Genomic DNA, 57,671 nt, shown 5'->3' with positions numbered 1-57,671 from the left:
GGCCCAGCGAGTACTGGGGCTGGTGAGCGATCTCAGCGAAGACGACCGGGTGATCTTCCTCTTGTCCGGCGGCGGCTCCGCCCTGCTCGCCTTGCCAGCCGAAGGCATCACCCTGGCCGACAAGCAATCGATCAACAAAGCCTTGCTCAAGTCCGGTGCGACCATCGGCGAGATGAATTGCGTGCGCAAGCACCTCTCGGCGATCAAGGGCGGGCGCCTGGGCAAGGCCTGCTGGCCGGCGACGGTGTACACCTACGCGATTTCCGATGTGCCGGGTGACCTGGCCACGGTCATCGCATCCGGCCCCACGGTGGCCGACCCCAGCACGTCGGCCGAAGCCCTGGCGATTCTCCAGCGCTACCACATCGATGTGCCGGCGTCGGTGCGCGACTGGCTGCACAGCCCAGCGTCGGAAACCGTCAAGCCCGGGGACCCGGGCCTGGCCCGCAGCCACTTCCAATTGATCGCCCGTCCCCAGCAATCCCTGGAAGCCGCAGCGGTGAAAGCTCGCCAGGCCGGTTTCAGCCCATTGATTCTCGGCGACCTGGAAGGCGAATCCCGGGAGGTGGCGAAAGTCCATGCCGGCATTGCCCGGCAAATCGCCTTGCACGGCCAGCCGCTGGCGGCGCCGTGCGTGATTCTCTCCGGCGGCGAAACCACCGTCACCGTACGCGGCGATGGCCGTGGCGGGCGCAATGCCGAATTCCTGCTGAGCCTGACCGACAGCCTCAAGGGCCATCCCGGCATCTATGCGCTGGCTGGCGACACCGACGGCATCGACGGTTCCGAAGACAACGCCGGCGCCCTCATGACCCCAGACAGTTATCGCCGCGCCGCCGAACTGGGCCTGTGCGCCAGCGACGAGTTGGATAACAACAATGGCTATGGCTACTTCGCCGCCCTGGATGCGCTGATCGTCACCGAACCGACCCGCACCAACGTCAACGACTTTCGCGCCATCCTGATCCTCGAGAACCCCCAACATGACGCCTGATAAAAAGGTCAAGATCCTCGCGACCCTCGGCCCCGCCACCCGTGGCATCGATGACATCCGCGAGCTGGTACAGGCCGGCGTGAACATCTTCCGCCTGAACTTCAGCCACGGCGACCCTGCCGACCACGCCCAGCGCTACCAGTGGATTCGTGACGTCGAGCAGCAGCTCAATTACCCCCTGGGCATCCTGATGGACCTGCAAGGCCCGAAGCTGAGGGTTGGCCAATTCGTCGACGGCAAGGTCCTGCTGCAACGGGGCCAGGCCCTGCGCCTGGACCTGGACCCGACGCCGGGTGATCAACGCCGGGTCAACCTGCCCCACCCGGAAATCATCGCGGCCCTGGAGCCAGGCATGGACCTGCTGCTGGACGACGGCAAGTTGCGCCTGCGCGTGACCGCCAGGCACCGCGACGCCATCGACACCGAAGTGCTCAACGGCGGCGAGCTGTCGGACCGCAAAGGCGTGAACGTGCCCCAGGCCTTGCTCGACCTGAGCCCGTTGACCGCCAAGGACCGGCGCGACTTGAGTTTCGGCCTGGAGCTAGGCGTGGACTGGGTGGCGTTGTCGTTCGTGCAGCGGCCCGAGGACATCCGCGAGGCTCGCGCGCTGATCGGCGACAAGGCGTTCCTGATGGCGAAGATCGAGAAGCCGTCGGCGGTGACCCAACTGCGGGAAATCGCCGAATTGAGCGATGCGATCATGGTCGCCCGCGGCGACCTGGGGGTCGAAGTTCCGGCCGAAAGCGTGCCGCAAATCCAGAAAAACATCATTGGCACCTGCCGCGCCCTGGGCAAACCGGTGGTGGTGGCCACCCAGATGCTCGAGTCGATGCGCTTTTCCCCGGCGCCCACCCGCGCCGAAGTCACCGACGTTGCCAACGCCGTGGCCGAAGGAGCCGATGCGGTCATGCTGTCGGCGGAAACCGCGTCAGGGGACTACCCCCTCGAAGCCGTGCAGATGATGAGCAAAATCATCCGCCAGGTGGAAAACGGTCCCGACTACCAGACGCAGTTGGACGTCAGCCGACCGAAAGCCGAGGCCACGGTGTCGGACGCCATCAGCTGCGCGATCCGGCGCATCAGCAGCATCCTGCCGGTGGCGGTGCTGGTGAACTACAGCGAATCAGGCAGCTCCAGCCTGCGCGCGGCGCGGGAACGGCCGACGGTGCCGATCCTCAACCTGACGCCGAACCTGCAGGCCGCTCGCCGCCTGACGGTGGCCTGGGGCGTGCATTCAGTGGTCAATGATCGATTGAAGCAAGTGGACGAAGTCTGTTCCACCGCCCTGGAAATTGCCCAGGCCCAAGGCATGGCCCAGCGTGGCGATACCTTGCTGATCACCGCGGGCGTGCCGTTCGGGCAGCCGGGGTCGACCAACTCGCTGCGCATCGAGACGTTGATCTAGCGTCTGTACTGGCCTCATCGCGAGCAAGCCCGCTCCCACCGGGGGCTGCGGTGCCCTTGTGGGAGCGAGCTTGCTCGCGATGAAGTCGACTCGATCCCTCTGACACACACCTGCCATGCCCAACACCCACTGCCCCGACTGGGCCACCGCCCTGCTCAACGGCTTCAGCCAAGTCTTTCTCCAGCGCCATCCGCTGTGCGGCCTGCTGTGCCTGTTGGCGATTCTGCTCACTGCGCCCGCGCTGTTCGGCGGCGCGTTGCTCGGCGGGGTGGCCGGGTTGCTGACGGCCCAGCGACGCGGTTACACCAAGGCCGACCGGCAAGCCGGGCTGTTCAGCTACAACGGCATCCTGCTGGGCTTGCTGCTGAGCCTGGCGTTGCCCTGGTCCGCCCTGTTGCCACCGTTGATCATCGCCGCGGGTGGCCTCAGCGCGATGCTGACCCAGCAATGGCTCAAGCACACCCGAGGCCCTCGCTGCCTGCCCGCCTACACCGCGCCCTTTGTCGGGTTGGCTTGGCCGCTGATGGGGTTCACCCTGCCGCCGCCTCTCGCCACCTCGATTGAAATGACCCTGCCCAACCTGCTGGCCGCTCAGTTGAGCGGACTGGGCCAGGTCATGTTTCTCGGCCACCCAATGGCCGGTGCGCTGATCGCCGTCGGTCTGCTGCTGGCCAACCGGCGCGCCGGCGCTTGGGCATTGTTCGCTTCCGCCGTCGGCCTGGCCTTCGCCTTGTCGCAGCATGAAAACGCAACCGCCCTGTCCGGGCTGGGCGGCTACAACCCGGTGTTGGTGGCGCTGGCCCTCAGCCAACAGCGCCGCCCATGGCTGCCGCTGATGGGCATCGTCCTGGCAATCATGCTCACGCCAGGCTTTACCGCCCTCGGCCTGCCTCCCCTGACAGCGCCGTTCATCCTCGCCTGCTGGCTGATCCAGGCCACCGGCCGGGCGTGGCGTCAGGCCAGCCTCGAGATCGCGCCTTGCGCTGTACGGGGCAATCACCCTAGGCTTCGCTGATTCCGGTTCAGGCGAAAGTTATGCAAAGCAGCGACAACTGGCGTGAACGCCTCTACGTGATCATTTTCCAGACCGACACCGTGGCCGGCCGGCGCTTCGACAGCACCCTGTTGTTGATCATCCTCGCCAGCCTGGTGATCGTGATGCTCGACAGCATCGACAGCGTGCACAAAAACTATGCGGCCCTGCTGGCGGCTATCGAGTGGGGCTTCACGTTCATCTTCATCGTCGAGTATGGCCTGCGCCTGTACTGCTCGCCCAAGCCGCTGCGCTATGCCTTCAGTTTCTACGGCCTGGTGGATCTGCTGGCGATCGTGCCGGGAATCCTGGCGCTGTACTACAGCGATGCCCAATACCTGCTGATCGTTCGGATCATCCGTATGCTGCGGATTTTCCGCGTGCTCAAGCTCAGCCCTTACCTCAAGCAAGCCAATTACCTGATGGCGGCGTTGCGCGGGAGCAAGCAGAAAATCATTGTGTTCCTGGTCAGCGTCTCGACCCTGGTGACCGTCTTCGGCACGTTGATGTACGTCATCGAAGGCCCCGAGCACGGTTTCACCAGCATCCCAAAGGGTATCTATTGGGCTATCGTGACACTGACCACCGTAGGCTTCGGCGACATCGTGCCCAAGACGCCCCTGGGCCAAGTGGTGTCGTCCCTGGTGATGATCACCGGTTACTCGATCATCGCCGTGCCAACGGGTATTTTCACGGCTGAACTGGCCACGGCCATGCGCGGTGACCAGCTCAAGCACGATTGCCCGGTGTGCAGCAAAAACAACCACGACCACGGCGCCGCTTTCTGTTCCCGTTGTGGCAATGCACTGTTTAAGAAATTGGAATAAGCAAAGCACTTTTTGATGCTTGAAGGTCTATAGGCTTGCGGCTAGTGTGCTGGCTAATTGCCCGGAACCCCCATTCAAATAAAAAGGAATTCGTAAGTGAAGAACTTCTTTGGCGCCTCCCTTCTCGCCGTCGGCCTGACCTTCGGCGGCCTGGCCCACGCCGCCCCGACCCTGCTTAACGTTTCCTACGACGTCATGCGCGATTTCTACAAGGACTACAACGCAGCCTTCCAGAAGCACTGGCAGGCCGAGCACAACGAAAACATCACCGTGCAAATGTCGTTCGGCGGCTCCAGCAAACAGGCACGCTCGGTGATCGACGGGCTGCCGGCGGATGTCATCACCATGAACATGGCCACCGACATCAATGCCCTGGCGGACAATGGCAAACTGGTGCCCGAGAACTGGGTCACCCGCCTGCCAAACAACAGCGCGCCGTTCACCTCGGCGACGGTATTCATCGTGCGCAAAGGCAACCCCAAAGCACTGAAAGACTGGCCCGACCTGCTCAAGGACGGCGTGCAGGTGATCGTGCCCAACCCGAAAACCTCCGGCAACGGTCGCTACACCTACCTGTCGGCCTGGGGTTACGTGTTGAAAAATGGCGGTGACGAGAACAAGGCCAAGGCCTTCGTCGGCAAACTGTTCAAGCAGGCGCCAGTCCTGGACACTGGCGGTCGCGCCGCGACGACCACCTTCATGACCAACCAGATCGGCGACGTGCTGGTGACCTTTGAAAACGAGGCGGAAATGATCGCCCGCGAGTTCGGCCGCGACCAGTTCGAAGTGATCTATCCGAGCGTTTCCGCCGAGGCCGAGCCACCGGTCAGCGTGGTCGACAAAGTCGTCGAGAAAAAAGGCTCCCGCGAAGCCGCCGAGGCCTACCTCAAATACCTGTGGTCGCCTGAAGGCCAGGAAATCGCCGCCGCCAACTACCTGCGCCCACGGGACCCGGCAGTACTGGCCAAATACACCGACCGCTTCCCGAAAGTGGATTTCCTGTCCGTGGAAAAAACCTTCGGCGACTGGCGCACGGTGCAGAAGACTCACTTCAATGATGGCGGGATTTTCGACCAGATCTATAGCGGGCAGTGAGGCTCGACTCGCCTCAAAACCACGCTGTCAGCCAAGTCCAAACCTGTGGGAGCGAGCTTGCTCGCGATAACGGTCTGTTCTGCATCAATGATGTTGGAATGAAGCCGCAATCGCGAGCAAGCTCGCTCCCACAGGATCTGATCGTTGCCATTAATTCCGGGCATGACTGATATCAGCTACAAAGCCTGTTTCTGAGCCCTGCAAGTCTTTAGCCTCATGCCATCCTTTCAATTGATCGATGAGATTGCCATGAGTGCTCATTCACCCACCTCGGCCGGTAGCTCTCTGACCCGCGGCATGGTCCTGCTCTTCGCTTTCTGCTGCGGCGCCATTGCCGCCAACATCTACTACGCCCAACCCATCATCGAACTGATCGCACCCGATGTCGGCCTGAGCAGCACCATGGCCAGCCTGATCGTCTCGCTGACCCAGATCGGCTATGCCCTGGGCCTGTTGTTCCTGGTGCCGTTGGGTGACTTGCTGGAGAACCGTCGGCTGATGATTCTCACCACGCTGGTGGCGATTGCCAGCCTGTTGGGGGCGGCGTTCACTGACCAGCCGAATGTGTTCCTGCTGGTCTCGCTGCTGGTGGGATTCAGTTCAGTGTCGGTGCAAGTCCTGATTCCGCTGGCCGCGCACCTGGCGCCGGAAGAATCCAGGGGGCGGGTCGTCGGTGGGATCATGAGCGGCCTGCTGTTCGGGATCCTGCTGGCGCGGCCGGTCGCCAGCGTCGTGGCCGATCACTTCGGCTGGCGGGCCATGTTCATCATCGCCGCCGCGTTGATGGTCGCGATCAGCATCGTCCTGGCGCTGACCGTGCCCAAGCGCCAGCCCGACCATAGCGCCTCTTATGGCCAACTGCTGGGTTCGCTCGGCACCCTGCTGCGCCGACAACCGCTGTTGCGCCAACGGGCGTTCTACCAAGCCTGCATGTTCGCCACGTTCAGCCTGTTCTGGACTGCCGTGCCGCTGGAACTGTCACGCAACCATGGCCTGTCCCAGACTGAAATCGCCCTGTTCGCCCTGGTCGGCGCCATCGGTGCCATCGCCGCGCCCATCACCGGTCGCCTGGCGGACGCCGGCCATACCCGCAACGCCTCGCTGGTGGCGATGCTGTTCGCCAGCCTGAGTTTCCTGCCGGCGTTCATCCATCCGCTCTACAGCGTGATCGGCCTGGCGGTGACCGGCGTGGTCCTGGACTTCTGCGTGCAGATGAACATGGTCCTGGGCCAGCGCACCATCTACGCCCTCGATGCCAAGAGTCGCAGCCGGCTGAATGCGCTGTACATGACCAGCGTCTTCGTCGGCGGCGCCTTTGGCTCATCGATTGCCAGTGCGGTGTACGAGCACGGCGGCTGGTTGTGGGTGGTGATCGTCGGCAGCGCCTTTCCGCTGTCGGCCTTGCTGCGTTTCTTGAGTGCCTCGCGCAAGCCGTCCCTGGCCACGGCCTGAAGCCCACGCATAAAAAATGCCCGGTCGCTCAAGGCGACCGGGCATTTTCATGGAGCGGTCAAATCCGCACGTTGCCACGCGGCCCGGCAATCGCCCAGATGATCAGGCCCAGGACCGGCAGCAGCAGGATCAGCAGCACCCAGAGAATTTTCATCCCGGTTTCCGCGCCACTCTTGAGCACATTGATGATCGCCCAGATATCGAGCGCCAGGATAATCAGGCCGACCAGGCCGTTGAAGGTGGAACCCATGGTGTCGCTCCCAAATGGTGATAGGCACTCTTAGGATAGCGGGCCCCAGGCAAGGGTTCCGTTTTATTGCTTCAGACGTGGACCGCGACCTTGAGCGCTTCCAAGGCCGGCGCGGCGGCGATGCCGACTTCGGCACACAGTTCCAGCACCCGCGGCACGTCGTTGCCGTACACCAGCACCATTTGCAATTCATCGTCGAGCAACTGGCTGAAGTTCATCAGCACATAACCGCCGTTTTCCTTGTTCAGGCTGCTCATCTGGATCTGGATGCGGTTGAGCGCGGTCAGGGCTTCGGTTTTCGCCAGTTGCTTGGGCTTGAGATTGAACGCCACGCCAGGGCCGAACGAGGCGACGATCTGTTCGAACAGGTCCGCGTAGGTGTCGGCCTGGAACAGGACGGTGTCCGGCAGGCTGCCCACCACCACCCACTCACCCAACGGGATCGGGAACGTGTCGTCGTAGTTGATATCGGGGTTGGCAGCCAGGAAAGCCGTCGGATCGGCGTAGGCCTGGGCCGCTTCGTCAGCGATTTTCACGATGTCCGCCTCGCCGAGGCAGCCGGAGCTGATTTTACCGATGAGTTCGATGAGGGCGGCTTTCATGGGGGTGAATCCTGTGGCGAAGGGTGTTTTGAGGGCGGGCAGGATAGCGCATCACATCGGTCGAGTCAGGAACCTGTGGCCCCGGAGCTTTTGTGGCGAGGGGATTTATCCCCGCTGGGCTGCGAAGCAGCCCTAAAGACAGCTTGCCACAGCGAGTTGTCAGGTTTTAGGGCCGCTTCGCGCCCCAGCGGGGATAAATCCCCTCGCCACAAGAGCAATGTCACTCCAGGATCACGGCCCCGGAGGAAGATCAGGCCAACATCTTTTCCAACTGCGCCGTGGTGTCCACCGCGCCCATGGTCCGGGCCGCATCGAGGGCCGAGACGCCGTTGGCGTCCTTGGCTTTCGGGTCGGCGCCTTTGCCGATCAGGTAGTCGACGATTTCCACCCGGTTGAACATCGCCGCCATCATCAAGGCGGTACGGCCATCGAAGGAGGCGCCTTCCACTTGCGCGCCGCCGTCCACCAACGCCGAGACCACTGCCAGGTCGCCCTTGAACGCCGCGCCGGCAATCGGGCTCTGGCCGTTGTCGTTACGGATTTCCGGATCGGCCTTGTGCTCCAGCAGCACTTTCACCGTTTCCACATGCCCGTGGTAAGCGGCCAGCATCAACAAGGTGTCGCCCTTGTGATTGCGCAGGTTGGGCGGCAGGCCCTTGCTCAGGAGCGCGGCCATCATGGCCGCGTCGCCCTGGCGTGCGACGTTGAACACCTGCTCGGCAAACTCGGCAGCCTCTTCCGGGGTCATCTGGCGGCTTGTATCGGACATGGGAAACTCCACTCGGCTCTTCGCAAAGCGGCTAGTTTCCCGAGGGACCCGGGCGCTGTCATCCCTTTTTTTACTGTGCCCGCCATAGCCAGGATCAATAACGCAATTGTCCGTCCTGGATCCGCACCGCGAGTTGCCGGTCCACCCGCACGTACGTATCGGTACCCGGCAGCCAGGCATAGACCGGCTCATCCCCGGCGACACACGGGTCGAACCCTTCAGCCTTGAGGCGCGTCTTCTGGTACTTGAAGGTGCCGGTGGTGTCCATCTTCACCTTGATGCGCAGGAACAGCGGCACGGCGTAGTCGGGCAACTTGCATTGCAAGAATTGCAACAGCTCGCTGAAGTCCAGGGTCGCCAGGGATTCGGACGGGGTGATCGCCGCCATGCCGGCACGGCCATTGGTGCCATTGATCTCCACGCCATAAGCCACCGCCTCGGCCACCTGCGGGTGTTGCAGCAAGACGTTTTCGACTTCCGTGGTGGAGACGTTTTCGCCTTTCCAGCGATAGGTGTCGCCGAGGCGATCGACGAACTGCCCATGCCCGAAGCCGATGTTGCGCAGCAGGTCTCCGGTGTTGAAGTAACGATCCCCCGGCACGAAGACGTCCCGGCAGATGGTTTTTTCGGTCAAGGCTTGCTCGGTGTAGCCATCCAGTGGCGCCTTCTCGTCGATCCGCGCCAGCAACAGGCCCGGTTGGCCCTTGGGCACTTTTTGCATGCGGCCTTGCAGGTTGCGCAACGGCAGGCCACTGGCATGGTCGTACCGCACCAATTCCCAGCCCATCAGGGAGAACCCGACGGTGTTGTCGAAATTCAGGACGTTGGTGAACCCGATATTGCCGTCGCTGGCCGCATACAGCTCGCAGATATGATCGATACCGAAACGCGTCTTGAAGGCCGACCAGGCCCCGGGCCGCAGGCCGTTGCCGATCATTTTCTTCGCACCGTGGTGGCGGTCATCGGCAACGACCGGTTGATCGATCAGGTAGCGGCACAACTCACCGACATAACCCAGTGTGGTCGCCCGGTAACGGCGTACGTCGCTCCAGAACTGGCTGGCGCTGAACTTGCGTCGAATCGCAAACCCCGACGCGCCACAGATCGCCGCGCCCCAACACACGCACAGGCCGGTGGCGTGGTACAGCGGCAAGGTGCAATAGACGACATCGTCGGGCTGCATGTCCAGGGCGATCAGGCCGAAGCTGGTGGAGGTGCGCATCCAGCGACCATGGCGAAACACCCCGGCCTTGGGCAGTCCGGTGGTGCCCGAGGTGTAGAGGTAAAAACACGGATCGTTGCAGAAAACCTCCTGGCTGCACGCTGGGTTATCGTCCGGGTAACCCTCGCAACCGGCCACCAGGTCGACGAAACCGGACGGCACATCGACGCCGTCCTGATCCGCCAGCCACCAGGTCCTGTTGCCCGGCAGTGCGGTGCGCGCTCGCACATCGTTGAAAGCCGCGACCCGTTCATCCCCGACCACCACCGCGATCGGGTTGACCAGGGCCAGGCTGTGCACCAGCGCATCGCCGGTTTGCGAGGTGTTGAGCATGGCACTGACCGCGCCAACCTTGGCCATCGCCAGCACGCTGATCAACAACTGCGGCCGGTTCTCGACGAATATCGCCACACAGTCGCCCTTGCCGATACCTTGGGCCAACAGGTAATGGGCGATGCGATTGGCCTGCGCGTTGACCTGTGCATAACTCAACACCGTATCGCCACACAGCAGTGCCGGGCCCTCGGGATTGCGTCGGGTGGCCTGTTCGAAACACCAGCCCAGGCCACACGGTTGGGTCGGGTCCTGGACATTGGCCAGCTTCCTGCCTTTGACGATCCGCGGAACCGCTCTGGCGATGGCTGGCAACTTGCGCAGCATCATGCCCCAGGTAATGGCGTCGCTGGGTGTACGACTCATGGTGATCTTCCCCGTTCGACCTCGTGGGTCTCGGTTCTTGTTATCGGGCTGGCGGTGATTTTGGCTCGAAAGTACGCCGGCGGTCGCGGCGCTGTACATGCGGTTTTTGCAATGTTTTGTATCTGCTGCCCGAGGCAGGCGAAGCGTGAGCGCCGGAAAATGATTTGGTTCCAAATATCGTTGCCCGACCACGCAAAATGCAGGATGCACGATGGCCGTTCATGCAAGATGCACGAAAGCAAAAATATAGATAAAACGTAACATGTTGTTTTTAAAGTAATTTTTATAATGCCAAATGCTGGCATAGACAGTGCAATCACCCCTCCACGGTTTGCCACACCATGGAGCAGTCAACTATGAACATGATTCAAGAAAAGTTTGCATCCCTGTTTTCCAACTACGAAGTGACCACTCAGCCCCGCCCGGACGGCGGCATTCTGCTGACCTTGCGCAATAGCGACGGCAAGCTGTTCAAACGCACGATTTCCTATGCGCAATTGCACGCGGGGGATCAGTTGTCCTGGGCGATCAGCGCGATCCGTCGCGACTTGGCCGAACAGGCCAGCGAGTTGCCCCAGATCACGCTGTTGCAGAGCCAGCATCGGTTTGCGCTGCCGACTTACCACAGCGCTTGAGTCTGCTGGAAAACTCGCTTTGCTGTTCACTGGGAAAACGGCGCTTCTTTCAGATGGGAAGCGCCGTTTTTTTACGCCTTGGAAAAGTCTGCCGTGTTCCGGGCGATTGAACGCAGGTCAGTCTTCCAGGCGAGGAAACCGGCGAGCAATATCATCGCCTGTGAACTCAGCGACCACCCCCTGCGGAACACCAGACAAACGGATCGAAACAAAATACGGCCGCTCCCCCCTATCAAACCAATGGGGCGTACCGGCCGGCACCGTTATCAAGTCGTTTCTTTCACACAGCACCGCATAGACATAATCGCCAAGGTGCAGGTTAAACAACCCACGACCGCTGACGAAAAATCGTACCTCTTCCTGGCCATGGCGATATTCATCAAGCCACTCAGCCTGCGGCTCCACCTGTTCGGTGTGAGCGCTGCCAGCGCTGACCACATCGACCGCAACGTAACCCCGCTCAGTCATCAACGCATCGATCTGAGCCTGGTAAGCCGCAAGGATGTCCTCCTCACTGGCCCCCGGCTGAATTTTCGCCGCCGCTTCCCAGCGATCGAAGCGAACACCTTGTTCGGCCAGGGTTGCGGCAATGTCCTCGAAATGAGTCAACACCTTGTTCGGCATGTCAGGGCTCGATACGTGATAAACGGACAGGCTGCTCATGACAATGGCTCCAGCAAATTAATGGTTCGAAGGCTCATGGCCGGTCCTCTTGCATGCGTGTCGCAATGATAACGGCTGCCGCGAAGGCGGCGAGGCTGGCGAGGCTGAACGTCCAACTGGCGCCCAGGGCGTTCCAGCTGTAGCCGGAGTACAACGCGCCCAAGGCCCCGCCCGTACCGGCCAGCGCGGCATACAGCGCCTGCCCCTGGCCTTGCTGGCGAGGACCGAAACTGCGTTGCACGAAATGGATGGCCGCGGCGTGAAAGCTGCCGAAGGTCGCCGCATGCAGTACCTGAGCGAACAGCAACACCCAGAGAAACTCGGCCAGCGAGCCCAGCAACAGCCAGCGCAACGCCGCCAACAGGAAACTGGCCAACAGTACCCGACGCACGGAAAACCGCGCCAGGATCCGGCTCATCAGCAGGAAGACCAAGACTTCCGCCACCACACCGACCGCCCAGAGCAGCCCGATCAAACCGCGGCTGTAACCCAGGCGTTCGAGGTGCAGCGTCAGGAAGGTGTAATACGGCCCGTGGCTCACCTGCATCAGGCCTACACAAATGTAGAACGCCAGCACGCCAGGGTTGCGCAGTTGCCGCAGGAAGCCCTCCCCCGCGACTCGCGGCCCCTGCAATGGCTGGGCGTTGGGCACCCAGAAGCTTGCAAGGACGATGCCGGCCATGATCACCACCAGCGTCAACGGGTAGATGTCCAGGCTCAGCCATTCGAACAAGCGACCGAGCACCACCACGGTAATGATGAAACCGATGGAGCCCCACAGGCGGACCTGACTGTAGCGCGAGGCCTGCCCGCTCAAGTGGGCCAGGGTGATGACTTCGAACTGCGGCAACACCGCGTGCCAGAAAAACGCATGCAAGGCCATGACCATCGCCAGCCAGGCGTAGCTTTTATCGATGAAGATCAGCGAGAAGGTCAGCAGCGTGCAGATCGCGCCAAACCGCACGATCGCCAGGCGTCGGCCGGTGTAATCCCCCAGCCAGCCCCAGATGTTCGGCGCCACGCAGCGCATCAACATCGGGATCGCCACCAGCTCGCCGATGCGCGCCGCGTTGAAGCCCAGGTGATCGAAATACAGCGCCAGGAACGGCGCCGTCGAACCGAGCAGGGCGAAATAGAACAGATAGAAGCTGGAGAGCCGCCAGTACGGCAGTGCCGCCATGGTCGTCAGGCCACGGCGGCTGGCAGGCCGGCCATCAAAGTTGCCCCAGCACCGGGGTGCTGACGCGGACGTCGGCGTTCTGGCCGCGATGACGCAGCAAGTGATCCATCAGCACGATGGCCATCATGGCTTCAGCGATGGGCGTGGCACGAATGCCGACGCACGGGTCGTGACGGCCCTTGGTGATCACATCTACAGGGTTGCCATGGATGTCGATGGAGCGTCCCGGCGTGGTGATGCTGGACGTCGGTTTCAAGGCCAGGTGCGCCACGATCGGCTGCCCCGAGGAAATGCCGCCGAGAATACCGCCGGCATTGTTGCTGAGGAAACCGTCCGGAGTCAGTTCGTCACGGTGCTCGGTGCCACGCTGGGCGACACAGGCGAAACCGGCGCCGATCTCCACGCCTTTCACCGCGTTGATGCTCATCAGCGCGTGGGCCAGCTCGGCGTCGAGGCGGTCGAAGATCGGCTCGCCCAGGCCCGGCATCACGCCCTCGGCCACCACGGTGATCTTCGCACCGACCGAATCCTGGTCACGGCGCAGTTGGTCCATGTAGGCCTCGAGTTCCGGCACCTTGTCCGGGTCGGGGCAGAAGAAAGCGTTCTGCTCTACCGAATCCCAGGTCTTGAACGGGATTTCGATGGGCCCCAACTGGCTCATGTAGCCACGAATGACAATGCCCTGGCTGGCCAGGTACTTCTTGGCGATCGCCCCGGCCGCCACGCGCATGGCGGTTTCCCGGGCCGAGCTGCGGCCGCCGCCACGGTAGTCGCGCTCGCCGTATTTGTGGTGGTAGGTGTAGTCGGCGTGGGCCGGGCGGAACAGGTCCTTGATGGCCGAGTAGTCCTTGGACTTCTGGTCGGTGTTGCGGATCAGCAGGCCGATGGCGCAGCCGGTGGTGCGCCCTTCGAACACCCCGGAGAGGATTTCGACTTCATCGGCTTCCTGGCGTTGGGTGGTGTGGCGGCTGGTACCGGGCTTGCGACGGTCCAGGTCACGCTGCAGGTCGTCCAGGGAAATCTCCAGCCCCGGCGGGCAGCCGTCGACAATGGCGACCAACGCCGGGCCATGGCTTTCGCCCGCGGTGGTGACAGTGAACAGCTTGCCGTAGGTATTGCCGGACATGCAGGGTGCTCCGTGAAAAACGCTGAGAGACTCAACCTTGGATTCGTAGTGGGCGCCAGTATACGCAGGCTCCCCGCGTAGTTCATCCTCGAACCTTATCGGCGGCCACCAGTCCAACCGGCACCTTCGCAACTAATGGCGTGATGATGTTAAAGCTGCTTGCCCTAAGCCTTACCTTGTTTACCGGCCTGTTTTCCTGCCTGGCACAGGCCACGGTGCTGCAACGCCCCATCAGCCTCGACACCGGCAGCGGTGAGCTTTTCGGCTCGTTGTTGCTGCCCAAGTCCGACACGCCGGTGCCGGTTGTCCTGATCATTTCCGGGTCCGGTCCTACGGATCGCGACGGCAACAACCCCGAGGGCGGGCGCAACGACAGCCTCAAGCGCCTGGCCTGGGTGCTGGCCAGGCACAACATCGCCAGCGTGCGCTATGACAAACGTGGCGTGGCCGCCAGCCTCGCGGCGACACCGGACGAGCGCAACCTGAGCGTCGAGGCCTATGTGGCCGATGCCGTGGCCTGGAGCCACAAGCTCGCCGCCGATCCACGCTTGGGCCCGTTGATTCTGCTGGGCCACAGTGAAGGCGCGTTGATCGCCAGCCTCGCCGCGCCCCAGGCCAACGCGGCAGCGGTGATTTCGCTGTCCGGCAGTGCCCGGCCGATCGACCAGGTATTGCGCCAACAACTGAGCAACCGCCTGCCGCCGCCGTTGATGCTGCGCAGCAATGAGCTGCTCGACAGCCTCAAGGCCGGTCGGCTCGACAGCAACGTGCCGGCGCAACTGCAAGTCATTTTCCGCCCCAGCGTACAGCCCTACCTGATCTCGCTGTTCCGCCAGGACCCGGCCCGGGCCTTCGCCGCGCTGAAGATGCCAGCCCTGATCGTTCAGGGCAGCAACGATATCCAGGTCGGCGCCGATGATGCCCGGCAATTGAAAGCCGCCAAGCCCGACGCCGAACTGGCGTTGATCGAGGGCATGAACCACGTGATGCGCATCGTGCCCAACGACGTGAAACGGCAACTGGCCTCCTACAAGGACCCCAACCTGCCCTTGGCGGCCGAACTGGGTACGCGGATTCTGCGTTTTATTGACTCGTTAGCCGCGCGTTAGGCGGTTTTAGTCGATTTAGCTTCAGTACTGGCAAAAACAGCCGATAACCCGGTGTCGGATAGCGCATTGGCTACCGACCCGCCGGCCTGGACAGGATTTTGCCGTTATGACTGAAACTCAAGCTTCCCCCGACACCGCTGCCGAAGCCCCCGCCTCGTCTGCGGTGGAGCTGCCGTGGGCCGACGTGCATACCGAGCATCACAAAATGCTCCGCCTGGCGCCGCTCAAGACCGACCGCGCCACCGGTGTGCGGCCGCTGCGGTTCGTCGAGTTCAGCCATGTCGAGCGCCACAGCAAGGAACGCAGCCTGCTGCGCATGAGCATCCAGCTGCCGAACCAGCGAGTGCGCAAGGAACAGAATCACCTGGATGTCTGGGCCGACCACGTCGAAAAACGCCTGTTCTTTTCGCCGGAAAACCTGCAAATCGAACCGTTGAATCGGGGCATCGGCCGTTTCCTCGCGGCCCAAGGCATTACCTGGGCCAAGAAACGCTGGTCGGCCTATCAGGTCGAGGGCGCCGACCTGGATAACAAGGATGCCCTGAACGAAGACACTCGCCTGCGCCGCGACCGCTTTCTCAAGGCCCAGGGTTTCGAGGTGGCCTACGCCGACGCCCAGCACCTCAAGGGCAGCATCAAGCCGGCCCAGGTGGGCGATTTGGTCGGGGACTGGAACACCGAGAAGCTGCAGTTCGTGACCATCCTTGAAGCCGCGCAGATGCTGCAACAAGCCGAGCAGAACCTGGCGGAACAGGAAGTCAAACTCAAGCAGCAGGAAGATAAGGTCACCAAGTTCAAGCGCGAAGACGCCGGCCTGCGCTTCACCATCACCTGCCTGGTGGCCTTTGCCATGTTCCAGGCGGGATTGCTGATCTGGATTGCGACGCGCCATTGAACTCAATAGCGCGTGAGTAACTCTGTGGGAGCGAGCTTGCTCGCGATAGCGATGGATCAGTCAACTGCAATGTGGCTGATCCGACGCCATCGCGAGCAAGCTCGCTCCCACAGTGGGTGTATCCAGATGGGTAAGAGGGATCAAACCCGCGAAGCGAACAACCCCTGGTGCTGGCGGCACTGCTCGGCGCTGAGCATGAACACGCCATGGCCGCCGCGCTCGAAGTCGAGCCAGGCGAAATCGACTTCCGGATACAGCGCCTCGACGTGCACCTGGCTGTTACCGACCTCGACAATCAACAATCCCTTCTCGGTCAGATGATCGGCCGCCTCGGCCAGCATCCGGCGAACCAGGTTCAAGCCATCATCGCCACAGGCCAGGCCCAGCTCAGGTTCGTGCTGGTATTCCGGCGGCATGTCGGCGAAGTCTTGCGCATCGACATAAGGCGGGTTCGACACGATCAGGTCGAAACGCTGCCCCGGCAAACCGTCGAAACCATCGCCCTGGACGGTGAACACACGCTCATCGACGCCATGGCGCTCGATGTTCTGGTTGGCCACTTCCAGTGCTTCGAACGACAGGTCGGCCAGCACCACCTCGGCCTCCGGGAATTCATCGGCGCAGGCAATGCCGATGCAGCCGGAACCGGTGCACAGATCGAGAATCCGTGCCGGCGCCTGGCCCAGCCAAGGCTCAAAACGCTTTTCGATCAGTTCACCGATGGGCGAGCGCGGAATCAGCACCCGTTCATCGACGATGAACGACATGCCGCAGAACCAGGCCTCACCCAACAGGTAAGCCGCCGGGATGCGCTCGGCAATACGCCGACGCAGCAGACGCTGCACATGGACCAACTCCTCGTCTTCAAGACGGCAGTCCAGGTAGCTATCGGCAATTTCCCAGGGCAGGTGCAACGCGCCCAACACCAGTTGCCGGGCTTCGTCCCACGCATTGTCGGTGCCATGGCCGAAAAACAGATCCTCCCCATGGAAACGGCTGACGGCCCAACGGATATGGTCGCGCAGGGTACGGAGACGGGAAGTGATCACGGCGGCAAACTCCAGAAAAATCGACGGGCGAGTCTACCAGCCAAACGCGGCCCCACCCAAACGCGCCTTGTTGACGAACGAAAAGCGCCGGACCAATCGTAGGATTTATCCGTTTTTCGCACCATCTATTGAACAGGACGAGCATCTTGACAAGGCTGTAGGCCAGCAACGGCGGCCCTTGCGATGGAAGCGATTCACAGAACCGCTCAGCCAGAGGACAATGTCGCAAAAGCCCCACTCGAAGGAGCCCCAGAATGTCCGTTCCAAAAACGATGTTTCAACTCAGCGGCCGTGGTTATGCAGCGGCCAATCTGAGTCAAGCGACCTTGATCATCATCGATGCCCAGAAGGAATACCTCGCAGGGCCCCTGGCCCTGAGCGGCATGGATGCAGCCGTCGCGAACATCAAGCAACTGCTCGGCGCGGCCCGTGCAGCCGGTCGCCCGATCGTGCATGTGCGCCACCTGGGCACCCATGGCGGGCTGTTCGATCCACAAGGCGAACGCGGGGAATTCATTCCCGGCCTCGAACCCCAGGGCGACGAAACCGTGGTCGAAAAGTTGCTACCCAGCGCCTTCCACGGCACCGAGCTGAAAAAGCGCCTGGAAGATTTCGGCCCCCTGGACCTGATCGTGTGTGGATTCATGAGCCATTCCAGTGTCAGCACCACCGTGCGCGCCGCCAAGAACCTGGGCTTTCGCTGCACCCTGGTGGAAGACGCCTGCGCCACGCGCGACCTGCCTTACAAGGGCGGTGTCCTCAGCGCCGAACACGTGCAGCAGACCGAAATGGCGATCATGGCCGACAACTTCGCCACCCTGGCCTTGACCCGCGACTTCACCTGATGCGCCTTGATGAGCGGCCCGTTCTGCCGCTCATCCGCAAAAGCCTCTCATTTGCCGCAATTGCCCTACCTTCAGGAACAACCCGAATATCTTCCGGTCGAAGGGCCGATACCCATTGAGGAAGGTCGGAATGAAGTTATCCGATGGTTTTGACGCCCGTCGCTTGCGGCCCAAGGGCCCGAGCAACTGGCGTTTTCGTTTTGGCGCGGCGATCGCTGCGCTCCTGGCAACACTCGGTGTACTGCTGGCCATGGCCGGTGCGGCCAGCCTGCTGGGCCGTCCACCCGCACTGGGCGAGTTGAATGCCACCCCGCTGGGTTCGGCGATCATCCTGGCAGCCGGTCTTGTCGTATTGCTGTTGGGCGTCTGGCTCTGGCGCCGCTGCCGCCGTCGCGCCCGTCAATCCCTGGAGCTGGCCATGGCTCCGCACCTGATGAAAAAGCACGACTGATTCGCCACCCGACGTTTTGTCGCGCCTGATCCCGCCAGAGTTGGGTAAACTGGCCGGCTTCGCGGAGGCTGACATGCAAGACGACGACTTTTCCCTGTTCAAAAGTGCCATCCAGGGCGTAAAACCGATCAAGCACGACCGTGCCGAGACCGGCAAGCCCAAGGCCGATCGCGCGCAAATCGCCAAGCTGCGCCAAGCCGCCACCGTGCGCACCGACGCCACGACCGTGGACGGCTTGTCCGATCAGTTCGTGATTGACGTCGGGCCGGAAGACGAGTTGATGTGGGCGCGCGACGGTGTCCAGGAAAGCCAGATGCGCAAGCTGAAGGTCGGCCAGATCCCCTTCGAAGGCAGCCTCGACCTGCACGGCATGAGCGTCGAAAAGGCCCGGGAAACCCTTTGGGCGTTCCTGGCCGAAGCCACCCGATTCGAAATCCGCTGCGTGCGCGTCACCCATGGCAAAGCCGTACGCCTGGATGGCAAGCGACCGATGATCAAGAGCCACGTCAACACCTGGTTGCGCCAGCACCCGCAAGTGCTGGGCTTCACCTCCTGCCAGGCGAAACACGGTGGCGCCGGGGCGGTCTACGTGATGCTCAAGCGCACCATGATGGAAGGCCGCGACGAATAGCCTTCACTTGCCGAGCTTGCAGCGCCGTGTCCGCCACCGTACCCTTGCCCTTTGCGAAAAATCCCACAGGTAGCTTCATGTCTCTGGAACAGAATTACACCGCGATTCTCGGCCAACTGGGCGAGGACGTTTCCCGCGAGGGCCTGCTCGATACGCCCAAGCGCGCTGCCAAGGCCATGCAGTACCTCTGCCGCGGTTATGAACAAACGCTGGAAGAAGTCACCAACGGTGCCTTGTTCAGCTCCGATAACAGCGAGATGGTGCTGGTCAAGGACATCGAGTTGTACTCGTTGTGCGAACACCACCTGCTGCCTTTCATCGGCAAGGCCCACGTGGCCTACATCCCGAGCGGCAAGGTGCTGGGGTTGTCGAAAGTCGCGCGCATCGTCGACATGTATGCGCGGCGCCTGCAGATCCAGGAAAACCTCAGCCGCCAGATCGCCGACGCGGTCCAGCAAGTGACCGGCGCCCTGGGTGTGGCGGTGGTGATCGAGGCCAAGCACATGTGCATGATGATGCGCGGTGTGGAAAAGCAGAATTCCTCGATGATCACTTCGGTGATGCTCGGCGAGTTCCGGGAAAACGCCGCCACTCGCAGCGAATTCCTCAGCCTCATCAAGTAACCCGTCGCCAGAAGAAAACCGGCCTGCATCGCCGGTTTTTTTTCGCCGGTGAAAAATCAGGTAAGCTGCGCGCCCTCTTCTTCCCCGCCGCGAGGCTGAATACCGTGATCGTCAAAGCGCTTCGAGTTGGCCTGGGCCAGCTCATCATCTTCATCGATTTCATCACTCGCCCCAGCAAGAAACAGCGCCCGGCCGAGGCCCAGGCGCAGGTCGACCAGGCCGCCCGCAGCCTGACGCTGTATCAATTCCACGCCTGCCCGTTCTGCGTGAAGACCCGCCGCACCTTGCGCCGTCTCAACGTACCGGTGGCGCTGCGCGATGCGAAGAACAACGCGCAGGATCGCCAGACGCTGCTGGAACAAGGCGGCAAGATCAAAGTGCCGTGCCTGCGTATCGAAGAGAATGGCGAGACCACCTGGATGTATGACTCCAAGGTGATCATTGAGTATCTGGATAAGCGGTTCTCTGCAGCCTGACCATTTTCTACTGGGGCTACTGGCCTCATCGCGAGCAAGCTCGCTCCCACAGGGGGCCGGTGTTGATTGAAATCTGCAATCATCCATACATCCACTGTGGGAGCCGAGCTTGCTCGCGATGGAGCCCGGACAGCCACCGCAAAGCCCCCTGACATCAAGCCGCTTTCGCCGCCAACGCCTCCCGCACCACCCCCGCCAACCGCTTGAGCCCTTCGTCCAGCCGCGCCGGGTCGATGTGGCTGAAGTTCAAGCGCAAGTGCCCCGGATGCTGGTCCGGCTCCGGGAAGAATGGCTCCCCCGGCATGAACGCGACGTCGGCCGCCAACGCCGCGGCGAGCAACGTGCGGGTGTCCAGCGGTTGCCTGAGGGTCAGCCAGAAAAACAACCCGCCCTGGGGCACGTTCCAGTCCGCGATATCAGAGAAATGCTTTTGCAACGCCGCCTGGAACCGATCGCGACGGTCCCGGTAGAAATCCCTCAATTCACTCAAATGGCTGCGGTACTGTTCGGTACCGATCCATTGCAGCGCCTGCCACTGACCGATGCGGTTGGTGTGCAGGTCCGCCGACTGCTTGAGCCGTAGCAGGTGCGGGAACAAATCCGGACTGGCGATCAGGTAGCCCACCCGTAGCCCCGGCAGCAGGGTTTTCGACACGGTACCAGTGTAGATCCAACTGGCCTTCTTCAAGCGACTGACGATCGGCGTGGCACTGCCGCCATCGAATGTCAGCTCGCGATAGGGTTCGTCCTCGATCAGGGTGACGCCAAACTCGTCCAGCAGCGCCGCCACGGTATCGCGCTTGGCTTCGCTGTAGCGCACCGCCGAGGGGTTCTGGAACGTCGGAATCAGGTAGATGAATGCTGGCCGATGCCGCTCCAGCCGGGCCCGCAACAGGTGCAGGTCTGGGCCGTCGGCCTCCAGGGGCACGGTGATGCAGTCGGCGCCGAACAGTTGGAAAATCTGCAACGCCGCCAGGTAGGTCGGCGCTTCGAGCATCACCTCAGTGCCCACGTCGATGTGCAGCTTGGCCGCCAGGTCGAGGGTTTGCTGGGAGCCGCTGACCACCAACACCTGACTCGCCTCACAGGCCACACCCAGCCCCCGCGCCTGGGCCGCCAGGGCTTCGCGCAGGGCCGGTTCGCCTTCGCTCATGCCGTACTGGCCCATGGACAACGGCATGGCCGTCCATTCCACCTTCGGCAGCATGGCTTCGGCCGGCAGGCCACCGGCGAACGACATCACTTCAGGGCGCTGCGCCGCCGCGAGGATTTCTCGAATCAAAGAACTTTTGAGGCGCGAGACACGTTCGGAAAAAGCCATGGGGTCACCTGTAGCGGGTCGCTGGAAAAATGAGTCAAACTGGTTGACTGAAATTACTCCGACCTCTCTGGATACGTCAATATGATTGACCTTAAAAACCCGACTTCCCAACAAATGGCCATGGAAGCGTTTTTCTTCGGTTACCAGGCATTCACTGCCAAGGCCGATGAAATGCTCGAGCGTCGCGGGTTGAGTCGGGTCCACCAGCGCATCGTTTTTTTCATCGCCCGCTACCCGTCCTTGAGCGTGAAGGAATTGCTGGCCCTGCTCGGGGTGAGCAAGCAGGCGCTGAACATGCCGTTGCGGCAGTTGATGGAAATGCACCTGGTGAACAGCGTCGCGTCCGAGACCGACAAGCGTAAGCGGCTGTTGGAGCTGACGGCCGAGGGCGAGCGGTTCGAGCAGGCGTTGCGGCGTGAGCAGGTGAAATTGCTGGAGCGGGTGTTTGCCGAGGCTGGGGAGGCGGCGGTGAATGGATGGTTGGCGGTGAACCTGGCACTGGGCAAGTCTGGCGACTGAGGGCGTCTGATCCGACGCTATCGCGAGCAAGCCCGCTCCCACAGGAGACGTCGCCAGACACAAATCTTGCATTCACCACAGCACATTGTGGGAGCGAGCTCGCTCGCGATAGCGCCCGCAAGGGCGATATACCTCTATCACCCGACATTTCGTCGACAACACAGAAAACATTATTTGCATTATTTGTATACAAAAGCATAATTCGCTTCGTGCGAGTTCCTGACCAAAAGGTCAACATACTTCGCCAGCCTTACCTGCCTCAGCGTATCGCAGCCACCCCAGGGCGTTTGCGGTGCTGGAAATAACAATAAGACTCTTGAGGAGTACTCGCTGTGGAAAGCCGCAAACCCGAAGCCCGGACGCTGGACCTCTCGCCGCCACTGCGCAGTGGCTGGCTGGAACGCCTCTTCAAACTCAGCTTGCATGGCACCACGGTGAAGACCGAGCTGATTGCCGGCCTGACGACCTTCATCACCATGGCCTACATCATCTTCGTCAACCCCAATATCATGGCCGACGCCGGCATCGATCACGGTGCCGCGTTCGTCGCCACCTGCATCGCTGCCGCCCTGGGCTGCCTGTTGATGGGCCTGTACGCCAACTGGCCGGTGGGCCTGGCACCGGGCATGGGCCTGAACGCGTTCTTCACCTACACCGTGGTCGGGACCATGGGCTACAACTGGGAAACCGCGTTGGGCGCGGTGTTCGTTTCCGGTGTGCTGTTCATGATCCTGACCCTGTCACGGGTACGCGAGTGGCTGCTCAACAGCATTCCCGTGAGCCTGCGGTTCGCCATGGGCGCGGGGGTCGGGTTGTTCCTCGGGCTGATCGGCCTGAAAACCGCCGGGATCATCGTCGACAGCCCCGCCACCCTGATCAAGCTCGGCTCGTTGCGTGAGCCTGGTCCGCTGTTGGCCGCGGTGTGCTTCCTGATGATCGCCGTGCTCAGTTACCACCGCGTGTTCGGGGCGATTCTGATCAGCATCATCGCCGTGACCCTGGCCGGTTGGGGGCTGGGGTTGGTGCAGTACAACGGCGTCATGTCGACCCCACCCAGCCTGGCCCCGACCTGGATGGCGATGGACGTGGCCGGTGTGTTCAACGTCAGCATGATCAGCGTGGTGCTGGCCTTCCTGTTCGTACACATGTTCGACACCGCCGGCACCTTGATGGGCGTTGCCCAGCGCGCCGGCCTGGTGAAAGCCGATGGCAAGATCGAGAACCTGTCCCGCGCCTTGAAAGCCGACAGCGCCTCCAGCGTATTCGGCGCCATGGTCGGTGTGCCGCCGGTGACCAGCTACGTGGAAAGCGCCGCCGGTGTGGCTGCCGGCGGCCGCACGGGGCTTACCGCCGTGACCGTCGGTGTGCTATTTATTGCCGCCATGTTCTTCGCGCCGCTGGCCGGGATGATCCCGGCCTATGCCACCGCCGGCGCATTGATCTACGTGGCCATGCTGATGATGGGCGGCATGGCCCACATCGAATGGGACGAACCGACCGACAGCATTCCGGCCATCGTCACGGCCATCATGATGCCCCTGACGTTCTCGGTCGCCGACGGTATCGCCCTGGGGTTCATCACCTATGTGGTGCTCAAGGCCGGCACCGGTAAACACAAGGAAATCTCCATCAGCCTGTGGGTGCTCTGCGCGATCTTCATCGCCAAGTTCATCTTCTTGTAAGCGATACCGTATCCACCCCGCCTCACCCTTGGGTGAGGCTTTTGTCCATCAGGAGCAAAGCAATGAATCTGGAAACCTGGCTGTTGTTCAGTGGCGCCGCCTTGGTGGTGATCCTCATCCCTGGCCCGCTGTCGCTGTTGATGATCGGCAACAGCCTGAACTACGGCCTGCGCCGCTCGTACCCGGCATTCCTCGGCGGGGTGATCGCGTCGATCTGCCTGCTGAGCGCTTCGGCGCTGGGGCTCGGTGCGTTGCTGCTGGCGTCGGAGCAATTGTTCAGCGCCCTGAAAATCGTCGGCGCCCTGTACCTGTTCTACCTGGCCTGGCAGAGCTGGCAACAATCGCGGCAACCTGCCCAAGGCGCCGAAGTGCCCCAGGCCGCCGCAGTGCCACGTTTCCGCGCGTTGTTCGGCCGGGCGTTCGTGCTGGGCGCCAGCAATCCGAAGGACATCCTGTTCTTTGCCGCGTTCCTGCCGCAGTTCTTGAGCGCCGAGCAACCCTTCCTGCCGCAGCTGCTGATCATGATCGCCACCTGGACCGTACTCGACCTGCTCTGCAAGCTGGCCTACGGCCTCGGCGCCCACGGCGCGGCGCGCTATCTGCGTACCGGCAAGGGCCAGAGCTGGTTCAACCGGATCAGCGCGGGCCTGTTTGGCGGCGCGGGTGCAGCCTCCTTAATGTCCGCCCACTGAGCCCTCGGTTTTGCGAATGCCTTTTGTGTGCGGCATTCGCAAAACATCGCAACAACCCATCGATATACAGCACTCGGGAAAACACCTTACATAGAGGGCCAATTCAAACATCGTTGAACAAGGAAGTTCACAATGGCCCAACTTATAGCGCCCTCTTGCGCTGCTGACGACCGGGGTGTCGTCATTAGCGATATTGTCTTTCAGGCCAATGAGCATACGATCGAGACGCTCGACTTCAAAGTCGCCGATCAATCGCAACTCAATCCGGAACACAAGCACCGGCAAGCCCAACTCGAAGTCGTCGACAAACTTTACGGCCCGCTCCAGATCGGCTCCGTAGCCGTGACCCGCTCCGCCCTGAATGCACTGGGTGCAACCACTGACGGTCAGGTATTGAACGGTGAAAACAGTTTCTTTCGCATCGCCAGTCGTTTTTTCCTGGACTCACTGCAGTTCAATGCAGCGGATGTCGAAACTCATATAAAACTGACCGCCGATGCAAACGACTACCGCCTGCCGACATTGCTTTTTGAAATAGCCAGCCAACGCTCACGCTCTGCGCGCCCATTATTAAGAGCCAACCTTGCAGTACAGACTGAAGCGGGCAGTTATCACAATATCCTGGAAAAACTCCTGAAGTCTGCACAGGGCCTCGACCCTCATCAGTTTGCCCAGACTTCACTGAACTGGGTAAACAAGACCAAGAGCCAGATCCTCATCCCCACCGGCCTGGGACTCCAGGCCTTCGGAATCTACAGCGGCCTGCGCGGCCTGCAAGACGCCATCCGCAACAAGGACGACTACCAGACCCTGTTCAACGGCGCCAGCGTGGCCGCCGAAGTGGCTTCCTTGGGCGTCGAAGCGCTGGTGACCCGACAAGCCACGCAAATGATCCGAGCCGGTCAGCGCTCCCTGGGGGATTTCGCGAAAACCACCTTCGCGACTCGACTGGCTCGGGGGAGTGGGCTGATTGCCAGCGTGTTGACCCTGCCTTTCGATATCGTCTCTGCAGTTGACGCTTTCAAGGCCGCCGCCAACGCGAGTGGCAAAGCGGCCACCGATCATTACGTCAGCGCCGCCTTGAGCGTCACCAGCGCCGCCATGACCCTGACCATCGGCTTGGCCGCACTGGCGGGCTTCAGTTCAGCCGGTCCGGTGGGCCTTGCCGCCGGGCTTATCCTGGTGGTCGGGTCACAGGTCTGGGGGGCGATTCGCCAGGTCGATGAGATCGACGACTACATAACCCTCAGTGCCCACGAGCGCCTGCGAACGGGTTGGTTCGCCTTCTGGACAATCAGCCCTGACGACGATATCCAGGAGCGCTACACCCTTGCCAAGGCGACCGCCGAACACACCAGGCAACTGCGGGCCAACGCCTTGAACTTGCTCAAGGGGCCGTTGAAAGACAGCACCGAGGCGATCGTGAACGGTCGATTCACCGTGGAACTCGAGCGAGTGACCTACAACACCTGGAACTGGTGGACCGGCGAAAAGTATCAGGCAACGAACGCGCGCCCGAAAATCAAGGACAGCGATGACTGGATTGATGCCCGCCAAGGCGTCACGCTCGAAACGCCTGGCGCAGTCATCGAAGCGGCGGCGGAGCACAAAGGCATCCGTTGGTATATCGGCGGCGGCAATGACACGGTTTTCGGGGTTGAAAACAAGCCGAACGTTTTCCACTACGGATCAGGCGTCAAGCGGCTGAGGGGCGGCGCGAAAGACGATGTATTCGTTTTCGAAGGCTCGACATCCATTGCCTCAGGAGACGAAGTACCTGCGCCGAACCGGCTGGTAGGTGGCTCGGGTAACGACACGTTGATACTGGCCGGCAATCCCGGCAATGGCCAGGTGCCGCGACTGGGTTATCACATCGACCTGGAGGCAGGGCAGGCGTCCATCATCACTCAGGAAGCTCCCAAGAGCGAAAGCGGACAGTATCGCCACGCGCTTCTTGAAGGCATCGAACATGTGGAAATCCTTGAGGGCGGCACCCATGTCATCAAGGGCAGCGCCGGCGCGAACATCATCAAGTCCCGGGGCAACGATCTCATCGAGGCTGGCGCGGGAGACGACCGGATATTCATTCTCGGCGGCAACAACCGCAACGCCGACGGCGGGCCCGGGGACGATGCCTACGTCATCGCCCATAAACCCGGCCACGTATCGATCACCGAGGACGGCATGGGCAGCAGCGTCATTTCCCTGGACTGGCGCGCCGACCTGATTGAAAGCTGGGTGATCGAGCAGGGCAACCTGGTGATCACGTCGTGCTTCGATGGCAATGACTGGGAATCACGCAAAGTCACCCTCAACAATGTCTATGCCGATACGAACTATCCAAGAGCATTACAGAACAACCGCCTGACCTTCACGACAAAGGACGGCTTCCACTGGGTGCCAGACCTGCCGGAGACGCTGGAGCACGACAGCCCCCTCGTCATTGAAGCGGTCATGGTGCAACACGGCATCCCCCGGAACCCGGCCATCCTCAATGACCGAAGCGAGCGCTGGGTGGCCCACGATAAGGACACGAGCTACTACGTTTCCCGGTTGATTGAATTCACCACGCTCAAGGTGAGACAGAAAAGTGAGTATTGCACCACGCTTCACCTGGACTATGCCCATAGCGAACTGACCCGGGTCGAAGCTCACTACAACGCCTATGTCATCCAGGAAGACGGCGGGGACACGGTGAAATATGGTGAGTGCGGTCTCACCCTGGATTTTGGCAGTCGCCGTGTCGTCCTGAACAACCTGGCCCGTTCCGATGAGCGCTACAGCGCACGGACAAAGACCACCGGGCGACGTGCGTTTTCCGCATTGGATTCGCAGCACACGTTTATCCTGATCATGCGCGACGGCGCCTCCTACCGCCTGGCCATCCCCACCCCCGACCCCGCGCGGTTGCTGGATAAGGGATTCATCGACAAGGATCCGGTGCAATGGAAGACACAAGCCCCCCTTTCACTCACGCCGACCAGAAAGCACTACGCGTTTCTCCAGCCCCTGGATAAGAAGCCCCATCCCATGGGCAGCCAGGCCACCTGCGCGATGCTCACGCCAGCCGTTGAGCAGACCGGGATCGAAGTGCTGACAGGCCAAGGCTCCACGTACCTTGTCCACCTGAGCCCGGGCATGACGCTACGGCTGACCACGCCAGGCGCACTGGCCGGCGCCAATCCCCGACTGCCCCAGGCATCCACTTGGGAACTCGACGCCACCCGCCTCGGAGAGGTCGAGATCAAACTGGCCAATAACCTGCTGCAGGTAGGCACGACGATCCTTCATCTACCCGCCTATGCAGAGGACGACCTCGTCGACCAGATACGCGTCATCACGGCCCAGGGGGTCGTCCATGCAGTCGACAGCCTGTTCGAGCGCGTCTATGTAACGGCACTGGACGGCCGGTATTTTTCGCCCCCGGTCGATCCCGAAGCCGCCCTGCCCCCCGAATTGTCACGGTTAGCATCGGCACAACTGAGGGTATCCAACATGGCGCTCAAAGATGGCTCGCCTGGCTCACTGAGTTATCACCTCAAGGCGCGCCAGTGGACCCTCGATACTGATGAATCCCGGGTCATCGCCGCAACGAGGCTAAGAAAAACCAACTTGTGCGATCACCATCTCAGCCTTTATCAGGACCTGGCTCGCGAAGGGCTCAGCCAGAACCCACCCCTGGACGACGAGACGCTGCGCTCGTTGCGCGAACAGTGCGTGAAATGGGCCGAAGGCACGACGTTGAACAAGTCACTGATGCTTGCGCAGGCCATCGCGCTGAGCCCGACTTTTGGCCTGGAACTTCCTCATTGGCGTTGGCTGCTCTCCCCAGGCGAGATCGTCTCCAGACAGACCTAGCCCTGACGAGCGACTGCGAACGTCTCTTGCAGACGCAATACATATGTACTGCACCCGCCCGTTGATTTTCCAAGAACATCTTCCAGCGCGTTGCCCGTCAATCCACACGACGGGCGACGACGTATTCATTGCCCATACTTTTCAAATTCAAGAGCGCAAACGTCAATGAGCCCCAGAAAAAACACCCGCCCCAACGTTCCAACTTCGCCTCCCGATACGCGCCACGGCAGTCGCGATACCACACCCGAAAGCTTGCCCAGGAGCCCCATCAGGGTCGATGGCAGCGATTCGTCGTCCGGCTCGTTGCCTGGGCGACAAACCGAAGCCGCTGATGCCCAGCCCACGGTGGTCCAGGTAGCGGAACTCACCTCCCAGGCCGCCATCGCCCATGTGCCCGCCTCGCTATCGCTGGACAATTATTACCTTTCCCCCGAGCTGATCCCCATGCTGTCGGACCCGGACCCGACCTCCGGGATCCAGACATTCAGGACCCGGACTTACGTCGAACTTGCCGAAGGTGGGACGGTGCTATTGGGGCGCGATGCCGACCAAAACTACCGGGCGCGCTCAAGCGCTGAGCTCGTTGCGTCCGGCCCCCGCCTGGAACAAGTCGAAGGCAGCCTGCTGTGGCGGCAGGTTTCCCACGGCAGCGACGCCACGCTCACCATTACCCGCTACAACGTGCCGGACGATGATCCTCTGGAAGGGCCCGCGCCCAAGCGCCAGCGCACGGCGCCACCCTCCAGCGAGGTCGCAGTGGAAACCACCCCGGTTTTTCGCAAGGAATGGGGGGTCGAGCCAAAGCTCACCCTGCCGGCCTTCATCACCATCGGCGACGTTCACTATAAGCGGGTGACACGTGTCGACGCACGGGACTACCCCATTGCCTACATCCAGCAACCAGGCCATCCCGCCTATGATTTTGACCTGCTGGAAGCCATCCTCAGGCATACCCCGGACGAGCAGCCCCGAAGCGTAATCCGCGTGCCGCCGGACAACCATTGGGAGATCGATGCCAGGCTTCCCTTCGAGAAACCGCTGACGGCTTATGTCAGGGAAGTATTTCCCGAGGTCACCACAGTCACCCTGGAAAATATCGCCAGAAGGCAATTCGAACTCGCCAACAGCTCCTCGATCGCCGACGCTGCGGGCCTGACCGCACTGAGGCAGATTTTCCATAGCTGGAAAAACGCCGTTCCCTCGCCCCATCCGCAATGGACCGACCCCTTGCTGATGCTGCCCGTGCTCCCGACCTCTTCAGGGATCACGAGCGCTTCGCGTTCGATAGACCTGCCCATTTCCACCTCGACGGGGAGGCTGGATCGGCTGGATTTCGACCCCCTACGGTTCCCGCGAGAGTGGAATTTCTTCATGTCGACCTACTCGCCGATGGACCTCAAGCGCTTCATGGCCGGCATCCTGACGCGCAATGGCTACACGGTCATGGAGCCCAACAGTTTCAATAGCTTTCCGGCGCTGGTGTTTCGGCGCACCGGGCATGAATATGTATTTTTCATGAGCCTGCATCGCACTCGCATGCCGAAACTCTCCCTGCCCACCCACATGAATCCCAACACCACCGGCATCAACCTGGAGACCCAGGTCGGCGACGCTGCCGCACAAGCGGTCAAGGACGCCCATCAGGCCGGCAAAATCATCTGGCTAAAGGGCGGTTCACAGATCCGGCCTGGTTACGCGGACACTGTCTTTATCATTCGGGATGACAACGCCAGGCTGTAGGCTGGCGGCAAAAAAAGCCCGCAGTGTGAGCGGGCGAAAAACCAAAGAAGCGCCATGCGCAGTCGCTTCCAGGGGAGGCAGCTGCTTAGGGATCAGCTGCCTCGATAGGTGGAATAGGCGTAGGGCGAAATCAGCAGGGGCACGTGATAATGCTCCTGCTCGGCCGAAATACCGAAGCGCAGTACCACCACATCCAGGAACGCCGGATCGGGCAGTTGGACGCCACGGGCGCGGTAGTAATCGCCAGCGTGAAATTGCAATTGATAGACGCCCGAACGGTAGTCCTCCCCCTGCAGCAACGGTGCATCGCAGCGACCATCGCTGTTGGTCTGCGCGCTGGCGACCAGCTGCAATTGCGAGCCCTCCACCCGGTACAACTCGATCTTGATCGCGCTGCCCGGGCAGCCATGTGCAGCATCCAAAACGTGAGTAGTCAAACGTCCCATTGCTTGTGCGCGCCTCGCTGCGGGGCAGCCCGGCACGACGCCTCCTGATCAGTTGAAAGACAGGCCGCACCGTTTCGGAGCACGAAACGCCACGGCGATGAGCGAATTAAGACACTTTAATAGAAAATTGTACACAATAAAAAACAAGATTTTCCCCTGGACGATCCTCCACGGCGCGCCCGCCCAGATTCGAGCCGAACCAACACCTGCATGATTCTTCCAGGGATTAATTGACCAAGTGGGCAGGTTTCTTGCAGTGTTTCTTGCGACGGAGAACAGCCAGGGCCCGCCGTGAAAAATGCAAAAAATCAGGCTTACAAATCGCACATAAAGTTGTATACAATCACTCCATCGTCGTGACGCCAGCCTATATTTCATCATCAGGGCGCCACCCACATGGTTCGAACAAGAAGGAAGACTGCAGTGAGCGCTGACTACCCACGCGACCTGATCGGTTACGGCAATAACCCTCCCCATCCCCAGTGGCCGGGCAACGCCCGCATCGCTTTGTCCTTCGTGCTCAACTACGAAGAAGGTGGCGAGCGTAACGTCCTGCATGGCGACAAGGAATCCGAAGCGTTCCTCTCGGAGATGGTCGCCGCGCAACCGCTGCAGGGCGAGCGCAACATGAGCATGGAATCGCTGTACGAGTATGGCAGCCGTGCCGGTGTCTGGCGGATCCTCAAGCTGTTCAAGGCATTCGATATCCCACTGACCATTTTCGCCGTGGCCATGGCTGCCCAGCGCCATCCGGACGTGATTCGCGCCATGGTCGCCGCCGGTCATGAAATCTGCAGCCACGGCTATCGCTGGATCGACTATCAATACATGGATGAGGCCCAGGAGCGCGAGCACATGCTCGAAGCGATCCGCATCCTCACCGAAATCACTGGCGAGCGTCCGCTGGGCTGGTACACCGGCCGCACCGGCCCGAACACCCGCCGGCTGGTGATGGAAGAAGGCGGTTTCCTCTATGACAGCGACACCTACGACGACGACCTGCCCTACTGGGAACCGAACACCCCGAACGGCAAGCCGCACCTGGTGATCCCCTACACCCTCGACACCAACGACATGCGTTTCACCCAGGTGCAGGGTTTCAACAAGGGTGACGATTTTTTCCAATACCTCAAGGACGCTTTCGACGTGTTGTACGCCGAAGGTGCCGAGGCGCCGAAGATGCTCTCCATCGGGCTGCATTGCCGGCTGATCGGCCGCCCTGCGCGCCTGGCATCCCTCAAGCGCTTCCTCGAATACGTCAAAGGCCATGAACACGTCTGGTTCAGCCGGCGTGTCGACATCGCCCGCCACTGGCAGCAGGCCCACCCGTATCAAGGGGCGTCGAAACCAGGAGCCTCGCAATGACCGCCTTCCAGACCCTCAAGCCTTCCACCTTGAGCCGTGAAGCCTTCGTCCGGGCTTTTGCCGATATCTACGAACACTCGCCCTGGGTCGCCGAAAAGGCGTTTGACCTGGGCCTGGATCCCTCGATCGACGAGATCGAGACCCTGCACCAGCGCATGAGCGACATCCTGTTGAGCGCCGATCACGCCAGCCAACTGGCGCTGATCAACGCTCACCCGGACCTGGCCGGCAAAGCTGCCGTCCAGGGCCAACTGACCGAAGCCAGCACGAACGAACAGGCCGGCGCCGGTATTCACCAATGCACGGCCGAAGAGTTTCAACGCTTCACCGAGCTGAACGACGCCTACAAGGCCAAGTTCAAGTTTCCCTTCATCATGGCGGTAAAAGGCAGCAACCGGCACCAGATCCTGGCGGCGTTCGAAACGCGCATCCATCATTCGGCAGACGCCGAATTCAAATGCGCCCTGGCAGAGATCAACAAGATCGCGTTGTTCCGATTACTGACTCTTTAGCGAGCAGTCCTGAACCCTGGAACCTGCAAGCATCCCCAGCCAACTTATTTAAAGGCAGACAAGAAGAATGAAAGCTTACGCCGTACCTTTCGAGAAGTTCGTCAACCTGGCCGACGCCCGCCTGGGCACCAAGATCATCTCGGTCACCGACGACTGGTTCGCCGACGCCAACCGCCTGTTCCAGCCGACCCCGGCCGTGTGGAAGGAGGGCGTGTTCGATGATAACGGCAAGTGGATGGACGGCTGGGAATCGCGGCGCAAGCGCTTCGAAGGCTACGACAGCGCGGTGATCCGCCTGGGTGTGGCGGGCTCGATCAAGGGCGTGGACATCGACACCTCATTCTTCACCGGCAACTACCCTCCGTCGGCCTCCCTCGAAGCCTGCTTCCTGACCGAAGGCGAGCCGGACGAAAACACCCCGTGGACTGAAGTGCTGTCGGCCGTCGAGCTGCAAGGCAACAGCCACCACTACCACGAAATCAGCAATGACCAGGCCTTCAGCCACCTGCGTTTCAACATCTACCCCGATGGCGGCGTGGCCCGCTTGCGGGTCTACGGCATTCCGTACCGCGACTGGTCGGCCGTGGGCGACAACGAACAGATAGACCTGGCCGCCGCCCTCAATGGTGGCCGCGCCCTGGCCTGCTCCGACGAGCACTTCGGCCGCATGAGCAATATCCTCAACCCGGGTCGTGGCGTGAACATGGGCGATGGCTGGGAAACCGCCCGTCGTCGTACCCCGGGCAATGACTGGGTGATCGTCGCCCTGGGCCATGCCGGCGAGGTCGAGAAAGTCATCGTCGACACCCTGCACTTCAAGGGCAACTACCCCGACAGCTGCTCGATCCAGGGCGCGTTCGTCAAGGGCGGCACCGACAGCCAGATCGAAACCCAATCGCTGTTCTGGCGCGAACTGCTGCCGAGCCAGAAGCTGGAGATGCACGCCGAACACACCTTCGCCGAGCAGATCAAGGCCCTGGGGCCCATCACCCACATCCGCCTCAATGTATTCCCGGATGGTGGCGTGAGTCGCCTGCGGGTGTTGGGCAAGGTATCGAAATAAGGGTGAACCAAATCGCGAGCAAGCTCGCTCCCACATTTGAAATGCATTCCCCTGTGGGAGCGAGCTTGCTCGCGATGGCAGCACGACAAACAACACAGAATTCAAGGTAAGAAGACCAGCATGCGCACACTCAAGATCGAACCGTTGACCAAAGAAGCCTTCGCCCCGTTCGGTGACGTGATCGAAACCGACGGCAGCGATCACTTCATGATCAACAACGGTTCGACCATGCGCTTCCATCGCCTGGCGACGGTGCAAACCGCCACGCCGGACGATCAGGCGATCATCAGCATCTTCCGCGCCGACGCGCTGGACATGCCGTTGACCGTACGCATGCTGGAGCGCCATCCGCTGGGCAGCCAGGCCTTCATTCCGCTGCTCGGCAACCCCTTTCTGATCGTGGTCGCGCCACTTGGCGATGTACCTGTATCAGGCTTGGTCCGCGCCTTCGTCACCAACGGCAGGCAGGGCATTAATTACCATCGCGGCGTCTGGCACCACCCGGTGCTGACGATCGAAAAGCGGGATGACTTCCTGGTGGTTGATCGCAGTGGCACAGGCAATAACTGCGATGAGCATTTCTTCAAAGAGGACGAGTGTTTGGTCCTCGCCCCCCACCAATAAGAGAAGGTCCGATCACGCGCAGACAAGCGTGACGGGCGAGAGGTAAAGACTGTGGAAGCACATATGCTGGAATGGCTGAACCTGAGCGTGCGCTGGGTTCATATGATCACTGGCGTGGCCTGGATCGGCGCGTCGTTCTACTTCGTCTGGCTGGAAAACAACCTCAATCGCGTCAACCCCAGGAGCGGCCTGGCTGGCGACCTGTGGGCCATCCACGGTGGCGGCATCTACCACCTGGAAAAATACAAACTCGCGCCACCGTCCATGCCGGACAACCTGCACTGGTTCAAATGGGAAGCCTATTTCACCTGGATGTCGGGGATCGCCCTGCTGTGCGTGGTGTTCTATTGGAACCCGACCGTCTACCTGCTAGCCCCCGGCAGCGGCCTGAGCGGCCCCGAAGGCGTCGCCCTGGGCATCGGCTCGTTGTTCGTCGGCTGGTTCGTCTATTCCTTTCTCTGCGACTCGGCCCTGGGCAAGCGCCCTGCCTTGCTCGGCCTGATCCTGTTCGTGCTGTTGATCGCCGCGGCCTACGGGTTCAGCAAGGTGTTCAGCGGTCGCGGCGCCTACCTGCATGTCGGGGCGGTCATCGGCACGATCATGGTGGGCAACGTGTTCCGCATCATCATGCCGGCACAACGCGCCCTGGTCGCGGCGATCGCCGAGAACCGCACGCCCGATCCAGCGTTGCCGGCCAAGGGCCTGCTGCGCTCGCGCCACAACAACTACTTCACCCTGCCGGTGCTGTTCATCATGATCAGCAACCATTTCCCGAGCACCTACGGCAGCCAGTACAACTGGTTGATCCTGGCCGGTATCGCCGTGGCGGCGGTGTTAGTGCGGCATTACTTCAACACGCGCCATGACAGCAACCGGTTTGCCTGGACGCTGCCGGTCGGCGCCCTGGCGATGATCTGCCTGGCTTATGTCACGGGCCCCAAACCGATGCCCAGCGCACCGGAAGTGGCCAAGGCACCCGGCGTGATCGAGTACCAACCGTTGCCGGAAACGGCAGTGGGCGGTGGCGCAAAACCGGCGACCGCCCCCGCCGCACCGGCCTCGGCGCCTGCTCAGGCCACCAACGCCCAAGGCCCCTCGTTCGAGAAGGTCCACAGCGTGATCCAGGAACGTTGCTCGGTCTGCCACTCGGCCAAGCCCACCAGCCCGCTGTTCAGCACCGCGCCGGGCGGAGTGATGTTCGACACGCCGCAGCAGATCCAGCAACAGGCCGCGCGCATCCAGGCTCAAGCCGTGACCAGCCAGATCATGCCGTTGGGCAACATCACTCAGATGACCCAGCAGGAACGCGACCTGATCGGCGCGTGGATCAACCAGGGCGCGCGCACCAACTGAGCCACGCGCGCCAACACCGTTAATCGTCATACCGCTGACAGGTCGACCGGCACACCACCGGTCCCCCGTCAGCGACTGCCTGCGCCTCAACAATAAAAACAAGAGGAAAGCACCCGATGACCAAGCCCCGCCATCACGCCCCAAATTCGCCGCCCATGCGCTGTTGCAGGGCACTTGAGCCCTTCGAGGCAAGCCCGTATCCTGCGCGGCCGTTTGAAGCAGGCCGACAACAAAATCCCTTCCGATCCTGACCGAACCGCCAACTTGCTGCGGCGTTGGCGGATATGACGCGCCCCTGAAAACAGCTTTTCCGACTGATCAAAAAACCGCAGGGCACGCCATTTCCGGTTTTTTCCCGACTTGGCTCAGCGCTTGCTATCAGCATTCGCCACGCTCAAAAAGCTGACCGAACGGATGTTTTTTCATCCATGGAAAAAGGCGCCACACCAGAGCGCTGACCTTAAAAAAATTGCGGTACCACTTACCTTTGGGAGCAAACCGAATGAAACGTACGTGCACCAGCCTGATACTCGCAGGATCCTTGCTGGTCGCAGGCCAAGCGATGGCCGACGATCTGTTCCAATGGCAGAACAACAGCCTGACCTACCTGTATGGCAAGGATTTCCAGGTCAACCCGCGTATCCAGCAGACCGTGACCTTCGAACATGCCGATGCCTGGAAATACGGGGACAACTTCTTCTTCCTCGACCGGATCTTCTACAACGGCCAGGACGACAGCCAGTCCGGCCCGAACACCTATTACGGCGAGTTCAGCCCGCGCCTGTCGTTCGGCAAGATCTTCGACCAGAAGCTGGAACTGGGCCCGATCAAGGATGTGCTGCTGGCCATGACCTATGAATTCGGTGAAGGCGACAACGAGTCCTACCTGATCGGCCCGGGCTTCGACCTGGCCATTCCCGGCTTCGACTACTTCCAGCTGAACTTCTACAACCGCCAGACCGAAGGCCCGCGCGCCGGCGACAATGTCTGGCAGATCACCCCGGCCTGGGCCTACACCATACCGGTGGGTTCTTCCGACATCCTGATCGACGGTTTCATCGACTGGGTGGTGGACAACGACACCAACGACAAGGGCACCTACCACGCCAACCTGCACATCAACCCGCAGATCAAATATGACCTGGGCAAGGCCTTGAAGCTTGGCGCCAAACAGCTGTATGTGGGCGTGGAGTATGACTACTGGAAGAACAAATACGGGATCGAAGACAGCGAAGGGTTCAAGACCAACCAGAGCAACACCAGCTTCTTGCTCAAGTACCATTTCTAATCGCGTCACCCAGGTGGGAGCGAGCTTGCTCGCGATGGCGGTGGGTCAGGCTAAACAGGTGTTGGATGTGCCGCCGTCATCGCGAGCAAGCTCGCTCCCACATTGGTTTCGTGAAAGCCAGGATTCAGCGCCCACCGCAAATCCCTTGTGGGAGCGAGCTTGCTCGCGATAGCGGTGGACCTGCTTGCATCAGTCAGGACAACCCCAGGAACCGGCTCAACGCCTCACGCTGCGCCAGTGCATCCTGGCGTCCCAACTCGATCAGCTCGCGGCAATACCCCGCCTCGAACAACAGGTAGCTCAGCACCCCCGCGCCACTGGTCTTGGTCGCACCCGGCCCACGCAAGAACACCCGCAACGCACGGGGCAGTTCCTGACGATGGCGAGCGGCGATTTCATCGATCGGCTGGCTTGGCGAAATCACCAATACCTCCACCGGCGCCGCGCCCAAGGCATGGGCCGGCACATCATCGGGCAGCAGGTGGCTGAAACCGTTCAAGCGTTGAAGCAACTCGATGTCACTTTCCAGGCTGTCGATGAAGGTGCTGTTGAGCATGTGGCCGCCGATCTGCGCCAGGGTCGGTTGCAGGCCGGTGTAGCTGCGCTCGGAAGGATCCTGGCCACCGGCGCCACGGGGGTTGCCGCTGACGCCGATCACCAGCACACGATTGGCCCCCAGGTGCAAGGCCGGGCTGATGGGCGCCGATTGCCGCACCGCGCCGTCGCCAAAGTATTGCGGGCCGATCTTGACCGGCGCGAACAACAGCGGAATCGCCGAGCTGGCCAGCAGATGCTCCACCGACAACTGCGTCGGCACACCGATGCGCCGGTGGCGCAGCCAGGCATCGATGGTGCCGCGCCCCTGGTAGAAAGTGACGGCCTGGCCGGATTCATAACCGAATGCCGTCACCGCCACCGCCCGCAATTGCTGTTCGGCGATGGACTGTTCGATACCCGAGGCGTGGAACTGGGCCTGGAGCAGTTCTCGCAATGGCGAACTGTCGATCAGCGCCACCGGCAATTTGGCCCCCAGGCCCAACAAACTGTGAGTGATGAAGCGCGTCGACTGGGCCAGCACGCCACGCCAGTCGCTGCGCATGACCTGATGGCTGCGCACCGCTTGCCAGAACGCCGTCAGCCGTTCGATGGCGGTCTTGAAGTCCATCGCCCCGCTCGCCAGGCTGACCGCGTTGATCGCCCCGGCCGAGGTGCCGACGATCACCGGAAACGGGTTATCCGCCCCGTCGGGCAGCAATTCGGCAATCGCCGCCAATACCCCCACTTGATACGCCGCCCGAGCCCCACCGCCGGAAAGAATCAAACCTGTAACCGGTTCAACTGGGCTCATCGCAATGCTCCGTGCTCAAGGTGATATCAAACAACTCAACCGCGTTTGTCGTACAGCTTGGGCTCGCCCGGTGGACGGCTCTTGAAGCGCCGGTGGGCCCAGAGGTACTGCTCGGGACAATCGCGCACCGACTGCTCGACCCATTGATTGATGCGGATGCAATCGGCTTCCTCGGTCTCCCCCGGGAAATCCGCCAGCGGAGCCTGGATCACCAGGCGATAACCGCTGCCATCGGCCAGGCGCTCTTGGGTGAACGGCACCACCAGCGCCTTGCCCAGGCGGGCGAACTTGGTGGTGGCGGTGACCGTCGCGGCCTGGATGCCGAACAGCGGCACGAACACGCTTTGCTTGGCGCCGTAGTCCTGGTCCGGCGCATACCAGATCGCCCGCCCGGCCCGCAGCAGCTTGAGCATGCCCCGCACGTCGTCACGCTCCACCGCCAGGGAATCGAGGTTGTGCCGCTCGCGGCCCCGGCGCTGAATGTAGTCGAACAACGGGTTATTGTGCTCGCGGTACATGCCATCGATGGTGTGCTGTTGGCCGAGCAAGGCCGCGCCGATTTCCAGCGTGGTGAAATGCAGCGCCATCAGGATCACGCCCTTGCCCTCGCGCTGAGCCTGCTTGAGATGTTCCAACCCTTCGACATGGGCCAGTTTCGCCAGCCGCGAGCGCGACCACCACCAACTCATGGCCATTTCGAAAAAGGCGATGCCGGTGGAGGCAAAGTTTTCCTTGAGCAGACGCTTGCGTTCGGCAGCGGTCTTTTGCGGGAAACACAGTTCCAGGTTGCGACGGGCGATGCGCCGTCGGTCGCCGGCCACCCGGTACATCAGCGCCCCCAATGCACGACCGACCCGCAGCAATAACGGATAAGGCAATTGCACGATCAGCCACAACAGCCCCAGGCCACACCACAGCAGCCAGAAACGCGGATGAAAAAATGCAGCTCGAAAACGCGGGCGATCCATTACAACTTCCATTAAGACATGGGCCGCGCATTCTACATTGTTCGACCCGGGTTGCGGCTGGCGGACGATCTCGTTATAAGTCTCGGCACTTTTAGTGACAAGCCGTTGTACGCCGACCATGAGCCAAACCGAACCGCTAGACCAAGATCCCGTGTTCCAGCTGAAGGGCAGCATGCTCGCCATTACGGTGCTGGAACTGGCCCGCAACGACCTGGAGAGCCTTGACCGGCAACTGGCGGCGAAAGTCGCCCAGGCCCCGAACTTCTTCAGCAATGCTCCCCTGGTGCTGGCCCTGGACAAGCTGCCGGCTGGCGAAGGCTCAGTGGATCTGCCAGGCCTGATGCGCATTTGCCGCCAGCACGGTCTGCGCACCCTGGCGATCCGCGCCAGCCGCATCGAAGACATCGCCGCCGCCATCGCCGTGGACATTCCCGTGCTACCGCCGTCCGGCGCCCGGGAACGGGTGCTGGAACTGAGCCCGGCCGAAGCGAAGAAAGCCCCGGAAAAACCACCGGAGCCCACCATCAAGCCAACGCGGGTCATCACCTCGCCGGTGCGCGGCGGGCAGCAGATTTATGCCCAGGGTGGCGATCTGGTCATCGTGTCGTCGGTCAGCCCGGGGGCGGAACTTCTGGCCGATGGCAACATCCATGTATACGGCCCGATGCGCGGTCGAGCGCTGGCCGGCGTCAAGGGTGATACCAAAGCCAGGATCTTCTGTCAGCAATTGAGCGCTGAGCTGGTTTCCATCGCCGGGCAGTACAAGGTCTCCGAGGATTTGCGTCGCGACCCGTTGTGGGGGGCCGGCGTTCAGATCAGCCTGTCGGGCGACGTGTTGAACATCATTCGGCTTTAACGGATACTGCCGCATTTTCCAAGCATCTCTAAAACGAGCGAAAACGGCTTAAACGACGTAGGAAAAAGGATCTGGCAGTGTTTACCGGAGGTAGACCCCGCCCGACAGCCGATTCCAGCCAAGCCTGTCCAATTGCAACGGTTTTCCAGAGATGTTTTTCAGGGGCTGACAAAGTCCCTTTTTCCTTAGGGGTGAAACACCTTGGCCAAGATTCTCGTGGTTACATCCGGCAAGGGTGGTGTGGGTAAGACCACCACCAGCGCCGCTATCGGTACCGGCCTCGCTCTGCGCGGCCACAAGACAGTCATCGTCGACTTCGACGTCGGTTTGCGTAACCTGGACCTGATCATGGGTTGCGAGCGTCGCGTGGTCTACGACTTCGTCAACGTGGTCAACGGCGAAGCGAACCTGCAACAGGCTCTGATCAAGGACAAGCGCCTTGAGAACCTCTACGTGCTGGCCGCCAGCCAGACCCGCGACAAAGACGCGCTGACCCAGGAAGGCGTGGAAAAAGTCCTGATGCAACTCAAGGAAGACTTCGAGTTCGTGGTCTGCGACTCCCCGGCCGGTATCGAGAAAGGTGCCCACCTGGCCATGTACTTCGCCGACGAAGCGATTGTCGTGACCAACCCGGAAGTGTCGTCGGTCCGTGACTCCGACCGTATGCTGGGCCTGCTGGCGAGCAAATCCCGCCGCGCCGAAAAGGGCGAAGAGCCGATCAAGGAACACCTGCTGCTGACCCGCTACAACCCGCAACGGGTCAGCGATGGCGAGATGCTGGGCGTCGAAGACGTCAAGGAAATTCTCGCGGTCACCCTGCTGGGTGTCATTCCGGAATCCCAAGCGGTACTCAAGGCTTCCAACTCCGGCGTGCCGGTGATTCTCGACGACCAGAGCGACGCCGGCCAGGCGTACAGCGATGCCGTTGATCGCCTGCTGGGCAAGACCGTGGAGCATCGTTTCCTCGATGTAACGAAGAAAGGTTTCTTCGAGCGCCTGTTTGGAGGTAGGTAATGAACCTTTTTGACTTCTTTCGTGCCAACAAAAAGCCCAGTACCGCCTCGGTCGCGAAAGAGCGTCTACAGATCATCGTGGCGCACGAACGCGGCCAACGCAGCACCCCTGACTACCTGCCAGCCTTGCAGAAGGAACTGGTGGAAGTGATCCGCAAATACGTCAACATCGGTAGCGATGACGTGCATGTGGCGCTGGAAAGCCAGGGCAGCTGCTCGATCCTGGAACTCAATATCACCCTGCCGGATCGCTGATCGCCCCGGCGGGAGCCACGGCGGCTCGGGTCCTTCTCCTCCCACCCTTGGGTTTGAGAAGGACCCGAGCCGCCGTTGGCGTTTGTAACGAGACTGTTTTCAATGCCCCTGTCCAACATCCGCATCATTCATCAGGACGCCGCTGTCCTGGTGGTCGACAAGCCGACCCTGTTGCTTTCCGTGCCCGGCCGGGCCGACGACAACAAAGATTGCCTGATCACCCGCCTGCAGGAAAACGGCTATCCGGAAGCGCGAATCGTGCACCGACTGGACTGGGAAACCTCCGGCATCATCCTCTTGGCCCGTGACCCGGACACTCATCGCGAACTGTCCCGGCAATTTCATGATCGCGAAACCGAAAAAGCCTACACGGCGTTGTGCTGGGGCCAACCGGAGCTGGACAGTGGCAGCATCGACCTGCCCTTGCGCTACGACCCGCCGACCAAACCCCGGCATGTGGTGGACCATGAACAGGGCAAACACGCCCTGACCTTCTGGCGCGTACTGGAACGTTGCGGCGACTGGTGCCGGGTCGAGCTGACGCCGATCACCGGGCGCTCGCACCAATTGCGCGTACACATGCTGTCCATCGGTCACCCGCTGCTGGGCGACGGGCTCTACGCCCACCCGCAGGCCCTCGCCGCCTGGCCACGCCTGTGCCTGCACGCCAGCATGCTGAGCTTCACCCATCCGCAAAGCGGCGAGCGCTTGCGCTTCGAGTGCCCGGCACCGTTCTAGATCCGTTGAAAATGGCTTCATCCGATAAAGGCTTGGCATGCAAGTTATTGATTTTCTGGAAACACCCGTCAAAAAAGTCCGCCACCAATTGCTCTACCTGATCTACGGCGACAAGGACGCTTATCGCCACGAAGCCAAGTTCAGCATCCTCACCGCCCTGGCCCACGGCAATCCGGCGACCCTGCCCAGCATCAGGATCCTGACCGACCGGCCTGAGGATTATCGCGGCTGGCCGGTCGAAACCCTCGCGCTGAGCCCGCGGTTGCTGGCCGAGTGGCAAGGCAACAACGGTTACATTCACCGGCGCAAGGCCTGTGCCATCGCGGCCGGTCTGACGCTGGCGGAGAAGACCCTGTTCGTCGACACCGACACGCTGTTCCTCTCCGACCCCGACCTACTGTTCAAGCAAATCCAGCCAGGGCAGTACCTGATGGACAGCTTCGAATACCACTGGGACTATGTCTGCAAGCGCGAGGATTACCTCAAGCTGGGCACGCACCTGCGCGCCCACGGCATCACCCCGGACAACAGTTTCAAGCTCTACAACAGCGGGTTATGCGGTGTGACTGACAAAGACGGGGCGCTGCTGGCCCAGGCCGTCGGGCTGATCGATGAATGGACCGAAGGTGGCTTCGACATCCACACCATCGAACAGATCGCGATTTCATTCGCCTTGCGCAACCAGGCCATCAGCGAAACCAACAAGCACGTCTATCACTACTTCGCCGAGAAGCGCTTCTTCCACACCATGCAAGCGCACTTCTTTGCCCAGCACGGCGAGGCGTTCAACGCGCAGTTGGTGGAGCGTTGCCACGACGTTCCGCGCACCCGGCCTTTCCCGTCGGCCTGGCGGCGGCTGAAGATCAAATGGAAGTTGCGCAATCACAGCGGCCCCTTGCACAGGATCGGCCGCGACCTGCTGTATGGCAGTGCGGCACCGGAGCATCCTTACTACAACCTCTGCCGGCACCATTGGTGGGATTCGGCATCGCGGGAGATCCTTCGCCTGGACCCGAAGCACCAGCAACAGCTGTTCGGCCAACTGGAGCACTGGCCGCGGCACCTGCCTGAACCGTCCAAGGCACAGGACAAGCCGCTGATCATGGCGCACTTGCGCAAGCGGATCACGGCCTCGGGCTGATCGATGGCGGGGCCGTGGAACAATCCGCGACGGGGGATTGGGCCTGCAACGCAGGCGGTCGATGGGGTAAACTCCCGCCCATCGCTGTCTGGAGTGACTTATGCGCGCAGAGTTGAACCAAGGCCTGATCGACTTCCTCAAGGCCTCCCCTACCCCGTTCCATGCCACCGCCAGCCTGGCCCAGCGCCTGGAGGCGGCCGGCTATCAGCGTCTTGACGAACGCGAGACCTGGGCCACCGAGGCCAACGGTCGCTACTACGTCACGCGCAACGACTCCTCGATCATCGCCTTCAAGCTCGGCCGCAACTCACCGCTGCACGACGGCACTCGCCTGGTCGGCGCCCACACCGACAGCCCTTGCCTGCGGGTCAAGCCACAGCCGGAGCTGCAACGCCACGGGTTCTGGCAGTTGGGCGTGGAAGTCTACGGCGGCGCGCTGCTGGCGCCGTGGTTCGACCGCGACCTGTCCCTGGCCGGGCGCGTGACCTTCCGCCGCGATGGCAAGGTCGAAAGCCAGTTGATCGATTTCAAGGCGCCGATCGCCACGATTCCGAACCTGGCCATCCACCTCAATCGCGAAGCCAACCAGGGCTGGGCCATCAACCCGCAGAACGAACTGCCGCCGATCCTCGCCCAGTTCGCCGGTGACGAGCGTGTCGACTTCCGTGCCGTGCTCACCGATCAACTGGCCCGCGAACACGGCCTGAATGCCGACGTGGTGCTCGATTACGAGTTGAGTTTCTACGACACCCAAAGCGCCGCGATCATTGGCCTGCACGGCGACTTCATTGCCGGCGCGCGCCTGGACAACCTGCTGTCGTGCTATGCCGGCCTGCAAGCCTTGCTGAACGCCGACACCGAAGAAACATGCGTACTGGTGTGCAACGATCACGAAGAGGTTGGCTCGTGCTCGGCCTGTGGCGCCGACGGCCCGATGCTGGAACAAACCCTACGTCGCCTGCTGCCTGAAGGTGAAGAATTCGTCCGCACCATCCAGAAATCCCTGCTGGTGTCGGCGGACAACGCCCACGGCGTGCACCCCAACTATGCCGACAAGCACGACGCCAATCACGGCCCCAAGCTCAACGCCGGTCCGGTGATCAAGGTCAACAGTAACCAGCGCTACGCCACCAACAGCGAAACCGCCGGGTTCTTCCGTCACCTGTGCATGGCCGAAGAAGTGCCGGTGCAGAGCTTCGTGGTGCGCAGCGACATGGGTTGCGGCTCGACCATCGGCCCGATCACCGCCAGCCAGCTGGGCGTGCGCACCGTGGACATCGGCCTGCCGACCTTCGCCATGCATTCGATCCGCGAACTGTGCGGCAGCCATGACCTGGCGCACCTGGTGAAAGTGCTGAGCGCGTTCTACGCTTCTCGCGAGTTGCCCTAGCCGCTACTCCCCTGTTTGGATGGCCCCATGTGGCGAGGGAGCTTGCTCCCGCTGGGCTGCGCAGCAGCCCCAAAACTGCGGTTGAATGCAGATTTGCCAGTGCTGCGCACTGGAGCGGGAGCAAGCTCCCTCGCCACAACCGTGTTCGCCTCAGGATCGCGGGTGATGTGACACACATCATCACAATCCGGAAAAACCCCAACTAGACTGGCCTTATCCCCCCCTGACAAGGCCGTCTCCATGGTTCCCATGTCTTCGTTCAACACCATGCTGGTCCCCATCATCGCCGGCATGATCCTGCTGGCCATCGGCTTCAACTTCCGTGACAAGAACGTCGGGGTCTTCGCCATGTGGATCGGCATGTTGCTGATCCTCGCCACGGTGTTATTCAGGATCCTGGCCAAGCTCAACGAGTCAGCCTGAGTTCACCTCAAGCGGGCGGTTGCTCGGGCACATCCACCCCGACATGGATCGCGTCGTGTCGCCAGAACTCCAGGTCGCAGTCGATCAGCCGCTGGTGCTGGTCATAGTTGACCCGTGCGATGCGAAGCCCGGGGCTGCCCACCGAAACCCTCAACGCCGCTGCCGCTTCCGGCTGTAAAGAGGTGGGCACGATTTCGAACTTCACCCGGCCGTAGTGCAGGTCGTAATGGCGGGCGTACAACTCGGTGATGGACTGGTTGAGATCGAACTTGAGGATGTCCGGAAAATACTGCGGGTTCAGGTAGTGTTCGACGTACAGCACCAGGCGCTCGTCGATACGGCGCACGCGGCAGATCTGGATCACGCTGGACAGCGCCGGCAGTTGCAACCAGGCACACACGGCCGCCGAAGCCGGTTGCAGGCGCGCCGAGATCACTTGGGTAGAAGGCACACGCCCCTGGGCCGCCACCATGGCGTGGAAATGGCTACGCTGCATCAGGTTGTAGGCCAGACGCGGCGGTGAGACGAACCAGCCCCGGCGCTCCTCCCGATAGATCTGCCCCTGGGCTTCGAGCTGCAACAACGCCTCGCGCACGGTAATCCGCGTGGTCCCGAACAATTCACTGAGCTTGCGCTCGGCCGGCAACTTGCTGCCGGGCGCCAGCAACCCGTGGTCGAGTTGCTCTTGCAGGACCTGTCCGATGGCTGTCACCGCTTTGGTTGCATCGATGCGCATCAACGTTACCTATCTGGACTAGACCAGCACTGTTTCGGGGCAGGATCGACGGTTCATCGATCCGCTTCTGGGTCCAGCAAGCCTAGGCACTGCACATGACTGGCAGATGACAGAGTCGCCGAACGGTCGTTGTTTCAGCGTGCAAATTAACGGCCAAGTCCTTTCAGATCAGCTGTTTAACCATGGTCTACGCTTAATTCGCAGCCAGCCTCCACGAGCCGGGTATTTCCTAGAGCCCCCGACACCGACATCAAAATGTCACAGGGCTCGCCTACATTGGCTCAGGTATTGCTGACCTAGACCAACACAACCGCAATCGCAGCGTTGAAAACGCCCATAGGAGCTTCGGATGAAACAGCTTTTCCTGGCATCACTGTTAGGCTCGACCATTGCCATGTGCACCGCCGCCATGGCCGCTGACACCGATCTGAAAACGTTGGAAGCCGCTGCGAAAGCGGAAGGCGCCGTCAACAGTGTCGGCATGCCCGATGACTGGGCAAACTGGAAAGGCACCTGGGACGACCTGGCCAAGGTCTACGGCTTGAAACACATCGACACCGACATGAGCTCGGCCCAGGAAATCGCCAAGTTCGCCGCCGAAAAAGACAATGCCAGCGCCGACATCGGCGACGTCGGGGCGGCGTTCGGCCCGATCGCGGTCAAGCAGGGCGTGGTCCAGCCCTACAAGCCAAGCACCTGGGAACAAGTGCCCGCCTGGGCCAAGGACAAGGACGGCAACTGGGCATTGGCCTACACCGGCACCATCGCCTTCATCGTCAACAAGAAGCTGCTGCACGGTTCCGAAGTGCCGACCAAATGGGCTGACCTGAAGACCGGCAAGTACAAAGTCTCCATCGGCGACGTGAGCACCGCGGCCCAGGCCGCCAACGGCGTGCTGGCGGCGGCCCTGGCCAACGGCGGCGATGAGAAAAACCTCCAGCCGGCCCTGTTGATGTTTGCCGAAATCGCCAAGCAAGGGCGTCTGTCCATGGCCAACCCGACCATCGCCACGATGGAAAAAGGTGAAGTCGAAGTCGGTGTGGTCTGGGACTTCAACGGCCTGAGCTACAAGGCCAAGATGGCCAACCCGGATGACTACGTCGTGCTGATTCCGTCCGACGGCTCGGTCATCTCCGGCTACACCACCATCATCAACAAATACGCCAAGCACCCGAACGCCGCCAAGCTGGCCCGCGAGTACATCTTCAGCGACGCCGGCCAGATCAACCTGGCCAAGGGCAACGCCCGTCCGATCCGCGCCGAGCACCTGAAACTGCCGGAAGAGGTCCAGGCCAAGCTGCTGCCGAACGAGCAATACAAAGGCGTGACCCCGATCAAGGATGCGGATGCGTGGGAGAAGACGTCCAAGGCACTGCCGCAGACGTGGAATGAACAAGTCATCGTCGAGATGAAGTAAGGCGGTAGCTCCCGTCCGGATATCCACTGGCAATCCAATTGTGGGGGCAGGCCCTGTGGGAGCGAGCTTGCTCGCGATAAACGATGACACGGTATTGCTGTTGAACCGTGTCGCCTTCATCGCGAGCAAGCTCGCTCCCACAGAAGCTCGCTCCCCATTGGATCTGCGGTGAGTCCGAGTTTTCTGGTGTCCATCCGGAGTCCTGGTACCCATGAAGCACAACGTCATCCTGGTGGTGCTCGACGGTCTCAACCATGAGGTCGCCCGGCATGCCATGGGGCATTTGCAGGCTTACGTCGGCGCAGGACGCGCGGCCCTCTACACACTGGAATGTGAGTTGCCCGCCCTGTCCCGCCCACTCTACGAATGCATCCTCACCGGGGTCGTGCCCATCGACAGCGGGATTGTGCACAACAACGTCACGCGCCTGTCGAACCAGCGCAGCATATTCCACTACGCCACCCAGGCCGGCCTGAGCACAGCGGCAGCGGCGTACCACTGGGTCAGCGAGCTCTACAACGCCTCGCCCTTCGTGGCCGGTCGCGACCGTCACACCGACAACCCCGACCTGCCGATTCAATACGGGCATTTCTACTGGAATGACCACTACCCCGATTCCCATCTGTTCGCCGACGCCGAACACCTGCGCCAGCGCTACTTGCCGAACTTCCTGCTGGTGCACCCGATGAACATCGACGACGCTGGCCACAAGCACGGCCTCGACACCCCGCAATACCGCAACAGTGCCCGCTCGGCCGACATCAACCTGGCGGTCTACCTGCAAGCCTGGCTCGACGCCGGTTACCAGGTGCTGGTGACCTCCGACCACGGCATGAACAACGACCGCTCCCACAACGGCCTGCTGGCCGAAGAACGGGAAGTGCCGCTGTTCGTCCTGGGTGACAGCTTCAGTTTCGATCCCGCTGCCACGCCGAGGCAGACCGAGCTGTGCGGCACCATTTGCCAATTGCTCGGCGTCGACCACGACAAACCCTATTGCCAGGAGTTACTCAAGTGAACGCCATGACGCGCGGCAAATGGCTGGCAGCGTTGTGCCTGGTGCCCTTCGCGATTTTCTTCACCGTGTTCCAGATCGCCCCGCTGCTCTGGGTGCTGGTCAACAGTCTGGAATCGGAAGAGTTCGGCTGGGGCCTGGCCAACTTCAGCAAGATCTTCAGTTCCAAGTTCTACCTGCAAGCCATCCAGCACAGTCTGGAGATCAGCTTCTGGTCCAGTGTGTTCGGCATCGTCATCGCCGTGCTCGGCAGCTACTCATTGCGCCGTGTGGATTCGCGGCTGCGCAACTTCGTCAATGCCTTCGCCAACATGACCAGCAACTTCGCCGGCGTGCCCCTGGCCTTCGCCTTCATCATTTTGCTGGGGTTCAACGGCAGCATCACGATCATGCTCAAGCAGGCGGGAATCATCGAGGATTTCAACCTGTATTCGAAAACCGGGCTGATCATTCTCTACACCTACTTCCAGATTCCCCTGGGCGTGCTGCTGCTCTACCCGGCCTTCGACGCCCTGCGCGAAGACTGGCGCGAATCCGCCGAGTTGCTCGGCGCCAGCGGCTGGCAGTTCTGGCGGCACATCGGCTTGCCAGTGCTGACCCCGGCGCTGCTGGGCACCTTCGTGATCCTGCTGGCCAACGCCCTCGGCGCCTACGCCACGGTCTACGCGTTGACCACCGGTAACTTCAACGTACTGCCGATCCGCATCGCCGCCATGGTCTCCGGCGACATTTCCCTCGACCCGAACCTGGCCAGTGCCCTGGCCGTGGTGCTGGTGGCGTTGATGACCGTGGTGACCATCGTCCATCAGTTGCTGCTCAGGAGGAGCTACCATGTCTCGCGCTGAACCGGGCTCCGTCGGGCTCTATCATCGGGCAGTGGTGTACCTGCTGTTCGCCATCCTGCTGCTGCCCCTGGCCGGCACGCTGGTCTACTCCATCGCCAGCAGTTGGTCGGCCACCGTGCTACCCAGCGGCTTCACCTTCAAATGGTATGTGCAGTTGTGGAGCGATCCGCGCTTTCTCCACGCCTTCGGTCAATCGTTGCTGGTCTGTGTCGGGGCGCTGGTGCTCTCGGTGGTGTTGATCCTGCCGTTGCTGTTCGTGGTGCATTACCACTTCCCCAAACTCGACGCACTGATGAACATTCTCATCCTGCTGCCGTTCGCAGTGCCGCCCGTGGTGTCGTCGGTGGGGCTGCTGCAACTCTATGGCTCCGGGCCGCTGGCGATGGTCGGTACGCCGTGGATCCTGATCGGTTGCTACTTCACCGTCGCCCTGCCGTTCATGTACCGGGCGATCACCAACAACCTGCAGGCCATCAACCTGCGCGACCTGATGGACGCCGCCCAACTGCTTGGTGCCAGCACTTTCCAGGCCGCGTTCCTGGTGGTGCTGCCGAACCTGCGCAAGGGGCTGATGGTGGCGCTGCTGCTGTCCTTCTCGTTCCTGTTCGGCGAATTCGTGTTTGCCAACATCCTGGTCGGTACCCGCTATGAAACCCTGCAGGTCTACCTGAACAACATGCGCAACAGCAGCGGCCACTTCACCAGTGCGCTGGTGATCTCCTATTTCTTCTTCGTACTGGTCCTGACCTGGGCGGCCAATATCTTGAACAAGGACAAAAGCCAATGAGCTACGTCAGCGTCCAACACCTGCAAAAAAGCTATGCCGGCACCCCGGTGTTCAGCGACATCAACTGCGAGATCGCCAAGGGCGAATTCGTCACCCTGCTCGGCCCTTCCGGTTGCGGCAAATCCACGCTGTTGCGCTGCATTGCCGGCCTGACCGCGGTGGATGCCGGCCAGATCATCCTCGACGGACAGGACATCGTCCCGCTGAGTCCTCAGAAACGCGGCATCGGCATGGTCTTCCAGAGCTACGCCCTGTTCCCGAACATGACCGTGGAGCAAAACGTCGCCTTCGGCCTGCGCATGCAAAAGGTCGACGCCTCGGACAGTCGCCAGCGCGTGCTGGAGATCCTGCGCCTGGTGGAGCTGCACGATTTCGCCGCCCGCTATCCCCATCAACTCTCCGGCGGCCAATGCCAGCGTGTCGCCCTCGCCCGCTCCCTGGTCACCCGGCCGCGCCTGTTGCTGCTGGACGAGCCGCTGTCAGCCCTGGATGCGCGGATTCGCAAGCACTTGCGTGAACAGATCCGACAGATCCAGCGTGAGTTGGGCCTGACCACCATTTTCGTCACACATGACCAGGAAGAAGCCCTGACCATGTCTGACCGGATTTTCCTGATGAACCAGGGAAAGATCGTACAAAGCGGCGATGCCGAAACCCTTTACACTGCGCCTGTCGATGTCTTTGCCGCCGGCTTCATCGGCAACTACAACCTGCTGGACGCCGACAGCGCGAGCAAACTGCTGCAGCGGCCGGTGAACGGTCGCATCGCCATCCGCCCGGAGGCCATCGAGCTGAGCCGCAACGGCCAGGCCGATGCGCTGATCCGCAGCCACAGCCTGCTGGGCAATGTCATCCGCTACCGGGTCGAGGCCCGTGGCGTGGAATTGGTGGTGGATGTGCTCAACCGCTCGGCCGCCGACCTGCACCCCGATGGCGCACGGTTGGCACTTTCCATCGATCCATCGGCGCTGTGTGAGGTAGCCTGATGGCTTTGTTGATTTTGAAGCTGATCTTGAAAAGGGAAACACGCTGATGGCCCTGGCAATTTTTGATCTGGACGAAACCCTGATCCACGGCGACTGCGCCACCCTCTGGAGTGAACAGATGGGTCGCCTGGGCTGGGTCGATCCCGAGTCGTTCATGCGGCGCAACAACGAGCTGATGGACGCCTACAGCCACGGCAAGCTGAGCATGGAAGAGTACATGGACTTCAGCCTGGAACCGATGATCGGCCGCACACCGGAAGAAATCGAGCACCTGGTGGCGCCGTGGGTGGAAGACTTCATCGAACCGATCATCTTTAGCGACGCCACCAGGACCATCGCCGAACACCGCAAGGCCGGCGACCGGATCCTGGTGATTTCGGCCTCCGGCACGCATCTGGTCAAGCCGATTGCCGAACGCCTGGGCATCGATGAGATCCTGGCGATCGAGCTTGAAGTGGCCCATGGTGTGTACAGCGGCAAGACCGTGGGGACCCTGACCTACCGCGAAGGCAAGATCACACGGCTGCTGGATTGGCTGGATGCCGAGGAGGAGAACCTGGAGGGCGCGAGTTTCTATTCCGACTCGCGCAACGACCTGCCGTTGTTGCTCAAGGTCGATCACCCGCACGTGGTGAACCCGGACCCGGTGTTGAAGGCCCATGCCGAATCGGCCGGGTGGCCAATCCATAGTTGGAAATAAGCAGCCCCGTGTGGGAGCGAGCTTGCTCGCGATGGCGGTCGCACACTCAACAACTTGATTGATGTCACACCGCTATCGCGAGCAAGCTCGCTCCCACAGGTCTGCGCAGAATCAGCTCAGGCTCTCGTCGATCAGCAACACCAACTTGCCCGACACCTGGTTGGTCGCCAACTCCGCGAACGCCGCCTCGGCGTCCTTGATCGCGAAGGTCCGGGCCAACTGCGGGCTCAGGCGCTTGTCGGCAAACAGCGGCCACACCTGTTGCCCCAGCTCGCTGATCAGGTCGGCCTTGAATTGCTCATCACGGCTGCGCAGGGTCGAGCCGAGCAGTTGGATACGCTTGCCCAGCACCTGGGCCAGATCGAGCTCGGTCGAGCGCCCGCCCATCAGGCCGATCAACACCCAACGGCCGTCAACTGACAAAAGTTTCACGTTGAGTTTGGCGTAGCTGCCACCCACCGGATCGAGGATCACGTCGAAGGGACCGAGGTCGTTCAAACTCTCCAGGCCATCGGTGCGTACCACGCCGCCCTGGGCGCCCAGGGCCTCGCAATAGGACAGCCGCTCGGTCGAACCGACACTGACCCAGCATGGGTTGCCGAACGCCTTGCACAGCTGGATCGCGGCCGAACCGACACCGCTGGCCCCGGCGTGCAGCAGCACTTTCTCGCCCGGTTTGAGCGCCGCCAGCTGGAACAGATTCAGCCACGCGGTGCTGTAGACCTCAGGCAGCGCGGCCGCTTCAGCCAAGGACAGGCCTTCGGGCACCGGCAGCACATGGCGACCATCGACCACCACCTCCTCGGCCATTCCACCGCCGGCCAGCAACGCGCAAACGCGGTCGCCCACCTGCCAGGACGAGCCCGGCCCGACCTCGCTGATCACCCCGGAACACTCCAGCCCCAATACCTGGCTGGCGCCGGGTGGCGGCGGGTAAAGCCCGGCTTTTTGTAACAAATCGGCCCGATTCAGGCCGGCGGCCGCCACACGGATGCGAACTTGCCCCACATCACACGTCGGGCTCGGCTCATCTGCCCATACCACTTGGCCTTCAACGCCTTGCAATGCTTTCACGGTGCCTCCATAGTGAGTCTCGACTGGGCCCGCTGCTTCAACGCCGGGCTTTCTTGCATTATGCGCCCGGGCCACATGGAACCGGCGACTTCAAAGACGGCCTAATATGCGTTATCAATTGTCCCTGCGTCGAATCAGCATGAAGCACCTATTCCCCAGCACCGCCCTCGCGCTCGTCATTGGCCTCGGCCTGTTACCGTTGTCGAACGATACGTTCGCAGCCAACAGCTGGGACAAGCTTCAGCCCGATCGCGACGAAGTGATTGCCAGCCTTAATGTCGTCGAATTGCTCAAGCGCCATCACTACAGCAAGCCGCCGCTCGATGACGCGCGCTCGGTCATCATCTATGACAGCTATTTGAAGCTGCTCGATCCATCGCGCAGTTATTTCCTGGCCAGCGACATCGCCGAATTCGACAAGTGGAAAACCCAGTTCGACGATTTCCTCAAGAGCGGCGACCTGAACGCCGGGTTCACCATCTACAAGCGCTACCTGGACCGCGTGAAGGCGCGTCTGGACTACGCCCTTGCCGAGCTGAACAAGGGCGTCGACAAAATCGATTTCAATACCAAGGAAACCTTGCAAGTCGACCGCAAGGACGCCCCTTGGCTCAAAAGCACAGCCGAACTCGATGACCTGTGGCGCAAGCGCGTCAAGGACGAAGTGCTGCGCATGAAGATCGCCGGCAAGGATCCCAAGCAGATCCAGGAAACCCTGACCAAGCGCTACAAGAACCAATTGGCGCGCCTGGACCAGACCCGCGCCGAGGATATTTTCCAGGCATACATCAACACCTTTGCCATGTCCTACGACCCGCACACCAACTATCTGTCGCCGGATAACGCGGAAAACTTCGACATCAACATGAGCCTGTCCCTGGAAGGCATCGGTGCCGTGCTGCAGAGCGACAACGACCAGGTGAAGATCGTGCGCCTGGTCCCGGCGGGCCCCGCAGACAAAACCAAACAGGTCAGCCCGGCGGACAAGATCATCGGTGTCGCCCAAGGCAACAAGGAAATGGTCGACGTGGTCGGCTGGCGCCTCGACGAAGTGGTCAAGCTGATCCGCGGCCCGAAAGGCTCGGTGGTGCGCCTGGAAGTCATCCCGGCCAGCAACGCGCCGAACGACCAGACCAGCAAAATCGTGGCCATCACCCGTGAAGCGGTGAAACTGGAAGAGCAGGCGGCGAAGAAGTCGATCCTAAACCTCAAGCAGGACGGCAAGGACTACAAGCTCGGCATCATCGAGATCCCGGCTTTCTACCTGGACTTCAAGGCCTTCCGCGCCGGGGATCCGGACTACAAGAGCACCACTCGCGACGTCAAGAAGCTGCTGACCGAACTGCAGAAGGAAAAGGTCGACGGCGTGGTCATCGACTTGCGCAATAACGGCGGCGGTTCCCTGCAGGAAGCCACCGAGCTGACCAGCCTGTTCATCGACAAGGGCCCGACCGTGCTCGTGCGTAACGCCGATGGCCGAGTGGATGTGCTGGAAGACGAAAACCCGGGCGCGTTCTACAAGGGGCCGATGGCCTTGCTGGTCAACCGCTTGTCGGCATCGGCCTCGGAGATTTTCGCCGGCGCCATGCAGGACTATCACCGCGCACTGATCATCGGCGGCCAGACCTTCGGCAAAGGCACCGTGCAGACCATCCAGCCGCTCAACCACGGCGAGCTGAAACTGACCCTGGCGAAGTTCTACCGGGTGTCCGGCCAGAGCACCCAGCACCAGGGCGTACTGCCTGACATCGATTACCCGTCGATCATCGACACCAAGGAAATCGGTGAAAGCGCCCTGCCCGAAGCCATGCCGTGGGACACCATCCGGCCGGCGATCAAACCGGCCGTGGACCCGTTCAAGCCGTTCCTGGCCCAACTCAAGTCCGACCACGACGCGCGCTCGGCCCAGGATGCGGAGTTCGTGTTCATCCGCGACAAGCTGGCCCTGGCGCAGAAGTTGATGATGGAGAAAACCGTCACCCTCAACGAAGCCGACCGTCGCGCGCAGCATGCCGACATCGAGGCCAAGCAACTGGCCATGGAAAACCTGCGTCGCAAGGCCAAGGGCGAAGAACCACTCAAAGAGCTGAAGAAAGAAGACGAAGACCTGATCACCGAGCCGGAGAAAACCAAGCCGGAAGACGATGCCTACCTGAGCGAGACCGGGCGGATCCTGCTGGATTACCTGAAACTCAATACGGCGATCGCCAAGCACTAAGATGATGGCCATTTAATGGTGATGCTCGTCGGAGTGTCATCAAACTGACATCAGTCTGTCGTGAAATACAGGACTGGGTGCCCCGCATCCGGTCCTTTTTTTATCGCCAGAGATTGCCATGACCACGATAGAACAGCTGAGTGCCTTGAGTTCGATCCTGGCTCAAAGCGGTTTGCACAGTCTGTTCCAACCGATCATCTGCCTTTCCGAACGGCGCATCGTGGGTTATGAAGCCTTGACCCGCGGCCCTTCCAACAGCCCGCTGCACTCGCCCATCGCGCTGCTCTCCGTGGCGCGCCAGGCCGGACGCCTCAGCGAGCTGGAGCTGGCCTGCCGCCGCAGCGCCTGCCAACGCTTCAACGAGCAAAAACTGCCGGGCAAGCTGTTTCTCAACGTCTCGCCCGAGTCCCTGCTGGAATCCGCGCACCAGACGGGACGCACGCTGCAATTGCTGCAAGACTTCGGCATCGCACCCAGCCAGGTGGTGATCGAGCTGACCGAACAGACCCCTATCGATGACTTCCAGCTCCTGCAAACCGCCCTGCATCACTACCGGGCCATGGGTTTCTCGATTGCCCTGGACGACCTCGGCGCCGGTTATTCGAGCCTGCGGTTGTGGTCCGAATTGCGACCCGACTATGTGAAGATCGACCGGCATTTCATCGACGGCATCCATCAGGACGCCCTCAAGCGCGAGTTCGTGGGCTCGATCCTGAAAATCGCCCGGGCTTCCCGCGCCCAGGTGATTGCCGAGGGAATCGAACTGCCGGAAGAACTGGCGGTGCTGATCGAAATGGGCGTCGACCTGGTCCAGGGTTATCTGCTGGCCCGCCCCCAGGAACAACCGTCACGCGATGCCAGGGCGCTGATGCCCCGACAGGACAGCGGCGTGGCGGCGCTGAGCGATGAGATCAACGACCTCAGTGCGCTGCTCAACGAACAACCGGCGATGGCCCACAACACACCGACCGCCACCGTGCTGGAAGCGTTTCGGCGCCAGGCCAACCTCAACTCCCTGGCCGTGCTGGACAATCAGAACCAGCCCTGCGGCATCGTCCATCGCCATTCACTCTCCGACGCTTTGCTCAAACCCTTCGCCACCGACCTGTTCGCCCGCAAGCCCATCAGCCGGCTGATGAGCGATGACTTTCTCGCGGTGGAGTTGAACCAATCGCTGCAACAAGTCAGCCGCCTGATCACCAGCCGCGCCCGACAGCGCATCGAAGAAGACTTCATCATCACCCTCAACGGCGGCTACCTGGGCCTGGGCCGGGTGATCGACGTGCTCAAGCTCATCACCGAGCTGAAAATCCAACAGGCCCGCTACGCCAACCCACTGACCCTGCTGCCGGGCAACGTCCCGATCCAGCAATGCCTCACGCGCCTGCTGCAACAACGGCAGGAATCGGTGATCTGCTACGTGGACATCGACAGCTTCAAGCCCTTCAACGACATCTACGGCTACGGCCGCGGCGACGAAGTCCTGCTGTGCCTGGCTCAATGCCTGAACGAACGCATCGACCCCAGCCGCGACTTCGTCGGCCACATCGGCGGCGACGACTTCCTGCTGGTCCTCGGCCCGGAAGACTGGCGCAAACGCCTGGACCAATTGCTGAGCGACTTCCAGACCCATTGCCGACGCTTCTATCGGCCTGAACATCTGGAGGCGGGGTGCTTTACGGCGTTGAATCGGCAGGGCATTCGACAGGAGTTCGCGTTATTGTCGCTGTCGATTGGGGTGGTGCATCTGCGCGCCGAGGCCTGTGAGGAATTGGACGCCAGTCAGTTGGCTGAGCTGGCTTCCCAGGCCAAGCACCATGCCAAGGAGATTTTGGGGGGGAGTGTGTATTTGGTGGAGGGTTTGGCTGAGCGGGAGGCTGTGGTGGCGTTGGGGTTGTCGGTGTGAGCGGATTCCCATTGGCGCCCTCGGCCCGAGAGCCTGGCACAAACCCTGTGGCGAGGGAGCTTGCTCCCGCTGGGCTGCGTAGCAGCCCCCTTCTGAACAGCACTGCGGTTCGCCTGGTTGATTGAATAGGCTGTTTTGGGGCCGCTTCGCAGCCCAGCGGGAGCAAGCTCCCTCGCCACAAAAGCGGTTTGGTGGTGGTTGATTAAGCAGTAGCAAATTCAATTACTTGCCTCTGGCCTAGCCCCCATCAAAGAGTACCTACACGTAGTCCCAAGTAGATCTGTCTTCAGCTTCAGCTTTGCGGAGGTCGTCTGCCCATACTTCAGTTGCGAATTTATATATATCTTCAAAGAAAATTCTAGGATTTTTCATCGTATCCCATCCGTTAGGGAGCGATGAACAGGTCTGAGAGTCATGTTCCAATAGGGCCTGAAAGTCATAACTGCTATCTCGCAGGGCATCTCCTAAGCTTTTGTAAAGGAGGAATTTTTGTCTGTACGTAATTTTCCAGCGCTTTGTTAGCGAGTAATTTAAAATTAACACCTCTCGATCTACGGGGTTATTGGGGTCAAATTTCTCAAGCTCTTCACCTAGAGTTTCCTCTCGGTCGTATATATCGAAACAACCTAAAAAATATGCAGGTGTTGGTACGTAAGGCTGCCCAGTGCTAGGATCAATCAATTTTATGCCCCCTATTTAATTGGATACAGTGTAAATGGGATTTCAGTATCTCGATCAAACTTCATTTCTATACGATTCATTTTTACCAGTTTTGGATTATTTGGATCCCTAGAGTTTGGAATATATCCCTCTCCTGCCCCCGGAAAATCCGCCCGTAGATATTTGCTTCCGCTTTTATCCGTTAGTAATACATGACCGCTATTTTTCTTTGAAATTGCTAACTCATAAGCTTTTAACTGTAACTCCCAACTGTAAAACCTCGAACTTGGATTCCCTTTCCTATGTGAAGGGGTCCTCCCAGTAACGGGATCGGTACCATCAATTGCTCGCTGCTTCCACACTTGATCTGGGACCGCAGGACTATGCTTACCAACCATGTGCATGCCTTGTTCCCTGTCTAAACGCCTGACCTCTTTTTCAGCCAACTCAGCAGCGGTTGGCTTTGGCAACCGCGGCTCACCCTCATCTACCTGGACCTTCGCCGCCGGATCCAGATCCCCAACCGCCGGCCGACACCCACCCTGCCCCGGACAATCCACCAACCCCAACGGATCCACCCACCCCGTCGGGTTCACCGTGTAGCGATACCCATTGAGCCCACCCGCCAACTTGCTCGGATCAGGCGTCAAATAGCGGCCGGTCTCGGGATTGTAGTAGCGGTGCCGGTTGTAGTGCAGGCC

General features: G+C 61.2%; 56 protein-coding genes (1 of these 56 running past the window's edge). 40 read left to right on the top strand and 16 right to left on the bottom strand.

The window, feature by feature from the left end; all coding sequences use genetic code 11:
* From BLO80_RS16280 to BLO80_RS16255, 6 genes are all read left to right on the top strand, one after another.
* Positions 1–994, top strand: partial view of a glycerate kinase type-2 family protein gene (locus BLO80_RS16280; RefSeq protein ID WP_092328379.1) — the 3' portion only. It extends 287 nt beyond the left edge of the window; only the last 994 of its 1,281 coding nucleotides appear in the window; its start codon lies off the left edge, out of view; it ends in the stop codon at positions 992–994.
* Positions 984–2,399, top strand: coding sequence for a pyruvate kinase (gene pyk / locus BLO80_RS16275; RefSeq protein WP_092328382.1), 1,416 nt, complete (start codon positions 984–986; stop codon positions 2,397–2,399). Before BLO80_RS16280 ends, pyk begins: the two co-directional genes overlap by 11 nt.
* A 115-nt stretch (positions 2,400–2,514) precedes the next feature.
* On the top strand, positions 2,515–3,414 hold the full coding sequence (locus BLO80_RS16270; protein WP_092328384.1) for an urea transporter: 900 nt from the start codon (positions 2,515–2,517) through the stop codon (positions 3,412–3,414).
* Between the two features lie 20 nt (positions 3,415–3,434).
* The gene (locus BLO80_RS16265; protein WP_072406483.1) at positions 3,435–4,259 is read left to right on the top strand and encodes an ion transporter; all 825 of its coding nucleotides are present in this window, start codon (positions 3,435–3,437) and stop codon (positions 4,257–4,259) included.
* Between the two features lie 96 nt (positions 4,260–4,355).
* Positions 4,356–5,354, top strand: a complete 999-nt coding sequence (locus BLO80_RS16260) for a sulfate ABC transporter substrate-binding protein (RefSeq protein WP_092328387.1) — start codon at positions 4,356–4,358, stop codon at positions 5,352–5,354.
* 249 nt (positions 5,355–5,603) lie between these two features.
* Entirely contained in the window at positions 5,604–6,806 is a 1,203-nt protein-coding gene (locus tag BLO80_RS16255) for an MFS transporter (protein ID WP_092328389.1), read from the top strand.
* Between the two features lie 58 nt (positions 6,807–6,864).
* Here BLO80_RS16255 and BLO80_RS16250 read toward each other — a convergent pair whose 3' ends face one another.
* From BLO80_RS16250 to BLO80_RS16235, 4 genes are all read right to left on the bottom strand, one after another.
* Positions 6,865–7,056, bottom strand: coding sequence for a PLDc N-terminal domain-containing protein (locus BLO80_RS16250; protein ID WP_003204476.1), 192 nt, complete (start codon positions 7,054–7,056; stop codon positions 6,865–6,867).
* Positions 7,057–7,127: 71 nt separating this feature from the next.
* The gene (locus tag BLO80_RS16245; protein WP_092328391.1) at positions 7,128–7,658 is read right to left on the bottom strand and encodes a hypothetical protein; all 531 of its coding nucleotides are present in this window, start codon (positions 7,656–7,658) and stop codon (positions 7,128–7,130) included.
* Positions 7,659–7,908: 250 nt separating this feature from the next.
* A complete protein-coding gene (locus tag BLO80_RS16240; RefSeq protein ID WP_092170964.1) occupies positions 7,909–8,427 on the bottom strand; it encodes an ankyrin repeat domain-containing protein in 519 nt (172 codons plus the stop codon).
* 94 nt (positions 8,428–8,521) lie between these two features.
* A complete protein-coding gene (locus BLO80_RS16235; RefSeq protein WP_092328394.1) occupies positions 8,522–10,348 on the bottom strand; it encodes a long-chain-acyl-CoA synthetase in 1,827 nt (608 codons plus the stop codon).
* Positions 10,349–10,704: 356 nt separating this feature from the next.
* Here BLO80_RS16235 and BLO80_RS16230 point away from each other — a divergent pair, with 356 nt between their 5' ends.
* Positions 10,705–10,983 (top strand): DUF3509 domain-containing protein, encoded by a 279-nt coding sequence (locus tag BLO80_RS16230; protein ID WP_003204481.1) that lies wholly within the window; start codon positions 10,705–10,707, stop codon positions 10,981–10,983.
* A 117-nt stretch (positions 10,984–11,100) separates the two neighbouring features.
* On the opposite strand, the gene BLO80_RS16225 is transcribed toward BLO80_RS16230, so the two are convergent.
* The 3 genes from BLO80_RS16225 to aroC are packed head-to-tail and all read right to left on the bottom strand — an operon-like array spanning position 11,101 to position 13,952.
* Positions 11,101–11,646 (bottom strand): 1,2-dihydroxy-3-keto-5-methylthiopentene dioxygenase, encoded by a 546-nt coding sequence (locus tag BLO80_RS16225; protein ID WP_092328397.1) that lies wholly within the window; start codon positions 11,644–11,646, stop codon positions 11,101–11,103.
* Positions 11,647–11,680: 34 nt separating this feature from the next.
* The gene (locus BLO80_RS16220) at positions 11,681–12,826 is read right to left on the bottom strand and encodes an MFS transporter (RefSeq protein ID WP_092328399.1); all 1,146 of its coding nucleotides are present in this window, start codon (positions 12,824–12,826) and stop codon (positions 11,681–11,683) included.
* 34 nt (positions 12,827–12,860) lie between these two features.
* Positions 12,861–13,952 (bottom strand): chorismate synthase, encoded by a 1,092-nt coding sequence (aroC, locus tag BLO80_RS16215; protein WP_060741135.1) that lies wholly within the window; start codon positions 13,950–13,952, stop codon positions 12,861–12,863.
* A 143-nt stretch (positions 13,953–14,095) separates the two neighbouring features.
* Here aroC and BLO80_RS16210 point away from each other — a divergent pair, with 143 nt between their 5' ends.
* Positions 14,096–15,061 carry an alpha/beta hydrolase gene (locus BLO80_RS16210; RefSeq protein ID WP_092328402.1) on the top strand — a complete coding sequence of 322 codons (966 nt, stop codon included), beginning with the start codon at positions 14,096–14,098 and terminating at the stop codon, positions 15,059–15,061.
* A 106-nt stretch (positions 15,062–15,167) separates the two neighbouring features.
* Positions 15,168–15,956 (top strand): hypothetical protein, encoded by a 789-nt coding sequence (locus BLO80_RS16205; RefSeq protein WP_092328405.1) that lies wholly within the window; start codon positions 15,168–15,170, stop codon positions 15,954–15,956.
* A 140-nt stretch (positions 15,957–16,096) separates the two neighbouring features.
* Here BLO80_RS16205 and prmB read toward each other — a convergent pair whose 3' ends face one another.
* The gene (prmB, locus tag BLO80_RS16200; protein WP_092328407.1) at positions 16,097–17,005 is read right to left on the bottom strand and encodes a 50S ribosomal protein L3 N(5)-glutamine methyltransferase; all 909 of its coding nucleotides are present in this window, start codon (positions 17,003–17,005) and stop codon (positions 16,097–16,099) included.
* 254 nt (positions 17,006–17,259) lie between these two features.
* Here prmB and BLO80_RS16195 point away from each other — a divergent pair, with 254 nt between their 5' ends.
* The 5 genes from BLO80_RS16195 (at position 17,260) to BLO80_RS16175 (ending at position 20,031) form a co-directional block, all read left to right on the top strand.
* On the top strand, positions 17,260–17,850 hold the full coding sequence (locus BLO80_RS16195; RefSeq protein ID WP_024618514.1) for a cysteine hydrolase family protein: 591 nt from the start codon (positions 17,260–17,262) through the stop codon (positions 17,848–17,850).
* A 130-nt stretch (positions 17,851–17,980) separates the two neighbouring features.
* Positions 17,981–18,301, top strand: coding sequence for a hypothetical protein (locus BLO80_RS16190; RefSeq protein WP_060741130.1), 321 nt, complete (start codon positions 17,981–17,983; stop codon positions 18,299–18,301).
* A 73-nt stretch (positions 18,302–18,374) separates the two neighbouring features.
* Positions 18,375–18,932 (top strand): Smr/MutS family protein, encoded by a 558-nt coding sequence (locus tag BLO80_RS16185; RefSeq protein WP_053146321.1) that lies wholly within the window; start codon positions 18,375–18,377, stop codon positions 18,930–18,932.
* Between the two features lie 77 nt (positions 18,933–19,009).
* Entirely contained in the window at positions 19,010–19,555 is a 546-nt protein-coding gene (gene folE, locus BLO80_RS16180; RefSeq protein ID WP_003204506.1) for a GTP cyclohydrolase I FolE, read from the top strand.
* A 104-nt stretch (positions 19,556–19,659) separates the two neighbouring features.
* Positions 19,660–20,031: a glutathione S-transferase N-terminal domain-containing protein gene (locus tag BLO80_RS16175; RefSeq protein ID WP_092328409.1), complete on the top strand. Its 372-nt coding sequence runs from the start codon at positions 19,660–19,662 to the stop codon at positions 20,029–20,031.
* A 154-nt stretch (positions 20,032–20,185) separates the two neighbouring features.
* Here BLO80_RS16175 and BLO80_RS16170 read toward each other — a convergent pair whose 3' ends face one another.
* On the bottom strand, positions 20,186–21,352 hold the full coding sequence (locus tag BLO80_RS16170; protein WP_092328412.1) for an aminotransferase-like domain-containing protein: 1,167 nt from the start codon (positions 21,350–21,352) through the stop codon (positions 20,186–20,188).
* A gap of 81 nt (positions 21,353–21,433) precedes the next feature.
* Here BLO80_RS16170 and BLO80_RS16165 point away from each other — a divergent pair, with 81 nt between their 5' ends.
* From BLO80_RS16165 to BLO80_RS16145, 5 genes are all read left to right on the top strand, one after another.
* Positions 21,434–21,871 (top strand): MarR family winged helix-turn-helix transcriptional regulator, encoded by a 438-nt coding sequence (locus BLO80_RS16165; RefSeq protein WP_060741128.1) that lies wholly within the window; start codon positions 21,434–21,436, stop codon positions 21,869–21,871.
* Positions 21,872–22,203: 332 nt separating this feature from the next.
* Positions 22,204–23,553: an NCS2 family permease gene (locus BLO80_RS16160; RefSeq protein ID WP_092328415.1), complete on the top strand. Its 1,350-nt coding sequence runs from the start codon at positions 22,204–22,206 to the stop codon at positions 23,551–23,553.
* A gap of 62 nt (positions 23,554–23,615) precedes the next feature.
* Complete coding sequence (locus BLO80_RS16155; RefSeq protein WP_072406504.1) at positions 23,616–24,245, top strand: LysE family translocator; 630 nt, start codon at positions 23,616–23,618, stop codon at positions 24,243–24,245.
* 132 nt (positions 24,246–24,377) lie between these two features.
* Positions 24,378–28,103 (top strand): calcium-binding protein, encoded by a 3,726-nt coding sequence (locus tag BLO80_RS16150; RefSeq protein ID WP_175459512.1) that lies wholly within the window; start codon positions 24,378–24,380, stop codon positions 28,101–28,103.
* A gap of 165 nt (positions 28,104–28,268) precedes the next feature.
* On the top strand, positions 28,269–29,843 hold the full coding sequence (locus BLO80_RS16145) for a hypothetical protein (RefSeq protein ID WP_139197019.1): 1,575 nt from the start codon (positions 28,269–28,271) through the stop codon (positions 29,841–29,843).
* Between the two features lie 92 nt (positions 29,844–29,935).
* Here BLO80_RS16145 and uraH read toward each other — a convergent pair whose 3' ends face one another.
* The gene (uraH, locus tag BLO80_RS16140; RefSeq protein ID WP_092201729.1) at positions 29,936–30,289 is read right to left on the bottom strand and encodes a hydroxyisourate hydrolase; all 354 of its coding nucleotides are present in this window, start codon (positions 30,287–30,289) and stop codon (positions 29,936–29,938) included.
* 423 nt (positions 30,290–30,712) lie between these two features.
* Between uraH and puuE the strand changes: the two genes are divergently transcribed.
* The 6 genes from puuE to BLO80_RS16105 all read left to right on the top strand — a co-directional run bounded on the left by puuE (position 30,713) and on the right by BLO80_RS16105 (position 36,494).
* Positions 30,713–31,654: an allantoinase PuuE gene (gene puuE / locus BLO80_RS16130; protein WP_092328423.1), complete on the top strand. Its 942-nt coding sequence runs from the start codon at positions 30,713–30,715 to the stop codon at positions 31,652–31,654.
* Positions 31,651–32,166 carry a 2-oxo-4-hydroxy-4-carboxy-5-ureidoimidazoline decarboxylase gene (uraD, locus tag BLO80_RS16125; RefSeq protein WP_092328425.1) on the top strand — a complete coding sequence of 172 codons (516 nt, stop codon included), beginning with the start codon at positions 31,651–31,653 and terminating at the stop codon, positions 32,164–32,166. The genes puuE and uraD overlap by 4 nt, the downstream gene beginning before the upstream one ends.
* A gap of 67 nt (positions 32,167–32,233) precedes the next feature.
* Positions 32,234–33,229, top strand: a complete 996-nt coding sequence (alc, locus tag BLO80_RS16120) for an allantoicase (protein ID WP_092328428.1) — start codon at positions 32,234–32,236, stop codon at positions 33,227–33,229.
* Positions 33,230–33,349: 120 nt separating this feature from the next.
* Positions 33,350–33,853, top strand: a complete 504-nt coding sequence (locus tag BLO80_RS16115) for an ureidoglycolate lyase (RefSeq protein ID WP_092328430.1) — start codon at positions 33,350–33,352, stop codon at positions 33,851–33,853.
* Positions 33,854–33,904: 51 nt separating this feature from the next.
* Positions 33,905–35,206 carry a urate hydroxylase PuuD gene (locus BLO80_RS16110; RefSeq protein WP_092328433.1) on the top strand — a complete coding sequence of 434 codons (1,302 nt, stop codon included), beginning with the start codon at positions 33,905–33,907 and terminating at the stop codon, positions 35,204–35,206.
* Positions 35,207–35,708: 502 nt separating this feature from the next.
* Complete coding sequence (locus BLO80_RS16105) at positions 35,709–36,494, top strand: outer membrane protein OmpK (RefSeq protein WP_092201715.1); 786 nt, start codon at positions 35,709–35,711, stop codon at positions 36,492–36,494.
* 193 nt (positions 36,495–36,687) lie between these two features.
* Here the strand turns inward: BLO80_RS16105 and BLO80_RS16100 are convergent, their stop codons facing one another.
* Positions 36,688–37,842 (bottom strand): patatin-like phospholipase family protein, encoded by a 1,155-nt coding sequence (locus tag BLO80_RS16100; protein ID WP_092328435.1) that lies wholly within the window; start codon positions 37,840–37,842, stop codon positions 36,688–36,690.
* A gap of 35 nt (positions 37,843–37,877) precedes the next feature.
* Positions 37,878–38,810 (bottom strand): lipid A biosynthesis lauroyl acyltransferase, encoded by a 933-nt coding sequence (locus BLO80_RS16095; protein WP_092328438.1) that lies wholly within the window; start codon positions 38,808–38,810, stop codon positions 37,878–37,880.
* Positions 38,811–38,928: 118 nt separating this feature from the next.
* Between BLO80_RS16095 and minC the strand changes: the two genes are divergently transcribed.
* The 7 genes from minC (at position 38,929) to BLO80_RS16060 (ending at position 44,626) form a co-directional block, all read left to right on the top strand.
* Positions 38,929–39,666: a septum site-determining protein MinC gene (gene minC / locus BLO80_RS16090; RefSeq protein ID WP_092328440.1), complete on the top strand. Its 738-nt coding sequence runs from the start codon at positions 38,929–38,931 to the stop codon at positions 39,664–39,666.
* Positions 39,667–39,867: 201 nt separating this feature from the next.
* Entirely contained in the window at positions 39,868–40,680 is an 813-nt protein-coding gene (gene minD / locus BLO80_RS16085) for a septum site-determining protein MinD (protein ID WP_003179114.1), read from the top strand.
* On the top strand, positions 40,680–40,934 hold the full coding sequence (minE, locus tag BLO80_RS16080) for a cell division topological specificity factor MinE (RefSeq protein ID WP_003179111.1): 255 nt from the start codon (positions 40,680–40,682) through the stop codon (positions 40,932–40,934). The genes minD and minE overlap by 1 nt, the downstream gene beginning before the upstream one ends.
* A 102-nt stretch (positions 40,935–41,036) precedes the next feature.
* Entirely contained in the window at positions 41,037–41,672 is a 636-nt protein-coding gene (locus BLO80_RS16075) for an RluA family pseudouridine synthase (protein ID WP_018612476.1), read from the top strand.
* Positions 41,673–41,709: 37 nt separating this feature from the next.
* A complete protein-coding gene (locus tag BLO80_RS16070; RefSeq protein ID WP_092328443.1) occupies positions 41,710–42,813 on the top strand; it encodes a hypothetical protein in 1,104 nt (367 codons plus the stop codon).
* Between the two features lie 100 nt (positions 42,814–42,913).
* Positions 42,914–44,203: a M18 family aminopeptidase gene (locus BLO80_RS16065; protein WP_092328446.1), complete on the top strand. Its 1,290-nt coding sequence runs from the start codon at positions 42,914–42,916 to the stop codon at positions 44,201–44,203.
* A gap of 240 nt (positions 44,204–44,443) precedes the next feature.
* Positions 44,444–44,626 (top strand): hypothetical protein, encoded by a 183-nt coding sequence (locus BLO80_RS16060; protein WP_092328448.1) that lies wholly within the window; start codon positions 44,444–44,446, stop codon positions 44,624–44,626.
* Between the two features lie 7 nt (positions 44,627–44,633).
* Here the strand turns inward: BLO80_RS16060 and BLO80_RS16055 are convergent, their stop codons facing one another.
* On the bottom strand, positions 44,634–45,362 hold the full coding sequence (locus BLO80_RS16055) for a UTRA domain-containing protein (protein WP_092328451.1): 729 nt from the start codon (positions 45,360–45,362) through the stop codon (positions 44,634–44,636).
* A 349-nt stretch (positions 45,363–45,711) separates the two neighbouring features.
* Between BLO80_RS16055 and BLO80_RS16050 the strand changes: the two genes are divergently transcribed.
* From BLO80_RS16050 to BLO80_RS16025, 6 genes are all read left to right on the top strand, one after another.
* Positions 45,712–46,779: an ABC transporter substrate-binding protein gene (locus BLO80_RS16050; protein WP_092201699.1), complete on the top strand. Its 1,068-nt coding sequence runs from the start codon at positions 45,712–45,714 to the stop codon at positions 46,777–46,779.
* Positions 46,780–46,990: 211 nt separating this feature from the next.
* Entirely contained in the window at positions 46,991–47,797 is an 807-nt protein-coding gene (locus BLO80_RS16045; protein WP_092201697.1) for an alkaline phosphatase family protein, read from the top strand.
* Positions 47,798–47,802: 5 nt separating this feature from the next.
* Entirely contained in the window at positions 47,803–48,639 is an 837-nt protein-coding gene (locus BLO80_RS16040; protein ID WP_175459514.1) for an ABC transporter permease, read from the top strand.
* Positions 48,626–49,426 carry an ABC transporter permease gene (locus BLO80_RS16035; RefSeq protein ID WP_060741108.1) on the top strand — a complete coding sequence of 267 codons (801 nt, stop codon included), beginning with the start codon at positions 48,626–48,628 and terminating at the stop codon, positions 49,424–49,426. Before BLO80_RS16040 ends, BLO80_RS16035 begins: the two co-directional genes overlap by 14 nt.
* Positions 49,423–50,412 (top strand): ABC transporter ATP-binding protein, encoded by a 990-nt coding sequence (locus tag BLO80_RS16030; RefSeq protein WP_092328456.1) that lies wholly within the window; start codon positions 49,423–49,425, stop codon positions 50,410–50,412. Before BLO80_RS16035 ends, BLO80_RS16030 begins: the two co-directional genes overlap by 4 nt.
* Before the next feature lie 46 nt (positions 50,413–50,458).
* Positions 50,459–51,112, top strand: a complete 654-nt coding sequence (locus tag BLO80_RS16025; RefSeq protein WP_092328458.1) for an HAD family hydrolase — start codon at positions 50,459–50,461, stop codon at positions 51,110–51,112.
* Positions 51,113–51,223: 111 nt separating this feature from the next.
* Here BLO80_RS16025 and BLO80_RS16020 read toward each other — a convergent pair whose 3' ends face one another.
* Complete coding sequence (locus BLO80_RS16020) at positions 51,224–52,186, bottom strand: zinc-binding dehydrogenase (protein WP_092328461.1); 963 nt, start codon at positions 52,184–52,186, stop codon at positions 51,224–51,226.
* A 139-nt stretch (positions 52,187–52,325) separates the two neighbouring features.
* On the opposite strand from BLO80_RS16020, the gene BLO80_RS16015 reads away from it, so the two are divergent.
* Positions 52,326–54,404: a carboxy terminal-processing peptidase gene (locus BLO80_RS16015; RefSeq protein WP_175459511.1), complete on the top strand. Its 2,079-nt coding sequence runs from the start codon at positions 52,326–52,328 to the stop codon at positions 54,402–54,404.
* Positions 54,405–54,522: 118 nt separating this feature from the next.
* Positions 54,523–56,310, top strand: coding sequence for a bifunctional diguanylate cyclase/phosphodiesterase (locus tag BLO80_RS16010; RefSeq protein WP_092328466.1), 1,788 nt, complete (start codon positions 54,523–54,525; stop codon positions 56,308–56,310).
* Between the two features lie 258 nt (positions 56,311–56,568).
* On the opposite strand, the gene BLO80_RS16005 is transcribed toward BLO80_RS16010, so the two are convergent.
* Entirely contained in the window at positions 56,569–56,991 is a 423-nt protein-coding gene (locus BLO80_RS16005; RefSeq protein ID WP_081015385.1) for a hypothetical protein, read from the bottom strand.
* A gap of 11 nt (positions 56,992–57,002) precedes the next feature.
* Positions 57,003–57,671, bottom strand: a 669-nt coding sequence (locus BLO80_RS16000) for an RHS repeat-associated core domain-containing protein (RefSeq protein ID WP_139197013.1), incomplete at its 5' end; no start/stop codon positions are given.

Source organism: Pseudomonas sp. NFACC56-3 (assembly GCF_900100025.1).
Taxonomy (GTDB): Bacteria; Pseudomonadota; Gammaproteobacteria; order Pseudomonadales; family Pseudomonadaceae; genus Aquipseudomonas; species Aquipseudomonas fluorescens_AA.
Note: the sequence above shows the minus strand (reverse complement) of the source record. Positions and strands in the feature narration are given on the sequence as shown.

Coding starts and splice junctions, on each gene's coding strand:
- pyk (WP_092328382.1), top strand. CDS start 984: ATGACGCCTGATAAAAAGGTCAAGATCCTCGCGACCCTCGGCCCCGCC.
- BLO80_RS16270 (WP_092328384.1), top strand. CDS start 2,515: ATGCCCAACACCCACTGCCCCGACTGGGCCACCGCCCTGCTCAACGGC.
- BLO80_RS16265 (WP_072406483.1), top strand. CDS start 3,435: ATGCAAAGCAGCGACAACTGGCGTGAACGCCTCTACGTGATCATTTTC.
- BLO80_RS16255 (WP_092328389.1), top strand. CDS start 5,604: ATGAGTGCTCATTCACCCACCTCGGCCGGTAGCTCTCTGACCCGCGGC.
- BLO80_RS16250 (WP_003204476.1), bottom strand. CDS start 7,056: ATGGGTTCCACCTTCAACGGCCTGGTCGGCCTGATTATCCTGGCGCTC.
- BLO80_RS16245 (WP_092328391.1), bottom strand. CDS start 7,658: ATGAAAGCCGCCCTCATCGAACTCATCGGTAAAATCAGCTCCGGCTGC.
- BLO80_RS16240 (WP_092170964.1), bottom strand. CDS start 8,427: ATGTCCGATACAAGCCGCCAGATGACCCCGGAAGAGGCTGCCGAGTTT.
- BLO80_RS16235 (WP_092328394.1), bottom strand. CDS start 10,348: ATGAGTCGTACACCCAGCGACGCCATTACCTGGGGCATGATGCTGCGC.
- BLO80_RS16230 (WP_003204481.1), top strand. CDS start 10,705: ATGAACATGATTCAAGAAAAGTTTGCATCCCTGTTTTCCAACTACGAA.
- BLO80_RS16225 (WP_092328397.1), bottom strand. CDS start 11,646: ATGAGCAGCCTGTCCGTTTATCACGTATCGAGCCCTGACATGCCGAAC.
- BLO80_RS16220 (WP_092328399.1), bottom strand. CDS start 12,826: ATGGCGGCACTGCCGTACTGGCGGCTCTCCAGCTTCTATCTGTTCTAT.
- aroC (WP_060741135.1), bottom strand. CDS start 13,952: ATGTCCGGCAATACCTACGGCAAGCTGTTCACTGTCACCACCGCGGGC.
- BLO80_RS16210 (WP_092328402.1), top strand. CDS start 14,096: ATGATGTTAAAGCTGCTTGCCCTAAGCCTTACCTTGTTTACCGGCCTG.
- BLO80_RS16205 (WP_092328405.1), top strand. CDS start 15,168: ATGACTGAAACTCAAGCTTCCCCCGACACCGCTGCCGAAGCCCCCGCC.
- BLO80_RS16195 (WP_024618514.1), top strand. CDS start 17,260: ATGTCCGTTCCAAAAACGATGTTTCAACTCAGCGGCCGTGGTTATGCA.
- BLO80_RS16190 (WP_060741130.1), top strand. CDS start 17,981: ATGAAGTTATCCGATGGTTTTGACGCCCGTCGCTTGCGGCCCAAGGGC.
- BLO80_RS16185 (WP_053146321.1), top strand. CDS start 18,375: ATGCAAGACGACGACTTTTCCCTGTTCAAAAGTGCCATCCAGGGCGTA.
- folE (WP_003204506.1), top strand. CDS start 19,010: ATGTCTCTGGAACAGAATTACACCGCGATTCTCGGCCAACTGGGCGAG.
- BLO80_RS16170 (WP_092328412.1), bottom strand. CDS start 21,352: ATGGCTTTTTCCGAACGTGTCTCGCGCCTCAAAAGTTCTTTGATTCGA.
- BLO80_RS16165 (WP_060741128.1), top strand. CDS start 21,434: ATGATTGACCTTAAAAACCCGACTTCCCAACAAATGGCCATGGAAGCG.
- BLO80_RS16155 (WP_072406504.1), top strand. CDS start 23,616: ATGAATCTGGAAACCTGGCTGTTGTTCAGTGGCGCCGCCTTGGTGGTG.
- BLO80_RS16150 (WP_175459512.1), top strand. CDS start 24,378: ATGGCCCAACTTATAGCGCCCTCTTGCGCTGCTGACGACCGGGGTGTC.
- BLO80_RS16145 (WP_139197019.1), top strand. CDS start 28,269: ATGAGCCCCAGAAAAAACACCCGCCCCAACGTTCCAACTTCGCCTCCC.
- uraH (WP_092201729.1), bottom strand. CDS start 30,289: ATGGGACGTTTGACTACTCACGTTTTGGATGCTGCACATGGCTGCCCG.
- uraD (WP_092328425.1), top strand. CDS start 31,651: ATGACCGCCTTCCAGACCCTCAAGCCTTCCACCTTGAGCCGTGAAGCC.
- alc (WP_092328428.1), top strand. CDS start 32,234: ATGAAAGCTTACGCCGTACCTTTCGAGAAGTTCGTCAACCTGGCCGAC.
- BLO80_RS16115 (WP_092328430.1), top strand. CDS start 33,350: ATGCGCACACTCAAGATCGAACCGTTGACCAAAGAAGCCTTCGCCCCG.
- BLO80_RS16105 (WP_092201715.1), top strand. CDS start 35,709: ATGAAACGTACGTGCACCAGCCTGATACTCGCAGGATCCTTGCTGGTC.
- BLO80_RS16100 (WP_092328435.1), bottom strand. CDS start 37,842: ATGAGCCCAGTTGAACCGGTTACAGGTTTGATTCTTTCCGGCGGTGGG.
- BLO80_RS16095 (WP_092328438.1), bottom strand. CDS start 38,810: ATGGATCGCCCGCGTTTTCGAGCTGCATTTTTTCATCCGCGTTTCTGG.
- minC (WP_092328440.1), top strand. CDS start 38,929: ATGAGCCAAACCGAACCGCTAGACCAAGATCCCGTGTTCCAGCTGAAG.
- minE (WP_003179111.1), top strand. CDS start 40,680: ATGAACCTTTTTGACTTCTTTCGTGCCAACAAAAAGCCCAGTACCGCC.
- BLO80_RS16075 (WP_018612476.1), top strand. CDS start 41,037: ATGCCCCTGTCCAACATCCGCATCATTCATCAGGACGCCGCTGTCCTG.
- BLO80_RS16070 (WP_092328443.1), top strand. CDS start 41,710: ATGCAAGTTATTGATTTTCTGGAAACACCCGTCAAAAAAGTCCGCCAC.
- BLO80_RS16065 (WP_092328446.1), top strand. CDS start 42,914: ATGCGCGCAGAGTTGAACCAAGGCCTGATCGACTTCCTCAAGGCCTCC.
- BLO80_RS16060 (WP_092328448.1), top strand. CDS start 44,444: ATGGTTCCCATGTCTTCGTTCAACACCATGCTGGTCCCCATCATCGCC.
- BLO80_RS16055 (WP_092328451.1), bottom strand. CDS start 45,362: ATGCGCATCGATGCAACCAAAGCGGTGACAGCCATCGGACAGGTCCTG.
- BLO80_RS16050 (WP_092201699.1), top strand. CDS start 45,712: ATGAAACAGCTTTTCCTGGCATCACTGTTAGGCTCGACCATTGCCATG.
- BLO80_RS16045 (WP_092201697.1), top strand. CDS start 46,991: ATGAAGCACAACGTCATCCTGGTGGTGCTCGACGGTCTCAACCATGAG.
- BLO80_RS16040 (WP_175459514.1), top strand. CDS start 47,803: ATGACGCGCGGCAAATGGCTGGCAGCGTTGTGCCTGGTGCCCTTCGCG.
- BLO80_RS16035 (WP_060741108.1), top strand. CDS start 48,626: ATGTCTCGCGCTGAACCGGGCTCCGTCGGGCTCTATCATCGGGCAGTG.
- BLO80_RS16030 (WP_092328456.1), top strand. CDS start 49,423: ATGAGCTACGTCAGCGTCCAACACCTGCAAAAAAGCTATGCCGGCACC.
- BLO80_RS16025 (WP_092328458.1), top strand. CDS start 50,459: ATGGCCCTGGCAATTTTTGATCTGGACGAAACCCTGATCCACGGCGAC.
- BLO80_RS16015 (WP_175459511.1), top strand. CDS start 52,326: ATGAAGCACCTATTCCCCAGCACCGCCCTCGCGCTCGTCATTGGCCTC.
- BLO80_RS16010 (WP_092328466.1), top strand. CDS start 54,523: ATGACCACGATAGAACAGCTGAGTGCCTTGAGTTCGATCCTGGCTCAA.